At 45.4% G+C, this 57,671-nt stretch carries 54 protein-coding genes, 6 tRNA genes and 1 other RNA gene (1 of these 61 running past the window's edge); 48 read left to right on the top strand and 13 right to left on the bottom strand.

Annotation, left to right across the window (positions count from 1 at the left end):
- The 5 genes from ACWYVB_RS12650 to mscS form a co-directional block, all read left to right on the top strand.
- Window positions 1-262 carry the 3' end of a ligand-gated channel protein gene (locus tag ACWYVB_RS12650; RefSeq protein ID WP_005393952.1) on the top strand. It extends 1,697 nt beyond the left edge of the window, so only the last 262 of its 1,959 coding nucleotides appear in the window; its start codon lies off the left edge, out of view; it ends in the stop codon at window positions 260-262.
- 131 nt (window positions 263-393) lie between these two features.
- On the top strand, window positions 394-1,431 hold the full coding sequence (epd, locus tag ACWYVB_RS12645; RefSeq protein ID WP_006743084.1) for an erythrose-4-phosphate dehydrogenase: 1,038 nt from the start codon (window positions 394-396) through the stop codon (window positions 1,429-1,431).
- Between the two features lie 153 nt (window positions 1,432-1,584).
- On the top strand, window positions 1,585-2,745 hold the full coding sequence (locus ACWYVB_RS12640) for a phosphoglycerate kinase (protein WP_005393948.1): 1,161 nt from the start codon (window positions 1,585-1,587) through the stop codon (window positions 2,743-2,745).
- Between the two features lie 154 nt (window positions 2,746-2,899).
- Window positions 2,900-3,976 (top strand): class II fructose-bisphosphate aldolase, encoded by a 1,077-nt coding sequence (fbaA, locus tag ACWYVB_RS12635; RefSeq protein ID WP_005393947.1) that lies wholly within the window; start codon window positions 2,900-2,902, stop codon window positions 3,974-3,976.
- A gap of 434 nt (window positions 3,977-4,410) precedes the next feature.
- A complete protein-coding gene (mscS, locus tag ACWYVB_RS12630) occupies window positions 4,411-5,277 on the top strand; it encodes a small-conductance mechanosensitive channel MscS (RefSeq protein WP_005393946.1) in 867 nt (288 codons plus the stop codon).
- Window positions 5,278-5,323: 46 nt separating this feature from the next.
- Here mscS and ACWYVB_RS12625 read toward each other — a convergent pair whose 3' ends face one another.
- The gene (locus ACWYVB_RS12625; protein WP_104974797.1) at window positions 5,324-5,806 is read right to left on the bottom strand and encodes a YbaK/EbsC family protein; all 483 of its coding nucleotides are present in this window, start codon (window positions 5,804-5,806) and stop codon (window positions 5,324-5,326) included.
- Window positions 5,807-5,825: 19 nt separating this feature from the next.
- Window positions 5,826-6,455 carry a LysE/ArgO family amino acid transporter gene (locus tag ACWYVB_RS12620; protein ID WP_012841398.1) on the bottom strand — a complete coding sequence of 210 codons (630 nt, stop codon included), beginning with the start codon at window positions 6,453-6,455 and terminating at the stop codon, window positions 5,826-5,828.
- A gap of 146 nt (window positions 6,456-6,601) precedes the next feature.
- Here ACWYVB_RS12620 and ACWYVB_RS12615 point away from each other — a divergent pair, with 146 nt between their 5' ends.
- Both ACWYVB_RS12615 and ACWYVB_RS12610 read left to right on the top strand, forming a co-directional pair.
- Window positions 6,602-7,498, top strand: a complete 897-nt coding sequence (locus ACWYVB_RS12615) for a LysR family transcriptional regulator ArgP (protein WP_046875104.1) — start codon at window positions 6,602-6,604, stop codon at window positions 7,496-7,498.
- A gap of 227 nt (window positions 7,499-7,725) precedes the next feature.
- On the top strand, window positions 7,726-8,418 hold the full coding sequence (locus ACWYVB_RS12610) for an oxidative stress defense protein (RefSeq protein WP_005393939.1): 693 nt from the start codon (window positions 7,726-7,728) through the stop codon (window positions 8,416-8,418).
- A gap of 60 nt (window positions 8,419-8,478) precedes the next feature.
- Here the strand turns inward: ACWYVB_RS12610 and serA are convergent, their stop codons facing one another.
- The 5 genes from serA to ACWYVB_RS12585 all read right to left on the bottom strand — a co-directional run bounded on the left by serA (window position 8,479) and on the right by ACWYVB_RS12585 (window position 11,801).
- Window positions 8,479-9,711: a phosphoglycerate dehydrogenase gene (serA, locus tag ACWYVB_RS12605; protein WP_005393937.1), complete on the bottom strand. Its 1,233-nt coding sequence runs from the start codon at window positions 9,709-9,711 to the stop codon at window positions 8,479-8,481.
- Window positions 9,712-9,984: 273 nt separating this feature from the next.
- On the bottom strand, window positions 9,985-10,641 hold the full coding sequence (gene rpiA / locus ACWYVB_RS12600; protein ID WP_005380982.1) for a ribose-5-phosphate isomerase RpiA: 657 nt from the start codon (window positions 10,639-10,641) through the stop codon (window positions 9,985-9,987).
- Window positions 10,642-10,694: 53 nt separating this feature from the next.
- Window positions 10,695-11,294 (bottom strand): 5-formyltetrahydrofolate cyclo-ligase, encoded by a 600-nt coding sequence (locus tag ACWYVB_RS12595; RefSeq protein ID WP_104970962.1) that lies wholly within the window; start codon window positions 11,292-11,294, stop codon window positions 10,695-10,697.
- A gap of 5 nt (window positions 11,295-11,299) precedes the next feature.
- A non-coding RNA gene (gene ssrS, locus ACWYVB_RS12590) (6S RNA) lies at window positions 11,300-11,484 on the bottom strand.
- 8 nt (window positions 11,485-11,492) lie between these two features.
- Window positions 11,493-11,801 carry a cell division protein ZapA gene (locus tag ACWYVB_RS12585; RefSeq protein WP_005393932.1) on the bottom strand — a complete coding sequence of 103 codons (309 nt, stop codon included), beginning with the start codon at window positions 11,799-11,801 and terminating at the stop codon, window positions 11,493-11,495.
- A gap of 249 nt (window positions 11,802-12,050) precedes the next feature.
- Here ACWYVB_RS12585 and ACWYVB_RS12580 point away from each other — a divergent pair, with 249 nt between their 5' ends.
- The 3 genes from ACWYVB_RS12580 to ACWYVB_RS12570 are packed head-to-tail and all read left to right on the top strand — an operon-like array spanning window position 12,051 to window position 15,071.
- On the top strand, window positions 12,051-12,629 hold the full coding sequence (locus tag ACWYVB_RS12580; protein ID WP_005393931.1) for a YecA/YgfB family protein: 579 nt from the start codon (window positions 12,051-12,053) through the stop codon (window positions 12,627-12,629).
- Between the two features lie 23 nt (window positions 12,630-12,652).
- Window positions 12,653-13,831, top strand: coding sequence for a 2-octaprenyl-6-methoxyphenyl hydroxylase (gene ubiH, locus ACWYVB_RS12575; RefSeq protein WP_109169432.1), 1,179 nt, complete (start codon window positions 12,653-12,655; stop codon window positions 13,829-13,831).
- Between the two features lie 31 nt (window positions 13,832-13,862).
- Complete coding sequence (locus ACWYVB_RS12570; RefSeq protein WP_243328156.1) at window positions 13,863-15,071, top strand: FAD-dependent 2-octaprenylphenol hydroxylase; 1,209 nt, start codon at window positions 13,863-13,865, stop codon at window positions 15,069-15,071.
- A 65-nt stretch (window positions 15,072-15,136) separates the two neighbouring features.
- On the opposite strand, the gene ACWYVB_RS12565 is transcribed toward ACWYVB_RS12570, so the two are convergent.
- From ACWYVB_RS12565 to ygfZ, 3 genes are all read right to left on the bottom strand, one after another.
- Window positions 15,137-15,343, bottom strand: a complete 207-nt coding sequence (locus ACWYVB_RS12565) for a DUF1107 domain-containing protein (protein WP_005380970.1) — start codon at window positions 15,341-15,343, stop codon at window positions 15,137-15,139.
- Window positions 15,344-15,981: 638 nt separating this feature from the next.
- Window positions 15,982-16,455, bottom strand: coding sequence for an aminoacyl-tRNA deacylase (locus ACWYVB_RS12560; RefSeq protein WP_031780369.1), 474 nt, complete (start codon window positions 16,453-16,455; stop codon window positions 15,982-15,984).
- Window positions 16,448-17,416, bottom strand: coding sequence for a tRNA-modifying protein YgfZ (gene ygfZ / locus ACWYVB_RS12555; protein WP_395222551.1), 969 nt, complete (start codon window positions 17,414-17,416; stop codon window positions 16,448-16,450). Before ygfZ ends, ACWYVB_RS12560 begins: the two co-directional genes overlap by 8 nt.
- A 189-nt stretch (window positions 17,417-17,605) precedes the next feature.
- Here ygfZ and ACWYVB_RS12550 point away from each other — a divergent pair, with 189 nt between their 5' ends.
- Together ACWYVB_RS12550 and ACWYVB_RS12545 are read left to right on the top strand one after the other, a co-directional pair.
- Window positions 17,606-17,866: an FAD assembly factor SdhE gene (locus ACWYVB_RS12550; protein ID WP_005393925.1), complete on the top strand. Its 261-nt coding sequence runs from the start codon at window positions 17,606-17,608 to the stop codon at window positions 17,864-17,866.
- Window positions 17,814-18,296, top strand: a complete 483-nt coding sequence (locus ACWYVB_RS12545) for a protein YgfX (RefSeq protein ID WP_395222550.1) — start codon at window positions 17,814-17,816, stop codon at window positions 18,294-18,296. Before ACWYVB_RS12550 ends, ACWYVB_RS12545 begins: the two co-directional genes overlap by 53 nt.
- A 22-nt stretch (window positions 18,297-18,318) precedes the next feature.
- Here the strand turns inward: ACWYVB_RS12545 and nadB are convergent, their stop codons facing one another.
- Window positions 18,319-19,932, bottom strand: a complete 1,614-nt coding sequence (nadB, locus tag ACWYVB_RS12540; RefSeq protein ID WP_041853018.1) for an L-aspartate oxidase — start codon at window positions 19,930-19,932, stop codon at window positions 18,319-18,321.
- A gap of 553 nt (window positions 19,933-20,485) precedes the next feature.
- On the opposite strand from nadB, the gene rpoE reads away from it, so the two are divergent.
- From rpoE to acpS, 11 genes are all read left to right on the top strand, one after another.
- Entirely contained in the window at window positions 20,486-21,064 is a 579-nt protein-coding gene (gene rpoE / locus ACWYVB_RS12535) for an RNA polymerase sigma factor RpoE (protein WP_005380946.1), read from the top strand.
- Window positions 21,065-21,090: 26 nt separating this feature from the next.
- Complete coding sequence (locus ACWYVB_RS12530) at window positions 21,091-21,717, top strand: sigma-E factor negative regulatory protein (protein ID WP_301574867.1); 627 nt, start codon at window positions 21,091-21,093, stop codon at window positions 21,715-21,717.
- Complete coding sequence (gene rseB / locus ACWYVB_RS12525) at window positions 21,714-22,679, top strand: sigma-E factor regulatory protein RseB (RefSeq protein WP_005393918.1); 966 nt, start codon at window positions 21,714-21,716, stop codon at window positions 22,677-22,679. Before ACWYVB_RS12530 ends, rseB begins: the two co-directional genes overlap by 4 nt.
- Window positions 22,676-23,146 carry a SoxR reducing system RseC family protein gene (locus tag ACWYVB_RS12520; RefSeq protein ID WP_395222549.1) on the top strand — a complete coding sequence of 157 codons (471 nt, stop codon included), beginning with the start codon at window positions 22,676-22,678 and terminating at the stop codon, window positions 23,144-23,146. The genes rseB and ACWYVB_RS12520 overlap by 4 nt, the downstream gene beginning before the upstream one ends.
- A gap of 159 nt (window positions 23,147-23,305) precedes the next feature.
- Window positions 23,306-25,099, top strand: a complete 1,794-nt coding sequence (gene lepA, locus ACWYVB_RS12515) for a translation elongation factor 4 (RefSeq protein ID WP_005393909.1) — start codon at window positions 23,306-23,308, stop codon at window positions 25,097-25,099.
- Window positions 25,100-25,203: 104 nt separating this feature from the next.
- Window positions 25,204-26,103: a signal peptidase I gene (gene lepB / locus ACWYVB_RS12510; RefSeq protein WP_301566997.1), complete on the top strand. Its 900-nt coding sequence runs from the start codon at window positions 25,204-25,206 to the stop codon at window positions 26,101-26,103.
- A 20-nt stretch (window positions 26,104-26,123) separates the two neighbouring features.
- Entirely contained in the window at window positions 26,124-26,801 is a 678-nt protein-coding gene (gene rnc, locus ACWYVB_RS12505) for a ribonuclease III (protein WP_005393907.1), read from the top strand.
- Complete coding sequence (gene era, locus ACWYVB_RS12500; protein WP_145532503.1) at window positions 26,794-27,756, top strand: GTPase Era; 963 nt, start codon at window positions 26,794-26,796, stop codon at window positions 27,754-27,756. The genes rnc and era overlap by 8 nt, the downstream gene beginning before the upstream one ends.
- 115 nt (window positions 27,757-27,871) lie before the next feature.
- Window positions 27,872-28,603, top strand: a complete 732-nt coding sequence (gene recO, locus ACWYVB_RS12495; RefSeq protein ID WP_006743310.1) for a DNA repair protein RecO — start codon at window positions 27,872-27,874, stop codon at window positions 28,601-28,603.
- Window positions 28,600-29,331 (top strand): pyridoxine 5'-phosphate synthase, encoded by a 732-nt coding sequence (pdxJ, locus tag ACWYVB_RS12490; RefSeq protein WP_048625989.1) that lies wholly within the window; start codon window positions 28,600-28,602, stop codon window positions 29,329-29,331. The genes recO and pdxJ overlap by 4 nt, the downstream gene beginning before the upstream one ends.
- A gap of 13 nt (window positions 29,332-29,344) precedes the next feature.
- Window positions 29,345-29,725 (top strand): holo-ACP synthase, encoded by a 381-nt coding sequence (acpS, locus tag ACWYVB_RS12485; RefSeq protein WP_012841407.1) that lies wholly within the window; start codon window positions 29,345-29,347, stop codon window positions 29,723-29,725.
- A gap of 69 nt (window positions 29,726-29,794) precedes the next feature.
- Here acpS and barA read toward each other — a convergent pair whose 3' ends face one another.
- Window positions 29,795-32,593 carry a two-component sensor histidine kinase BarA gene (gene barA / locus ACWYVB_RS12480; RefSeq protein WP_395222548.1) on the bottom strand — a complete coding sequence of 933 codons (2,799 nt, stop codon included), beginning with the start codon at window positions 32,591-32,593 and terminating at the stop codon, window positions 29,795-29,797.
- Window positions 32,594-32,785: 192 nt separating this feature from the next.
- On the opposite strand from barA, the gene rlmD reads away from it, so the two are divergent.
- From rlmD to rpoS, 13 genes are all read left to right on the top strand, one after another.
- On the top strand, window positions 32,786-34,105 hold the full coding sequence (gene rlmD, locus ACWYVB_RS12475) for a 23S rRNA (uracil(1939)-C(5))-methyltransferase RlmD (RefSeq protein ID WP_395222547.1): 1,320 nt from the start codon (window positions 32,786-32,788) through the stop codon (window positions 34,103-34,105).
- A gap of 123 nt (window positions 34,106-34,228) precedes the next feature.
- Window positions 34,229-36,448: a GTP diphosphokinase gene (relA, locus tag ACWYVB_RS12470; protein WP_005393896.1), complete on the top strand. Its 2,220-nt coding sequence runs from the start codon at window positions 34,229-34,231 to the stop codon at window positions 36,446-36,448.
- Between the two features lie 209 nt (window positions 36,449-36,657).
- Complete coding sequence (mazG, locus tag ACWYVB_RS12465; RefSeq protein WP_395222546.1) at window positions 36,658-37,455, top strand: nucleoside triphosphate pyrophosphohydrolase; 798 nt, start codon at window positions 36,658-36,660, stop codon at window positions 37,453-37,455.
- 211 nt (window positions 37,456-37,666) lie between these two features.
- On the top strand, window positions 37,667-39,307 hold the full coding sequence (locus ACWYVB_RS12460) for a CTP synthase (protein ID WP_005393892.1): 1,641 nt from the start codon (window positions 37,667-37,669) through the stop codon (window positions 39,305-39,307).
- A 78-nt stretch (window positions 39,308-39,385) separates the two neighbouring features.
- Entirely contained in the window at window positions 39,386-40,687 is a 1,302-nt protein-coding gene (gene eno, locus ACWYVB_RS12455; RefSeq protein WP_005383785.1) for a phosphopyruvate hydratase, read from the top strand.
- A gap of 464 nt (window positions 40,688-41,151) precedes the next feature.
- Complete coding sequence (gene ftsB, locus ACWYVB_RS12450; RefSeq protein ID WP_005380907.1) at window positions 41,152-41,433, top strand: cell division protein FtsB; 282 nt, start codon at window positions 41,152-41,154, stop codon at window positions 41,431-41,433.
- A 1-nt stretch (window position 41,434) separates the two neighbouring features.
- Window positions 41,435-42,142, top strand: a complete 708-nt coding sequence (ispD, locus tag ACWYVB_RS12445) for a 2-C-methyl-D-erythritol 4-phosphate cytidylyltransferase (RefSeq protein WP_395222545.1) — start codon at window positions 41,435-41,437, stop codon at window positions 42,140-42,142.
- Window positions 42,143-42,156: 14 nt separating this feature from the next.
- Window positions 42,157-42,633 (top strand): 2-C-methyl-D-erythritol 2,4-cyclodiphosphate synthase, encoded by a 477-nt coding sequence (gene ispF / locus ACWYVB_RS12440; protein ID WP_005393886.1) that lies wholly within the window; start codon window positions 42,157-42,159, stop codon window positions 42,631-42,633.
- A gap of 46 nt (window positions 42,634-42,679) precedes the next feature.
- Entirely contained in the window at window positions 42,680-43,723 is a 1,044-nt protein-coding gene (gene truD / locus ACWYVB_RS12435; RefSeq protein ID WP_012841410.1) for a tRNA pseudouridine(13) synthase TruD, read from the top strand.
- On the top strand, window positions 43,723-44,499 hold the full coding sequence (gene surE / locus ACWYVB_RS12430) for a 5'/3'-nucleotidase SurE (protein ID WP_005393882.1): 777 nt from the start codon (window positions 43,723-43,725) through the stop codon (window positions 44,497-44,499). Before truD ends, surE begins: the two co-directional genes overlap by 1 nt.
- Window positions 44,499-45,125: a protein-L-isoaspartate(D-aspartate) O-methyltransferase gene (locus ACWYVB_RS12425; RefSeq protein ID WP_046875091.1), complete on the top strand. Its 627-nt coding sequence runs from the start codon at window positions 44,499-44,501 to the stop codon at window positions 45,123-45,125. Before surE ends, ACWYVB_RS12425 begins: the two co-directional genes overlap by 1 nt.
- A gap of 13 nt (window positions 45,126-45,138) precedes the next feature.
- The gene (locus ACWYVB_RS12420) at window positions 45,139-46,062 is read left to right on the top strand and encodes a peptidoglycan DD-metalloendopeptidase family protein (RefSeq protein ID WP_006743295.1); all 924 of its coding nucleotides are present in this window, start codon (window positions 45,139-45,141) and stop codon (window positions 46,060-46,062) included.
- Window positions 46,063-46,142: 80 nt separating this feature from the next.
- Window positions 46,143-47,129: an RNA polymerase sigma factor RpoS gene (gene rpoS / locus ACWYVB_RS12415; RefSeq protein ID WP_005393877.1), complete on the top strand. Its 987-nt coding sequence runs from the start codon at window positions 46,143-46,145 to the stop codon at window positions 47,127-47,129.
- An 82-nt stretch (window positions 47,130-47,211) separates the two neighbouring features.
- Here rpoS and mutS read toward each other — a convergent pair whose 3' ends face one another.
- On the bottom strand, window positions 47,212-49,773 hold the full coding sequence (mutS, locus tag ACWYVB_RS12410; RefSeq protein WP_006743294.1) for a DNA mismatch repair protein MutS: 2,562 nt from the start codon (window positions 49,771-49,773) through the stop codon (window positions 47,212-47,214).
- A gap of 84 nt (window positions 49,774-49,857) precedes the next feature.
- Between mutS and pncC the strand changes: the two genes are divergently transcribed.
- The 12 genes from pncC (at window position 49,858) to ACWYVB_RS12350 (ending at window position 57,671) form a co-directional block, all read left to right on the top strand.
- Complete coding sequence (gene pncC, locus ACWYVB_RS12405) at window positions 49,858-50,340, top strand: nicotinamide-nucleotide amidase (RefSeq protein ID WP_065646115.1); 483 nt, start codon at window positions 49,858-49,860, stop codon at window positions 50,338-50,340.
- A 200-nt stretch (window positions 50,341-50,540) separates the two neighbouring features.
- Window positions 50,541-51,584, top strand: coding sequence for a recombinase RecA (recA, locus tag ACWYVB_RS12400; RefSeq protein WP_005393872.1), 1,044 nt, complete (start codon window positions 50,541-50,543; stop codon window positions 51,582-51,584).
- Between the two features lie 128 nt (window positions 51,585-51,712).
- The gene (gene recX / locus ACWYVB_RS12395) at window positions 51,713-52,180 is read left to right on the top strand and encodes a recombination regulator RecX (RefSeq protein WP_395222543.1); all 468 of its coding nucleotides are present in this window, start codon (window positions 51,713-51,715) and stop codon (window positions 52,178-52,180) included.
- Between the two features lie 142 nt (window positions 52,181-52,322).
- The gene (gene alaS / locus ACWYVB_RS12390; protein WP_258657032.1) at window positions 52,323-54,905 is read left to right on the top strand and encodes an alanine--tRNA ligase; all 2,583 of its coding nucleotides are present in this window, start codon (window positions 52,323-52,325) and stop codon (window positions 54,903-54,905) included.
- A 212-nt stretch (window positions 54,906-55,117) separates the two neighbouring features.
- Entirely contained in the window at window positions 55,118-56,305 is a 1,188-nt protein-coding gene (locus tag ACWYVB_RS12385; RefSeq protein ID WP_005393869.1) for an aspartate kinase, read from the top strand.
- Window positions 56,306-56,397: 92 nt separating this feature from the next.
- Window positions 56,398-56,595 carry a carbon storage regulator CsrA gene (gene csrA / locus ACWYVB_RS12380; protein WP_004415691.1) on the top strand — a complete coding sequence of 66 codons (198 nt, stop codon included), beginning with the start codon at window positions 56,398-56,400 and terminating at the stop codon, window positions 56,593-56,595.
- A 334-nt stretch (window positions 56,596-56,929) separates the two neighbouring features.
- Window positions 56,930-57,021: transfer RNA gene (locus ACWYVB_RS12375), tRNA-Ser, on the top strand.
- Between the two features lie 32 nt (window positions 57,022-57,053).
- Window positions 57,054-57,130: transfer RNA gene (locus tag ACWYVB_RS12370), tRNA-Arg, on the top strand.
- Window positions 57,131-57,159: 29 nt separating this feature from the next.
- Window positions 57,160-57,251, top strand: a tRNA-Ser gene (locus ACWYVB_RS12365).
- Between the two features lie 85 nt (window positions 57,252-57,336).
- Window positions 57,337-57,413, top strand: a tRNA-Arg gene (locus ACWYVB_RS12360).
- A 55-nt stretch (window positions 57,414-57,468) separates the two neighbouring features.
- Window positions 57,469-57,545: transfer RNA gene (locus ACWYVB_RS12355), tRNA-Arg, on the top strand.
- Window positions 57,546-57,597: 52 nt separating this feature from the next.
- A tRNA-Arg gene (locus tag ACWYVB_RS12350) sits at window positions 57,598-57,671 on the top strand.

Genomic DNA, 57,671 nt, shown 5'->3' with positions numbered 1-57,671 from the left:
GCAAACAACAACAGATCTAGAAAGCTGGGCTAAAGTCACTTACCGAGGTAAAGAAATGGATCCGGTTACTGGCCCATCAAGAAACAGTATCGTAGAGCCTGCTTATACCTTTGTGGACGCTGGTGTGACATACCAGTTAACCGATAATACTCGTATTAAAGGCGCGATCTATAACTTGCTGGATGAGGAAATCAGTTACGAAGAATACGGATATGTCGAAGATGGTCGTCGCTACTGGTTAGGTTTAGACGTCGCATTTTAATTATTGTTGTAATAAGGCCGAGCATTGTCTCGGCCTTTTTTAATCCTGCTTTACTATGATTCAACAGGTGCGTTTTTCAGCCTGATCAGGTAGTATCTGTGACACGAAATTTTTGGTAGGGCGAAGGATAAATGCTAAAGGTTGCGATCAATGGATTTGGACGTATAGGTCGTAATGTTCTGCGAGCCGTATATGAAAGCGGAAAACATCAGCAGATCAAGGTTGTGGCGGTTAACGAGTTAGCGCAGCCAGAAGCGATGGCGCACCTACTGCAATATGACACTAGTCATGGTCGCTTCGGTAAAAAAATCTCCCACGACCAAGAACATTTGCATGTTCATCATGACAGCGGCGAATATGACTCTATTCGCATTCTTCACCTCTCTGAACTCGAACTACTTCCTTGGCGCGATTTAGAAGTCGATATTGTCTTGGATTGCACTGGCGTGTTTGGTTCACAAGCCGATGGGCAAGCGCATATAGAAGCTGGCGCGAAGAAAGTGCTGTTTTCACACCCGGGCGCAAACGACATAGATAATACGATTATCTATGGTGTGAACCACGAAACTCTGAAAGACGAGCACCGTGTTGTCTCCAATGGCTCTTGTACTACCAACTGTATCGTTCCCATCATTAAAGTGTTAGACGAAGCCTTCGGTATTGAGTCCGGTACCATTACCACGATTCACTCTTCCATGAACGATCAGCAAGTAATCGATGCGTACCATAACGATCTACGCCGTACCCGCGCAGCGAGCCAATCTATTATTCCGGTTGACACTAAGTTGCATAAGGGAATTGAAAGAATCTTCCCGAAATTTTCCAACAAATTCGAAGCAATTTCTGTTCGTGTCCCAACCGTTAACGTCACCGCAATGGATTTAAGTGTCACAATTAATACAAATGTGAAAGTTAATGACGTAAATCAAACCATTGTTAACGCATCTCAGTGTACATTACGTAACATTGTTGACTATACTGAATCGCCACTCGTTTCCATCGACTTTAACCACGACCCCCATAGTGCGATTGTTGATGGAAGCCAGACTAGAGTGAGTAACGGGCAACTCGTAAAAATGCTCGTTTGGTGCGACAACGAATGGGGCTTTGCTAACCGGATGCTGGATACTGCCTTAGCAATGCAAGCTTCTTCTCAAGTGGAGCAGTAATGACGAAGAAGTGATGGAGAATTTTTATTTCAAGCCTTGAAATAAATCCATGATATCTCCATATCATCTATAACCAGTTTGAAGAATTAACAGGCTTGGCAGGGTTGCCGAGTTTTCAAAAACTTTAATTATCAATATTTGAGAGGACACATCATGTCTGTAATCAAGATGACTGACCTGGATCTTGCAGGTAAACGTGTATTTATCCGTGCTGACCTAAACGTGCCAGTAAAAGACGGTAAAGTAACTTCAGATGCACGTATCATCGCATCTCTTCCAACTATTAAGCACTGCCTAGAAGCAGGCGCTAAAGTAATGGTTACGTCTCACCTAGGTCGCCCAACTGAAGGTGAATACGCTGAAGAGTTCTCTCTACAACCAGTTGTTAACTACCTAAACGACGCACTAGATTGTGAAGTTAAGCTAGCAAAAGACTACCTAGATGGACTAGAGCTAAACGCTGGTGAACTTGTTGTTCTAGAAAACGTTCGCTTTAACAAAGGCGAAAAGAAAAACGACGAAGAGCTATCTAAGAAATACGCAGCACTATGTGACGTATTCGTAATGGATGCATTCGGTACGGCTCACCGCGCTCAAGCGTCAACTCATGGTGTTGGTATGCACGCACCTATCGCTTGTGCTGGCCCTCTTCTAGCAAACGAACTTGAAGCGCTAGGTAAAGCAATGGACAACCCAGCTCGCCCAATGGTTGCTATCGTAGGTGGTTCAAAAGTTTCTACTAAGCTAACTGTACTTGAGTCTCTATCTAAAATCGCTGACCAACTAGTTGTTGGTGGTGGTATTGCTAACACATTCATCGCAGCTGCTGGCCACAACGTTGGTAAGTCTCTATACGAAGCGGATCTAGTAGACACTGCTAAGAAGCTAATGGATGAGTGTGCAATTCCAGTAGCAACTGATGTTGCATGTGCGAAAGCATTCGACGAAAACGCAGAAGCAGAAATTAAGCACGTTTCTGAAGTACAAGACGACGACATGATCTTCGACCTTGGCCCAGATTCAACAGCTGAACTAGCAGAAATCCTTAAGAACGCGAAGACTATCCTATGGAACGGTCCAGTAGGCGTATTCGAATTCAAGAACTTCGAAGCAGGTACTAAAGGTATCTCAGAAGCTATCGCAGCATCTGAAGGCTTCTCTGTTGCAGGTGGTGGTGACACACTAGCTGCTATCGACAAGTTCGGTATCAAAGCTGACGTTTCTTACATCTCTACAGGTGGCGGCGCTTTCCTTGAGTTCGTAGAAGGTAAAGTTCTTCCAGCAGTAGAAATGCTAGAAGCACGCGCTAAGTAATTAAAGCAAAGCGGGGGAGTGATTCTCCCGCTTTCTTGTTTGCTGCAACGTGTGAGGAACTCTGCTAGAATAGCCTCAGTTGTGAGCAAACGTTTGCAAGATTTTCAACTTAACAAGTTTTGTTTAAAAACGACAGATAAATAGGATTACATCCATGTCTAAGATCTTCGACTTCGTAAAACCAGGTGTTATCTCTGGCGATGACGTTCAGAAAGTATTTGAAGTTGCAAAAGAAAACAGCTTTGCACTTCCAGCAGTAAACTGTGTGGGTACTGACTCTGTAAACGCAGTACTTGAAGCAGCTGCAAAAGTTAAAGCTCCAGTTATCGTCCAGTTCTCTAACGGTGGCGCTGCTTTCTTTGCTGGTAAAGGTCTAAAACTTGAAGGTCAAGAAGCTCAAATCCTAGGTGCTGTTGCTGGTGCGAAATACGTTCACGCTGTAGCTGAAGCTTACGGTGTTCCAGTAATCCTACACACTGACCACGCAGCTAAGAAACTACTTCCTTGGATCGACGGTCTACTAGACGCTGGTGAAGAGTACTTCGCGCAAACTGGTAAGCCACTATTCTCTTCTCACATGATCGACCTTTCTGAAGAGTCTCTAGAAGAGAACATCGAAATTTCTGCTAAGTACCTAGAGCGCATGGCTAAAATGAACATGACTCTAGAAATCGAACTAGGTTGTACTGGTGGTGAAGAAGACGGCGTTGACAACTCTGATATGGATGCGTCTGAGCTATACACTTCTCCAGAAGACGTTGCATACGCATACGAGAAACTAAGCGCAATCAGCCACCGTTTCACTATCGCAGCATCTTTTGGTAACGTACACGGCGTGTACAAACCAGGTAACGTTGTTCTAACTCCAACTATCCTACGTGATTCTCAAGCGCACGTTTCTGAGAAATTCGGTCTTCCAGCGAACTCTCTAAACTTCGTATTCCACGGTGGTTCAGGTTCTTCTCTAGAAGAAATCCGTGAGTCTATCGGTTACGGTGTTATCAAAATGAACATCGATACTGATACACAGTGGGCAACTTGGGATGGTATCCGTAAGTTCGAAGCTGAAAACCACGATTACCTACAAGGTCAAATCGGTAACCCAACTGGTGAAGATGCACCAAACAAGAAGTACTACGATCCACGCGTATGGCTACGTGCTGGTCAAGCTTCAATGGTAGCTCGTCTAGAGCAAGCATTTGCTGACCTAAACGCAGTTGACGTACTATAATCGTTACTGATTAAGTTACTTAAAAACCCGCTTTTTGAGCGGGTTTTTTTATGTCTATCATTTTGCCCCTATGTTTCTTTCCCTGTTTTCCTATTGATATCTTTATGCGTCAGGTTGTATTTTCTGGTGGGATGTTCCCCCTTTAACGTTTTTAAATAAAAACATAGGAATATCAGTCATAGGAGTGGCGAAATAAGAGTGCATTGCGTAACCTGTAACAAGCCAATATCAGAAAACTCTGATAAAGTCTTGTTTTGCATATCTTTGCGAAACTCTGACTTTGAAAAAAGTCAAAGTTGGGATATTGTGCCAAAAATCTGACACTGTTCAGTGGGGCAATAGGGATGTTGTTTTAGAAAAGAGCCTTTAAAAAACAAGGTTCATAAATTAACGGCAATTGGATTTATATATCTTTATTTTTGAGGATAAGAATTATGGCAGGTGAATCGGTGGGTATCGATACCACTTTAACGGATGGTCTAACTCAGGCTGAAACTTGGCTGACAAACAACTCAGATCTACTGGTTCAGTACGGTGTGAACATTATCTCTGCGCTGCTTATTCTGTTTATCGGTAATATTATCGTTAAAGCAGTCGCTGGTAGTGTTTCTAAAGTACTAGAAAAGAAAAACATGGATAAGGCTGTCGTTGAATTTATTCACGGTCTTGTTCGTTACTTGCTATTTGTAATCGTACTTATCGCCGCTCTTGGTCGATTAGGCGTTCAAACCGCTTCAGTTGTGGCTGTAATCGGTGCGGCAGGTCTTGCTGTTGGTCTTGCGTTACAAGGTTCACTATCAAACTTTGCAGCTGGTGTACTCATTGTTGCGTTCCGTCCATTCAAATCTGGCGACTACGTAGAAATTGGCGGTGTAGCGGGTAGTGTTGAAGCAATTCAAATCTTCCAAACTGTTCTAAAAACACCAGACAACAAGATGGTTGTTGTGCCTAACTCGTCAGTAATCGGTGGTGCAATTACTAACTACTCTCGTCATGCAACGCGACGTGTCGACTTAGTGATTGGTGTGTCATACAAAGCGGATCTTAAACTAACGAAGAAAGTAATTCGCGAGACGCTAGAAAAAGATCCGCGTATCTTGAAAGATCCTGATATCACAATCGGTGTACTTACACTGGCAGACTCTTCAGTAAACTTTGTGGTTCGCCCATGGGTGAAAACTGCAGATTACTGGGGCGTATACTTTGATGCAATGCAAGGTATTAAAGAAGCACTGGATGAAAATGGTATCGAAATTCCATTCCCACAAATGGATGTTCATCTGAACAAAATCGACGCTTAATACAAGCGGTAGATATTCGAAAGCGAGGCCAATTGGCCTCGCTTTTTTATATCTCATAAAGAATGTGATTACCGGCAAGCAATAGACGTTTTAGGTGTTTACCGGCAAAGCCAAAGGTGAATTCAGGCAACCCTGGCGTATAGAGCAACTCTTCGTGTTGATACAGGGTTGTATCAACAATGAGCGTGACATATTCAGGTAAGCCAATCGGACATACCGCTCCAGGCAAACAACCTAACACTTCGACCATTTCACCGTCGTCACAAATTGAGGGGCGTTTACCTGTGACGGCCTTTATTTGTTTGGCATCGAGGCGAGAGTCTTTTTCTGTTAGATAAATTGCGTAGCCTTGTCCTTTAAGTTTTAAGAAGAGGCTTTTGGTGTGCGTGCCTGTCCATCCAAGCTCGGACGCAACTCTTATATCCGTGTCAAAGTCTAAGATGGCTTCATGCTGCCATTCCCGAAAAGGAATAGAGAGCGCGTTGAGTCGCTCTCTATTGATATCATAGATACGCTTTAGTGACTCCATGTCTTTGTTGTCCTGTTGATTACCAGTACTTTTCAATAAGTTCACTAGCTAAAATATACGCTATCGTGAACATCATTACTGCGACCGCGATGTCGATGCCTTTTTTCACTCTTGGCTTTGATAGGGTAGGGCCTAGTTTTGCGGCTCCTATCGACAAGGTATAGAACCAAACAAAGGAAGCCATCATCGTACCTAGTGCAAAAGCAATTCGGTCATGGCCTTCAAACTGCCCACCAATAGAGCCCAGAATAACGACTGTATCTAAGTACAAGTGTGGGTTAAGTACTGTGACGGCTAACGCGCCTAATATGACCGTTCGACGACCACGAGCGACGACTTCACCTTTTGATTCTGACTCACTGTCTGACTTAAACGCACTCTTAAGTGACAGTAATCCATAAAAGCTCAGGAAGGCAATACCACCAAGCGTCACCGATGTTAGCAAGATTTCATTTTGAGACAAAATCGCACCACCACCAAAGATACCTAGAGAAATGAAGATCATATCTAGGATGCTACAAATAGTGGCAGTCGTCAGGTGATGATTGCGCTTTATGCCTTGATTTAAGACATACGCATTTTGTGCGCCGATCGGAATGATCATTGATGCCCCTAAACCAAACCCTTGCAATAGAACCCACAAGCTCACACTTCACCTCACTTCAAAATAACCAATAAATTCTCAGAAGAGTGAAAGATAAAGAGTTTATCTAAATAAGTATAATTAATGATTTTAATATTATATTAGCCAAGCTAATTTAAGGGTTGGTGTTTTATCAGGAGAGGAAGAGTAGGATGAGAGGGTTGGACTACAAATGGATTGAGGCATTAGATGCCGTGGTTTATCAGGGGAGCTTTGAGCGTGCTGCTGAGCATTTATTTGTCTCGCAATCAGCGATTTCTCAACGTATTAAACAATTAGAGAAGTTTCTCGCACAACCCGTTTTGGTTCGTAGTCAACCACCCAAGCCAACGCCGATTGGTAAAAAGTTATTAGGCCTTTATCGTCGAGTGCGCTTACTCGAGCATGAAATTCTGCCCGAACTCAAGAATGATACCAGTACTCGACCTGTACAACTCTCTTTGGCGACCAATGCTGATAGCCTTGCTACTTGGCTACTGCCTGCACTGCAAGATGTCATGAAGCAGCGTCAGGTTGAACTCAAACTCACTATCTATGGTGAATCTCGTTCCATCGAAAAGCTAAAAAGTGGCGAAGTGACGGGGGCGATCAGCTTAGAATCCCAGCCGATACCTGGCTGTAGAGCGGATTACTTGGGACGTGTTGATTACGTTTGTGTCGCGAGTCCGGAGTTTTATCAGCGTTACTTTGCTCAAGGCGTCAATAACCAGACGTTGGCCAAGGCGCCGGCCGTTTCGTATGATCAATATGATGACCTACATAAAACCTTTCTTACCGAGCATTTCAATGTCAGCCCTGATAGCGTCATTCACCATAACATCAGCAGCTCTGAAGCGTTTCTAAAAGTGGCGTTAGCTGGTGTAGCCTATTGCTTAATCCCTCGTTTGCAAATTACCGACGAGCTAGAGCGTGGCGCGTTGGTTGATGTTACTCCCGGTTTTTTAATGTCCCATCGGATTTATTGGCATCATTGGCAACTGGAAACGGGGGTTCTACAAGAAATCTCACACGCGATAGTCGGGTATGCTCAGCGGCACTTACCTCAATAAGTTCATTGTCGCATCGATGGGTTCATTGCCGACAGAGTGTTTCGTTGAAAAATTACGCCAATGTTACATAGTCAAAGTTGTGTTAGAAGTCATTCTGAGTGCTTGGATAATCGACAGAAGTTTCTATTATGAAACCATACACTTTCTCAGTAGTGATAGTTTTGTCTGAATCTTGAGCCTTTCTGCTGAGAGTAAGTACTTTATTTTTGTATGGATGGATTTATTGAATGAGACTGTATTCATTTTTGCTGGCTTCTGCACTCAGCCTTACTAGTGCTTCAGTGTTGGCGAACTCGCCTGAATTTGCTCACGTAACGACGACAGGTTATGGTGAAGTTATTGCTACACCAGATATGGCGACGTTTTCTGTAAAAGTGGTAGACACGACAATGACTGCTGAACAGGCCAAGCAGTCAGTAGACAAAACCGTTGAGCAATTTCTGAAAAATCTGTCCGATGCTGGCTTATCAAAAGACAATGTTACCAGCTCGAATTTATATCTTGCGCCTCAATACCACTACCCTAAATCTGGTAAAGCAGAGCTCGTTGGTTATCGCGCTTCTCGTAGCATTGATGTGACGGTTACGGATCTAAAAAACCTAAACCAGTACCTAGATATGGCGTTAGAAGCAGGGATTAATCAGGTTGATAATATTCAACTTAAGGTAAGCAACCAGGCTGAGTATCAGCAAAAGGCACGCATGGCGGCTATCCAAGATGCGCGAGAAAAAGCAGCGTCACTGGCTACTGGCTTTGAGAAAAAGTTGGGTGATGTCTGGCAGATCAATTACAGACAGATGCACGTTCAGCCAGTTCTAATGCGCTCGATGGCGATGGACAGTAAAGAAGGGGCAAACAGCTACCAGGATTCTACCATGATTATTCGCGATCAAGTTGACGTGATTTACAAGCTGAAATAAGGCTGGGTGCAAAAAGAAAAGGCAGGGTATTCCCTGCCTTTGTTATTTCTGCTTCACAAATTAGTGAAGGATACGAGCACGGATAGTGCCTTCAATACTTTTCAGTTTCGCTAGTGCTTCTTCTGAGCGCTCGGTTTCAACATCGATCACCACGTAGCCGATTTCAGCGGCTGTTTGTAGGTACTGTGCGGCAATGTTAATACCGTCTTCCGCGAAGATGGTGTTGATCTGAGTAAGAATACCAGGACGGTTTTTATGGATGTGAAGCAAGCGAGAGCACTCACCACCGTGCTCTGGCAGTGACACCTCTGGGAAGTTTACGCTTGAAAGCGTAGAGCCGTTGTCAGAGTACTTCGCCAGTTTTCCTGCGACCTCAACACCGATGTTCTCTTGTGCTTCTTGCGTTGAACCACCAACGTGTGGAGTGAGGATGACATTATCGAACTTCTGCAAAGGAGATTCGAACGGGTCGGCATTCGTTTTTGGTTCTGTTGGGAATACATCAATCGCAGCGCCCGCAATGTGACCCGCTTCTAAACTATGGCAAAGTGCTGGAATATCCACGACAGTGCCGCGTGCTGCATTAATAAAGATTGAGCCTGGCTTCATGCGAGCAAACTCAGCTTCACCCATCATATTTTTTGTTTCTGGCGTTTCAGGAACGTGCAGAGAAATTACGTCACACTTGTTTAGTAGTTCACTCATGGTATGTACTTGCGTCGCATTACCAAGGGACAATTTGTTCTCGATGTCGTAGTAGTAAACGCGCATACCTAAGTTTTCGGCAATAATACCTAGCTGCGTACCAATGTGGCCGTATCCGATAATGCCAAGACGTTTGCCACGTGCTTCGTAAGAGTTGTCAGCACTTTTCTTCCAAATACCGCGATGTGCAAGCGCATTCTTTTCAGGAATGCCACGCAGAAGTAGTAGGATTTGACCAAGTACCAGCTCCGCCACACTGCGTGTGTTAGAGAACGGTGCATTAAACACTGGAATGCCGCGTTTTGCTGCTGCGTCTAGGTTTACTTGGTTAGTACCGATACAAAAACAGCCAATTGCAACCAGTTTATTCGCCGCATTGATTACCTCTTCGGATAGGTTCGTACGGGAGCGAATACCGATGAAGTGCACGTCTTTAACCGCTTCAATCAATTCTTCTTCCGGAAGGGAACCTTTATGGTACTCAATGTTGGTATAACCAGCTGCTTGAAGAACTTCAACTGAAGAAGGGTGGAGTCCCTCTAACAAGAGGATCTTAATCTTTTCTTTTTCCAGTGAAACTTTGGCCATTTTTTCTCGTCCTTAAAATGGAAAGGTGGGCTAATGTGGCGCACATTGGGCAAAACTATTAAAAAGGGGATAATTGATAGTTTTGTAGGAGGACAAACGTTTCCTTGTGCGTCTTCTGTTCAATAAAGTAACAAAAAAAAATTGCTTTGGGTAAGAAAATTACGGAATAAGAGATAATTTTCTTAGAGAAAGGAATAAAAAACGGTGCCTTGCAGCACCGTATGTAATGAAATAACAGAAAAGTGAACCAGATAGGTCGATTTGAGCCGTTATTTATTCTTCAATTTTTGCGCCTTCTGGTGTGCCTGTGATTACGACGTCAGCACCACGGTGAGCAAAAAGACCCACAGTCACCACACCCGCGATACCGTTGATCTTGTCTTCCATTTCTTTCGGGTTAGTAATCTGCATGTTGTGTACATCCAAAATTACGTTGCCGTTGTCAGTCACAACGCCTTCACGGTAAGCCGGGTCACCGCCCAGTTTGACTAATTCGCGCGCAACGTAAGAGCGTGCCATTGGGATCACTTCTACAGGTAGTGGGAACTGACCTAGTACGTCAACTGCTTTGGTGCCGTCAACAATACATACAAACTTATCAGAGATTGCTGCGACAATTTTCTCACGAGTCAGAGCCGCGCCGCCGCCTTTGATCATTTCACGTGCTGGGTTAATTTCGTCTGCGCCATCAACATACACATCCAGCTTCATTACGTCGTTACACTCGTATACTTCAATACCAAGCTCTTTAAGGCGCTCAGTTGAAGCGACAGAGCTAGACACTGCACCTTTAATATCGTCTTTGATAGTGCCTAGTGCATCGATGAAGTGATTCACGGTAGAGCCAGTACCAACACCGACAATGCTGCCTTTCTCAACATATTTTAGTGCTGCCCAACCAGCCGCTTTTTTCATTTCATCTTGAGTCATGCCAATCTCCTGAATAGATGTTCGTTAACGTTTGCGGGCGTGATTATAGCGGCTTACTTGCCACTTTCCCATTGCCATATTCGGCTTGGGGTCACGATCTTAGGTAATGGAATGTCCCAGCTTTCGATTGGTAAGCGTTCTACATGTTGGCAGTCGTGAGCGATACCAACAGGCTTGGCACCTTCTCCGGTTATAAACCAATGAGACAGGGTACGGTCATAATACCCTCCGCCCATGCCTAAGCGGTGGCCGATGCTGTCGAATCCAACCAAAGGTGTACAAATGATATCAAGTTGACGAACGGGTTTGAGATGGCGGATGTCTAGTTTGGGCTCTAAGATGCCGTATTTGTTGTAGACCAATTGATCATCACTTACGTACAGAAGAAACAGTAACTGACCTTTGGAAAACGGATGGATGACAGGTAGATAAACCGATTTTCCCTGTTGCCACAACCACTCAATGAGCGGCTTGGTATCAAGTTCACCGTCAGCAGAAAGATAAATAGCAATATGCTGCGCTTGCTGGATTTCAGGAATTTGAGAGAACTGAGTGACAAGGTCGATCCCTGCTTGGAATTGCGTATCGCTACACAATGCGTTGCGCTTTTCACGAATCAGTTTGCGGAAGTCTTGTCGAGAGAGGTCTGACATAGAGAGAATACCCCAGGGTGCCGTTGAGGATTGTGGCCCTTGAACCAGCTGGTTCAAGGCGGATCAGCAATGACAACCGTAGGCTTCTCGGTACATGCCGAGCTTGCTCAATAGTTACCAAATACTAACCCTTAGGTATTGCTTATCGGCTCAGGGACTTAAATCCTGCTGACGCACACCCCAGGGTAAATTTTGTATTTACTGCTGTCCTTGCGTAACTTTGCTTAGTGCGTTCTCAAGAGACGCAGTGAGCTTTTCCATTCGCTCAGTAATTTCTTGCTGTTGACCGTTTGATTCGTATGACTTGGTGTGCAACTCATAACAAATATTCAATGCAGCGAAGGTCAGCAGTTGGATTTCATTGGTTACCTTAGTACGTTCGCTCATTTCTTTCAATCGGCGATCCAGATCTTTTGCCGCTGCAACAAGAGACTCTTCTTGTCCTGTCGGACAATTCACTCGTGTAACTTTGCCTAATATTTCAACGTCGATCGCTTGATTGCTCATGATGAATAAACTCTATATTCGCGCTATCTAAGGTGTTGCTTCATACAACTACCGAGGAGCAAACTATAGGAAAACCGCTATTAAGATTCAAGCATTTCCCATCACAGAAAGAGAAATGATGACGAGATCACACAGGAATTGGGCAAATTGAGCAAATGCTGTTCAAAATTGAATTTGATAGCCGTTTCAGACCACTAACCTTGATGGTAGGATATACCAATACATTATTATGCAAGAATGAGCCAAGTTATGAGTGAAATCACCCTTCCTGAATACCAATCTATTGCTGCTGAACTGCAATCTGCAAGCCTAGCAGTAACACCTGCGGAATTACATGGCTTATTTGTCGGCATGTTAAGTGGTGGATTGGCGATTAATGATCAAACTTGGCAGCCTATTCTGTTTGACTACACCAATGATGGGATGGGGTGGCCTTCTACCGCGCTAGCGTTTGCTCAAAGCGTATTCACCGTTACTGTCAATGAACTCACGGGCACGTCGATGGAGCTGTCTTTATTATTGCCAGATGAGCCGGGAGAAGAAGGCTTATTCACGTTGGCTGACAGCGTGTCCGATTTCGTAAACCATTTTATTTCTGGGTTAGGTCTAGCAGGTGTTGCGCTAAATAAAGCGTCAGATGACGCTAAAGAAGCATTGGCTGACCTAGAAGAGATTGCCAAATTAGGCATTGATGAAGATGACGACCTCGGTGAACAAGCGCAATTGCTAGAACAAGTGATTGAACACATCAAAGCTTGCGTACTAACGATTCATGCTGAGTTTGGTGTTCGCCCTGAAAGTAGCGATAAAAAGCCTACTATTCATTAATCGTAGATGGTCCAGAGGTTAGCATGAAGCAATATGATGTAGTCATTGCTGGTGGTGCCATGGCTGGTGCAACGTTAGCATTGGCGATTGACCATTTGTCCCAGGGAAAGCTCCGCATTGCCGTCGTTGAGCCTTTTAAAGCGCAGTCAGATATGCACCCTGGTTTTGACTCTCGCTCAATCGCATTGTCTTACGGTACTGTCAATCTGTTGCGTCAACTACAGCTCTGGACTTCATTAGAACCGTTTGTCACACCTATTGAACATATCCACGTTTCTGACCGCTCTCATGCTGGGATGACGGAAATTACCAAGCAAGAGATTGGCGTTGAAGCACTAGGGTATGTTGTCGAATTAGCCGATGTTGGTCGCGTATATCAAGAATTATTAGATAGCAGCGCATCCATAACGCTGTTTTGCCCTGACTCTGTTACCGATATCGAGCGCGAGCAAGACTGTACCCATATTACGTTGAAAAGCGGTGAGCAGCTTGACGCAAAACTGTTGGTGGCAGCCGATGGTGCTGTTTCAACCTGCTGTCAGAAAATTGGTTTAGAGCTTTCTGAGCAAGATTTTGAACAAGTGGCTGTCATTGCCAATATTGTGACTCAAGAACCTCATCAGGGTAGAGCCTTTGAACGTTTTACTGAAAATGGCCCTGTTGCTTTATTGCCAATGAGTGACAATAGAATGTCCTTAGTTTGGTGTCTGCACCCTGAGGAAGCCCAAGCAGTTCTTGAGTTATCTGACCAAGCATTTCTCCAACGTTTACAACAAGATTTTGGCTGGCGTTTGGGCGCGATGAAAAAAGTGGGACGCCGTGCGAGTTACCCATTGCTTCTTCGCCATCGAAAGCAAAATATTTCTCATCGTTTTGCGATTGTTGGGAATGCGGCGCAAACGCTGCATCCGATAGCTGGACAAGGTTTTAATCTTGGTATTCGCGATGTTGTCTCGCTAGCAGAAGAAATCGTGCAGCAAAGCGATGATGTTGGTCTTTATCAAGGCTTGATGCGCTTTAGTCAGCGTAGAGAGGCAGATCGAAGCGAAACGATCTGGCTAACCAGTGCCTTAGTGCATATTTTTTCAAATGATTTACCCGCGATGCGAATTGGGCGAAATACTGCCTTAGCAGCGATGGATAACCTTTCTATTTTTAAGCAGCCGCTACTACGCCATACGCTTGGTTTGGTAAAACGATGAACGGCCGCACTGAATTAGGTAATAAAAAGCAATGATGCAAAGTGTAGATATCGCCATCATCGGCGGAGGGATGGTTGGGTTGGCACTTGCTGCCGCATTCAAGGACAGTGATCTGCGTGTCGCCGTAATAGAAGGCAAGGTGCCAGATGAGTCGTTGAAAGAGTTACCTGATGTGCGTGTGTCTGCGTTGAGCCGTTCTAGTGAGACTATCTTGCGTAAGCTTGGCGCTTGGCAGGGGATAGAGCAACGCCGATCTTCACCATACTACGGTATGGAAGTGTGGGAGCAAGATAGCTTCGCTAGTATTGAGTTCAATGCACAAAGCATGGCACAACCTGATTTAGGGCATATTGTTGAGAATCGAGTGATTCAACTCGCACTGCTCGAACAAGTCCAAAAGCTCGATAACGTCACTATGTTTATGCCTGCACGTTGCGCGACCTTAGCGGTGGGCGAACAAGAAAGTTGGTTGACGCTCGACAATGGTCAAGCCATGACGGCTAAGTTAGTGGTCGGAGCCGATGGGGCAAACTCGTGGCTTCGTCATCAAATGGATATTCCGTTAACGCATTGGGATTATGGGCATCATGCTCTGGTCGCGAATGTTAAAACCGCTGCTCCGCATAATAGCGTTGCACGACAGATTTTTACTCCTCAAGGGCCATTGGCGTTTTTGCCAATGTCGCAACCAGATATGTGCTCTATTGTTTGGTCCACTGAGCCAAATCGTGCAGAGCAGCTATTGGCAATGAGTGAGCATGATTTCAACAAAGCATTGACGAGCGAATTTGATACACGACTTGGTCTATGTGAAGTCGTGGGAGAGCGTGCCGCGTTTCCTCTGAAAATGCGTTATGCGCGAGATTTTGTTGTGGAGCGAGTCGCATTGGTTGGTGATGCGGCCCATACCATTCATCCTCTAGCGGGCCAGGGGGTAAATTTAGGTCTATTAGATGCAGCCAGCCTCGCTCAAGAGGTGTTAGCGCTATGGAAGCAAGGCCAAGATATTGGCAGCAAACGCAACCTAAGAGGTTATGAGCGTTGGCGCAAAGCGGAAGCAGCAAAGATGATCGCTGCAATGCAAGGGTTCCGAGACCTGTTCTCTGGAGAGAATCCTGCTAAGAAGCTGGTTCGTGGCATTGGTTTGAGTTTAGCGGGTCAATTGCCGGGAGCGAAAGATGAGATCATGAAGCGTGCGCTTGGTCTAAAAGGTCATCTGCCTGATCTGGCACGTCAGTAGGTGTAAAGCGAACTTCAAATACACAAAAGGCTGGTTAATCCAGCCTTTGTTTTATCAACGTTTTGCTAAGCATATGCGCATCGGAGTTTCATTATTTCTTGGTTGATCTCTTTGACCGCTCGGAAATGGCGTTGCTCTGCTTTCTCCGGCAGTATTAACTTGCCGTTATCAAACTCGAATCTACCGACCCCGTAAATATAAATTCTTCCTTTAAAAAGACGACTTATATGTTTAGCAATCATACTTGGTGTATAGCGCTTAAACAGTCTCATATTTACTTTCCTTTTATCTAACCTAGCCTAGGTATTCTACGTTTTGGACGCGAAAATTATTGTGACAGCCATAGTATTAAATACAGATGTAGGGTGTTGCGTCAGAGATTTGTGTTGTCTTAGACAATTTGACAGTATCATCTCTTAAATAGCGTGAGGATTACCCCAAAAAATCACCGTTCAAGGAACCCTTACAACAATACACTCCTTTTTACGTGACGCATTAAGCAATAGTTTTGTTACAGAATTAAGAATAGAACGAAAATGATTGTTTGCTAATTGTTTCTATTGAGGTGGTATCCAACAGAACAAACTTTACGTCCTAACGGTTAGAGAAAGAGGAAGAGAAAAAAGTTCCGCACAAAAAAAGCCCGCTTCAGCGGGCGAATAGTCACAGATGCATTACACAAAAGTGGACAGCTGACGGCATGAATACTGTCATTCAGTCAGCTGATTCACTTTATGTTGGTTAAGTGCTTGTTTGAAACTTAACCAACAAATTCAGCATATACGAGTTTTATCTTTGTGACTATTTATGTTTTATATGTGATTAAAAATTCTCTCGTCTATTTTTATAGATATGAGCGAGATCACGTAGTGATAGAAAAACTACGTGCTATTACATTATTTTTAGACGACTAACGACAGATCTCAGCTACGGTCGGCTGACACAATTGGATAAGATCTTGGATAGAAAGCGCCAGTCCAGCCATACGATCGCCACTGCTGATCGTGACTTCCTGTTCTTCTAGTAAGCTAGGATCGAACACGATCGGCATGTGTCGTTTGAGTAATAGTGGAGTGACAGTACCAATTTTGTAACCCGTGATGGCCTCAACGTCGGCTTGATCAACGCAAGTCATCCGGCGGCATTGCAGTAACGAGCGCACTTTTTTGGGATCGACACTACGATCACCAGGCGCACAGGCGAGAGCATATTGATTACCCATGTCTCGTAGCAAGATTGCTTTCACCATTTGAGAAGGGCGAATGCCGCGTTGTTGCGCGGCATCCTCAATAGTGGTTGCTGGTCTTTGATGCGGTAACAGACGAAACGGAATGTGTTGGTCTGTGAGAAATTGCATCAAAGGAGTATTGATTGTATTACTCATCATCAAGGCTGTAAGGCAGTGATTCGATTGTCCATTCACATTCTGGTTGAGCAACCAAACGAAGACGAGTGTCTTCATCGAGATTATTGGGCAGTACGATCAGGCCAATCGCTTGATTGTCGCTGAACTGGTAGTGGTTTAATAAAGCACCCACTGAGCGCCAGTTTTCACCCACGCTGCGTTCGATCTCAATTGGCTCGTCACTGAATGGAGCAGAAGTTGCCCCTTTTACGATGTACATCGCACGTTTATTTGTACCGCGATACTTAGCTCGTGCTACCGTTTCTTGTCCTGTGTAGCAGCCCTTTGTGAAGCTAATGCCTCCTAAAGCTTGCACGTTGAGTGCTTGTGGAATGTGAGCATTCTGCGCGGATGCAGAGACAAATGGTAAACCAGCTTCAATGTCGAAACGATTCCAAAGCTCATTTGTCGTAAGGACAGCATCTGTATTTTCAACGACTTGTTGCGCAGCTGGCGCACTTAATATCAGTAACCAGCGGTTTTGTGAAACTTGTACTGCGGTGCCGCCTTCAACAGGGCGAACGCTGCCAGTCGTTTTGCTCATTGAAGAAATAAGCTCATCGGCTTTGACGCCGGCAACACCTAAGATAACTTCATCAGAAGCTTCAATCGTTACTTTAGAGAAAATGGCGTATTTTTTTATTTCGCTAAGTTCTACGTCAATCGCCGATTTTGGTTGGATCATGCCGTAGCCATCGTGGTGATGGAAAAGGCGGAACACGCTCCACACTTTGCCTTTTGCATCACAATGTGCGCCCAATGTTGATTGGTCTTGTTCTAAAGAAACAACATCGCAGGTAACCTGACCTTGTAAGTATGATTTTTTATCGTCACCGACCATGGTGATCATGCCGAAATTGTCCAGCAGCGAGATAGATAACTCTGGAAGTGCGTCTTGAGTTGAGAGAGGTAGTGCTGAAAAACGAGTTTGCCATTCCATAATTACAATGCCTTTTGAAGATATTTTTCCGCTATGTTATACCCAAATAACCTTGAGATACTAGGGGAGCGATTTACGAATCAACATTTGTCTGCTTTCACTATCGTATTGTGACCCGCACACTAGTGACGTAGCACATCCCTTGTTACACTCCGCACTAACAACAAGACATCTATGAAGGAATAGTGAATGTACACTCCGGAAGAAAAAGCGCGTATTAAATGGGCTTGTCGTCGAGGCATGCTTGAGCTTGACGTAGTAATTATGCCGTTTTTTGAAGAGTGCTTTGATACTCTGAGTGAACAAGAGCAGCGTGACTTTGTTTCTTTACTTGAATGCGATGATCCTGATCTGTTTACTTGGATAATGGGGCATGGCCGCAGCGAAAACTTAGGTCATGCTGCAATGGTTGATAAAATTGTCGCCCATAACCTCAGCAAAGTTCGTTAATTTTACCGCTTCTCCCTCTCTGACTGCCCGAGTTCTCAATGTAATACTTTTCTTACTGATGACTTGGGCCGTTACCCTCTCTAGCATCCCTCTCGTATTATCGATTTATTTGTTATTAATGATTGTTAAGGCACAATTGAGCCAAGGCTTTGTTAAACCGACAAGTCAGGGTTATTGGTATGTGCATTGCGATGGCTCGGTTAGGTTTGAGGCCCTTGAGTATAGTGAATGTTCGGCGGCTCTTGAGTCTGAAAAGGATCAGTTACAACGAATCGATACATCGACATTGCCATTCAAGATAACATTTCGATTGCAGTCTGGCCGTAGTGTTACGATTTGGCGTGATAGCTGTGACGATAAGCAGTATCGTCAATTATCTTTGGTATTACGCCAGTGGGAAATGAAACAGGGAGCCAATGCTCCCTGTTGATGTAATAGTTTACTTGGTAAAGTTAAAGCTGTTTAGCTGGAACCAAAATCGTTGGTCCGCTGTTTTCCAGTTGGTTCGGATAATCAAGCGTGTAGTGCAAACCTCGACTCTCTTTACGCTGCATCGCACAACGAACCATCAGCTCTGCTACTTGTAAAAGGTTACGCAGTTCTAATAAATTGTTCGACACGCGGAAATTGCTGTAGTACTCGTGTGTTTCTTGTTGCAACAGCTGGATACGGCGTAAGGCGCGCTCTAAACGCTTGTCAGTCCGTACAATGCCCATGTAGTCCCACATAAACAGTCGAAGTTCGTGCCAGTTGTGCTGAATGATCACTTCTTCATCACTATTAGTTACTTTGCTTTCATCCCAACATGGCACCTGTGAGGGTAGCTCAACGTTAGTGTGATGTTTTAGAATATCTTTTGCCGCAGACCAAGCATAAACCACGCATTCGAGAAGTGAATTTGATGCCATGCGGTTAGCACCATGCAGCCCGGTGTAGCTGACTTCGCCAATCGCATACAAGTTTTTAAGATCGGTGCAGCCATTTCTATCCACCATGACACCGCCACAAGTGTAGTGCGCAGCAGGTACGATTGGGATTGGCTCTTTGGTCATATCAATGCCCAAGTCCATCAAGCGTGAGTAAATGGTTGGGAAGTGTTTTGTAATAAAGTCCGCAGGTTTGTGACTGATGTCGAGGTACATACAGTCGGCACCCAAACGCTTCATTTCGAAGTCGATAGCGCGAGCCACGACGTCACGCGGAGCAAGCTCTTTACGCTCATCGAAATCTGGCATAAAGCGAGAACCATCGGGACGACGCAGGTAAGCACCTTCGCCACGTAACGCTTCAGTCAACAAGAAGTTACGTGCTTCTGGGTGATATAAACACGTCGGGTGGAACTGGTTAAACTCCATATTTGCCACACGACACCCTGCACGCCAAGCAATGGCAATACCATCACCAGACGAAACATCTGGGTTAGAGGTGTATTGATAAACTTTTGAAGCGCCACCTGTAGCGAGAACCACAAATTTGGCCCGCACGGTTTCGACATGCTCTTCGTTGCGGTTCCAAATATAAGCACCGATAACTTTGTTTTTATCACCGCCAATTTTGTCTTCGGTGATTAAGTCCAGCGCATTGTGACGTTCGAGAACATGAATATTTGGATGGTTGTGAGCGTTATCTTGCAGAGAGGTTTGCATCGCCATACCTGTTGCATCTGCCGCGTGAAGAATACGACGACGACTATGGCCACCTTCACGAGTTAAGTGGTAACGAGGCTCATCGTCAGAGTCATCCTCTTCACGATCAAATGGGACACCACCGTCGATCAACCACTGTACGCACTCTTTTGAATGTTCAGCAATGAACCTCACAGTATCTTCGTCACAAATACCATCGCCGGCGATTTGTGTATCTTCAACGTGTGACTCAATGGTGTCTGACTCATCAAATACAGCAGCAATACCACCCTGGGCATAATAGGTCGCCCCTTCGCTGCGTGGCCCTTTACTCAGCACCATCACTTTACAGTGGTTAGCAACGCGCAAAGCCAACGACAAACCAGCCGCGCCACTCCCTACCACTAACACATCACACTCATGTTCACGATTTGTGTTCATATAACTTTTATAATCCCAAGCTAAGGTAACAAAGTCACCTTGTGTATTATTTGCACACCATGTGCATTCCATTATCGCGACACCTGTCGCTAAGGGCTAAGTTGGGAGACCTATCGACATCCGTGTTACTGCGGTGACTGAGCCACTCTTCTTTTTCATGCAGAGCATGAGCATGCTTCCTAAGTTATATTTGTAACGCGGTGTTCAGATAGCCATTAGCCATGCAAATGAAAAGTAATAGTTTGTCAATGCCATTGCTTTTCCATGCTCGACCCAGCACAATCTGGGACAGAGATCATTCATTATACCCAATTCCCCTCAAGATGCTCGCTTGTCAAACTTAGACTAAAGTCAGGCAACGGTGGTCATTTGGGTATAGACATCACACTGTGAAAAAACAATGACAAAAAACTTGAGAAACCATGGAACTTTCTCATTCACGTTAGGGTCACAATAGTGCTCAAGTAAGCAGTGGTGTCAATACTACGTTTTGCATAATTAGTACCCATATCTGAGAAGAGTAGGGGCATAACAAATAGGAGTATCCGCTCGAATGAACGAGCAGCTGACCGATCAAGTATTGATTGAGCGAGTTCAGAATGGCGATAAGCAAGCATTCAACCTGCTGGTAACGAAGTACCAGAACAAGGTATGTAATCTTATTTCCAGATACGTTAGTAATCCTGGCGATGTACCAGATGTAGCACAAGAAGCGTTTATTAAAGCTTACCGAGCTATTCCCAGCTTTCGTGGGGAAAGTGCGTTTTATACGTGGCTGTATCGCATTGCAGTGAATACTGCGAAAAATCACATTGTTGCTCAAGGGCGTAGACCTCCAGCGACAGATGTCGATGCTGAAGATGCTGAATTTTACGAAACAGGTAGTGCACTTAAAGAAATATCGAACCCTGAGAACTTAACGTTGTCCAAAGAATTGCAACGGGTGGTGTTCAGTGCAATCGAAGCTTTACCTGAAGATTTAAAAACCGCAATGACATTACGAGAGCTCGATGGCTTGAGTTATGAAGAAATTGCAGAAGTGATGGATTGCCCGGTAGGAACGGTACGATCGCGTATCTTCCGTGCTCGTGAGGCGGTGGAAAAGAAAATCAGACCTCTTTTGCAACGCTAGTACAAGTAATAACTATGGTGAAAATAATGGCTGACAAAGAAAAACTTTCAGCTCTCATGGATGGAGAATTGGTCGATAAGGCTTTAATTCAAGAGTTAGAGCAAGACCAAGAGAGCCGTGATGCTTGGCAGAACTATCACCTGATTGGTGATGTGATGCGAGGCGAAGTGCCAGCAAAACCTGAGTGGAATATTGCTGAAAGCGTGGCGTTAGCGTTAGAAGATGAACCTGCACACCGTGCGTTTGATGCGCACAGTGCAAATGTTATCTCAATTGCTGATACGCCAAAAGAGTCACAACCAGAACCGCAAAAAGCAAAACGTCAGTTGCCAGGTTGGTTGACACAGTTTGGTCAAGTTGCTGTTGCTGCATGTGTATCGCTTGTCGTTATTTTAGGTGTACAGCAGTACGGTGGTAGCGATTCAATGTCGCCGCAAACAGACCAATTGCCTGTGTTGCAGACAGTTCCGTTTGCTGGCAGCGCAGAGCCTGTGAGTTTAACTCGTGAGTCTGTTGAGCGTTCTGTAGGTGAAGCAAATATGCAAGAGCAACGTAAGCGTGTTCATGCTATGCTGCGAGACTACGAATTGCAGTTACGAATTAACAGTGATGCATCTCAACAAGATGCAAATCTGAATCCGGATATTGAATGAAAAAATTTCTGATCAGCGCTTGCGCTCTGTTCAGTATGATGTCTTCTCAAGCCTTTGCTGGTGATAAGCCAGCGGAGGCTTTATTGCATCAAATGAGCGAGGCGAGTAAGAATTTAAGTTACGAACTCTCTTATATCCTTATCAAAAAGAACAGCATTGAGCCGTTGCTGTATCGTCATGCCACGCATGGTGACGATCAATATGCTCATCTTGTTTATTTAAGTGGCCCTGTGCGCGAAGTGATTCGTCGCGGCACAGAAGTAAGCTATATCGAAACGGGTTTAGAACCATTCACCATCGAGTCAGGTAAAATGGTCGCTCCGACCATGCCTATGCTCAACACCAATATCGATGAGCTAAACTTGTATTACGACTATGTAAAAGTGGGTAGAGCTCGTGAAGCAGGTGTAGCAACACAAGTGCTGCGTGTCGTCCCTAAAGACGGTCTGCGCTATTCATACGTACTATGGATCGATGAAAAGAGTAAATTGCCGTTACGTGCCGACCTTGTGGACCGTGATGGTGAGATGCTTGAACAATATCGCACTATTTCTTACACGGTGAATCCAAAAATCGCAGAGTTAATGAGTGGCCTACAAGATGTTCAATTACCAGCTGTTCTCACCATGCCAAAAGGTGATATTGGAACCAGCAATTGGCAGGTAGGTTGGATCCCTGAAGGTTTCGAACCGAACGAGCTGAACCGCTACCGCATGGCTGTTACCAATCAAATGGTGGAGAGCCAGCTGTACTCTGACGGTCTATTTAGCTTCTCTGTTTACGTAGCAAACAAAGATGAGCACTCGTTAAAAGGTCAGTTGGTTCGCCAAGGCCGAAGAACGCTGCATAGTTTTGTGAGCGGTCAACATGAAATCTCCGTAGTTGGAGACATTCCGCCGACCACAGCACAGCGTATCGCTCAATCTGTCACATTTAATGTAACAAAGAGTAAACAACAATGATGACCGCGTTGGCTACTGTGACAGACGTACATCGTCGCGGTAAACAATACGAAATTGATTTAAGCTGCGAACAGCAGACCAGTTGCAGTAGTTGCTCTTCACAGAAAAGCTGTGGAACGGGCGTTGTGACTAAAGCCATTGGTAACAAGAGTTTATCTTGGCACCTGCGCACGGATAAATCAGTGAAGATAGGTCAAGTCGTCGAGATAGGCTTTCCTGAGTCGAGCCTGATAAAATCAGCAATGGCGGTTTATTTACTGCCGTTGTTTGGTTTGATTATCGGTGCGATATTTGGTCACTTCCTATTAGCGCCGCTGACCGCGGGCGGGGAAGGTATCATCATATTGGCATCAGTATTATTTGCAGCTGGTGGAATGTGGATCGCAAAACGTGTTTCTCGTCCGTTAGAGGATGAATCTAAGCGCCAAGTTACCCTTGTTCGGGTACTTGGAGAGCCAATCCAGTAAGCGCCGTCCCCCCTCCACTAAAGGTTATTTGGGTATGTACTTTAAATTACGTGCGCCCGTTAACGAAATTCGGTAGAATCTGCCAACTTGATTGAAATGCCGTCAGTGGATGGCGTTTCTTACTGTCCCTATTTGTAAAGAGTTAGTCACCCTAAATCTATGAAGCACATTCGTAACTTTTCGATTATCGCCCACATCGACCATGGTAAGTCGACCCTATCAGACCGTCTAATCCAAGTTTGTGGCGGGTTAACCGATCGTGAAATGGCCGCACAGGTTCTGGATTCTATGGATCTTGAACGTGAGCGTGGTATCACCATTAAATCTCAGAGTGTGACGCTAAACTACACCGCTAAAGACGGTGAAACGTATCAGCTGAACTTCATCGATACTCCGGGGCACGTTGACTTTGCATATGAAGTATCACGTTCTCTAGCGGCTTGTGAAGGTGCGTTATTGGTTGTAGATGCGGGTCAAGGTGTTGAGGCTCAAACACTGGCTAACTGTTACACCGCGATTGAGATGGATCTAGAGGTTGTGCCAATCTTGAACAAGATTGACCTACCAGCAGCCGATCCCGAGCGCGTGGCAGAAGAAATTGAAGAAATCGTTGGTATCGATGCAATGGAAGCAACCCGCTGTTCTGCGAAGACAGGCATCGGTGTTGATGACGTTCTAGAGAACATCGTATCAGCGATTCCAGCACCGGAAGGTGACCCAGATGCGCCATTACAAGCGCTGATCATTGACTCATGGTTTGATAACTATCTTGGCGTTGTTTCTCTAGTACGTATTAAAAACGGCGAACTGAAGAAGAACGACAAGATCAAAGTGATGAGCACGGGTCAAGTTTGGGGTGTAGACCGTCTTGGTATTTTTACGCCAAAACAAGTAGATACCGATATCCTTCGTACTGGTGAAGTAGGTTGGGTGGTTTGTGGTATTAAAGACATCCTTGGTGCACCAGTTGGTGATACGCTGACTATGGCTAAGAATGGCTGTGAAAAACCGCTACCAGGCTTTAAGAAAGTAAAACCTCAGGTTTACGCTGGTCTGTTCCCGGTATCGTCTGACGATTACGAGAACTTCCGTGATGCGCTGGGCAAATTAAGCCTAAACGACGCATCGCTATTCTACGAGCCAGAAAACTCAGCGGCACTTGGCTTTGGTTTCCGTTGTGGTTTCCTTGGCATGCTGCACATGGAAATTATCCAAGAGCGTCTAGAGCGTGAATACGACTTAGATCTTATCACCACGGCACCAACGGTAGTTTACGAAGTTGAAAAGACCGATGGTGAACTGCTGTACGTTGATAGCCCTGCCAAACTACCAGCGATCAATGATATTGAAGAAATTCGTGAACCGATCGCTCGTTGTAATATCCTGGTACCTTCAGAGTACCTAGGTAACGTGATCACGCTGTGTGTTGAAAAGCGTGGTACTCAGGTCGATATGGTTTACCACGGTAACCAGGTTGCCGTGACTTACGATATTCCAATGGCAGAAGTGGTACTGGATTTCTTCGACCGTCTGAAATCGACATCTCGTGGTTATGCGTCTTTGGATTACAACTTCCAGCGTTTTGAAGCTTCGAATATGGTACGTGTAGACGTTCTTCTGAACGGTGACACCGTTGATGCATTGGCGATGATCACACACAAAGACCAGTCTCAGACTCGCGGTCGTCAGCTGGTAGAGAAGATGAAAGAATTTATCCCTCGCCAAATGTTTGATATCGCAATCCAAGCAGCGATTGGTAACCACATTATCGCACGTTCAACTGTAAAACAGCTGCGTAAGAACGTAATCGCGAAATGTTACGGCGGTGACGTAAGTCGTAAGAAGAAACTTCTGAAGAAACAGAAAGAAGGTAAGAAGCGCATGAAGCAGATCGGTAACGTTGAGCTGCCTCAAGAAGCGTTCCTAGCCATCCTTCACGTAGGTAAAGACTAAAGTTGAACTTTGTCTCACACTTGTCGGTCTTAAGACGTTAGATATTAAAATAAGTGAAAGGGTTTCGGCTCTTTCACTTTCGTATTTTTAGATAAGGGAATTTAATGGCGAATACATTCTCACTGATGTTGGTTATTGCGACTTTGGTAACTGGCGTAGTTTGGCTACTGGAAAAGCTGGTTTTCGCGAAAAAGCGTCAGGAAAAACTGGCTGAGATTCAAGCTCAGACGTCTAATGGTTTGGATGCAGTGACCTTGCAAAAAGTTGAGCGTCAGCCTTGGTGGGTTGAAAATAGCGTCTCAATTTTTCCTGTGATTGCGTTCGTTTTAGTATTACGTTCTTTTATCTACGAACCATTTCAAATCCCATCAGGCTCAATGATGCCGACTTTGTTGGTGGGTGACTTTATCTTGGTAGAAAAATACGCCTATGGCTTGAAAGATCCGGTATGGCGCACGCAGTTAGTTGAAACAGGTAAACCTGAGCGTGGTGATATCGTGGTATTCAAATACCCGCCACAACCAAGTGTGGATTACATTAAGCGTGTTGTTGGTTTGCCTGGTGATATCGTGCGTTATTCAAGTGATAAGCAGCTTTGCGTGCAAAGCCAAGGCGAATCGGCGTGTAAACCAGTTAAACTGAGCAATGTTGAAGAAAGTCAGTTTAGCTCGAACGGTATTCCAATGATCCAACTGGATGAAAAATTGGGTAACGTGGAGCACAATATTTTGGTTAACCCTCTTGTTCGTAACCGTGTGGAGCAATACTTCCCACGTAGCGGCACGACAGAGTGGGTTGTACCACAAGGTCAGTACTTTGTGATGGGTGATAACCGTGACAACAGTGCTGACAGCCGTTACTGGGGCTTCGTTCCTGAAGCAAACTTAGTCGGCAAAGCTGTCGCCATTTGGATCAGCTTCGAGTTTGATCGTGGCGCAGATAGCATTCTACCTTCATGGATTCCAACTGGTGTGCGTTTTAACCGCATCGGTGGTATTCACTAACCATTTTATATCGAGAGAGTATGAATTCTCCAATTGATAAACTAGAGAGAAAGCTCGGCTACCAGTTTCAAGATGCCGGGCTTATCAACTTGGCGCTGACTCACCGCAGCGCCAACAGTAAGCATAATGAACGTCTTGAGTTTCTGGGCGATTCAATTTTAAGTTTTGTCATCGCTGATGATCTGTACCATCGTTTCCCGAAAGTGAACGAGGGTGATATGAGCCGTATGCGTGCTACTTTGGTTCGTGGACATACATTGGCGGAACTGGGTCGTGAATTCGATCTAGGAGATTATTTAAAATTAGGTCCAGGTGAATTGAAGAGTGGCGGTTTCCGCCGAGACTCTATTTTAGCCGATGCGGTTGAAGCCATTATTGGCGCAATTTACCTAGACAGCGATCTTGAAGTCGTGCGAGGCATTGTACTGAGTTGGTACAACTCACGCCTTGAAGCCATTAAACCTGGCGTCTCACAAAAAGATCCGAAAACTCGCCTACAAGAGTTCCTACAAGGCAGAAGAAAACCGCTGCCTGTGTACACAGTGACTAATATTAAAGGTGAAGCGCACAACCAAGAGTTTACGGTTGAGTGTGAAGTAGCAGGTGTGGACAAGCCTGTAATCGGGAAAGGCACCAGCCGCCGCAAGGCAGAACAAGCGGCTGCTGAAACAGCACTTGAGCAATTAACAAATGGCTGATAACGAATTCGATATCGATGCGTTTTTCGCATCACAAGGTGAGCTAAGCTCGCCAGAAAACCAGCACTGTGGCTTCATTGCTATTGTTGGTCGCCCAAACGTAGGTAAGTCGACACTTCTGAACAAAATCTTGGGTCAGAAGATTTCGATCACCTCACGTAAGCCGCAAACAACACGCCACCGCATTATGGGTGTGGACACGGATGGCGATTACCAAGCGATTTACGTCGACACGCCAGGACTTCACATTGAAGAAAAGCGTGCGATTAACCGCCTGATGAACCGTGCGGCTAACTCATCTCTAAGTGATGTAAACCTAGTGTTCTTCTTAGTCGATGGTACGCATTGGACCAAAGACGATGAGATGGTGCTAACTAAGCTTCAAAAATCGAACTTCCCAGTTGTGCTTTGTGTCAATAAAGTCGACAACGTGCAAGATCGTAACGAAGTGATGCTACACATGGCTGAGATGTCTAAGAAGATGGACTTCGTGGACGTTGTGCCAATCTCTGCGAAGCAAGGGAAGAACATTGATGTACTGCGTAAGCACGTGCGTAATCACTTACCTAAAGCAACGCATCACTTCCCAGAAGAATACGTGACTGATCGCTCCCAGCGTTTTATGGCATCTGAAATTGTGCGTGAAAAGTTAATGCGCTTCACGGGTGAAGAATTGCCATACTCGGTAACGGTCGAGATTGAACGTTTTGATTACAACCCAGAAACCGACGGTTTCCACATCAATGCCTTGATTCTTGTTGAGCGTAATGGCCAGAAGAAAATGGTGATTGGTAAAGGTGGCGAGAAGATCAAGACCATTGGTCGTGAAGCGCGTTTAGATATGGAAGAGTTGTTCGGTCGTAAGGTTTACCTGGAAACCTGGGTAAAAGTGAAATCTGGCTGGGCAGACGACGAACGAGCACTGCGCTCGTTGGGTTATATCGACGACTTATAATCTTGGCTGCGAAGATGCTTCGCTCCAACATCGATGAAAAATTAGTATCGATTAAAATAAGGAGCCGCTCGGCTCCTTATTTTTTATTTCACACTTTTTAGGCACAATGACTTAGATGAGTAATCTCTCTTCCGAAGGTTTACAGCGTTGTTTTGTATTACATCGCCGCCCTTACAGTGAATCGAGCTTAATCCTTGATGTATTCAGTGAGGAATATGGTCGAATGACTTTAATGGCCAAAGGCGCGCGCAGTAAGCGTTCGAACTTAAAAGGCGCATTGCAACCTTTTACTCCGCTGTTACTTAAATGGTCGGGAAAAGGTTCAATGAAGACTTTGCGTCAAGCTGAGCCGATAAGCCTAGGTTTACCGTTAACGGGCATTAATCTCTACTCTGCCATGTACGTTAATGAACTGATTGGTCGGATATTGATGGCTGAAGTGCCGATGCCAGCGCTATTTCATGATTATTTGCATGCGCTAACAGAGTTGGCACACAACGAGAACCCTGAGCCAGCACTGCGTCGTTTTGAGTTAGCATTGCTCTCTTCTATGGGGTATGGCGTGGATTTCTTGCACTGTGCAGGTACTGGCGAGCCCGTCGACCCAGAGATGACGTATCGTTACCGGGAACAAAAAGGCTTCATAGCTTCGGTTAGGCGCGATAACCTTACGTTTTTAGGGAATGAGCTGATTGCTATCAGTGAGCGGCGGTTCGTCACTAAAGAGCAGCTAAAAGCGGCAAAACGCTTTACACGTATAGCCTTAAAGCCGTATCTTGGCGGCAAACCTTTAAAAAGTCGTGAATTTTTCATTCAGACCCCCAGAGCACGGAGTAACGGAAAATGAGCTCAATTTATTTAGGCGTCAATATCGACCATATTGCCACTCTACGTAATGCACGTGGTACAAAATACCCTGATCCTGTTCACGCTGCAGAAATTGCTGAGCGTGCAGGCGCGGATGGTATCACAATTCACTTACGTGAAGACCGTCGCCATATTTTGGACCGTGATGTACGTATTCTGCGTGAAACCATTCAAACGCGCATGAATCTAGAGATGGCTGTGACGGACGAAATGGTTGAGATTGCGCTGCAAACTAAACCAGAGTTTGTGTGCTTAGTGCCTGAAAAACGTGAAGAACTGACGACGGAAGGTGGCTTGGACGTTGTGGGGCAGCTTGAAAAAATTAAAGCTGCGACGAAAAAGCTGACAGATGCAGGCATTAAAGTTTCACTCTTTATTGATGCTGATCGTCAACAGATTGAAGCTGCGAAAAAGTGTGGTGCTCCGTTTATTGAGCTGCACACGGGTCATTATGCTGATGCGACGACAGAAGACGAACAGCAAGCAGAACTGAAGAAGATTGCCGCTGGTGCGAGTTATGCTCATGACCTAGGTATTATTGTTAATGCCGGGCATGGCCTGACTTATCACAATGTCGCGCCAATTGCTGCATTACCAGAAATTTACGAACTCAACATTGGTCACTCAATCATTGGTCGCGCGGTATTTGATGGTTTGAATAAAGCGGTTGCGGACATGAAAGCACTGATGATTGAGGCACGCCAGTAATAGGGCTATCTAGATGGCGATTATAGGGTTAGGGACCGACATTGCAGAAATTGAGCGTATTGAAAAAGCGTTAGCTCGTAGTGGTGAGCCTTTTGCTCAGCGTATTCTTTCAGAAGAAGAAATGGCTAAATTTTCACAGCTTAAGCTGCAAGGCCGTTATCTTGCTAAGCGCTTTGCGGTCAAAGAAGCGGCCTCAAAAGCATTGGGGACAGGGATCGCGAAAGGGGTCACGTTTCACGATTTTTCCATCTCGAACGATGCGCTTGGAAAACCGGTGCTCGCATTGACGGGCACAGCAAAGCAAATAGCGGATGCGATGGGCGTTAACCACATTCACCTGTCCATTTCCGATGAGCGTCATTACGCTGTGGCGACGGTCATTTTTGAATCCTAGCTTGTAAGTCTTAAACAAAATACTAAAAAGCCAGAGCAGATGCTCTGGCTTTCTTGTCTCTCGAGCAGATTACTGTTTAAGGTATAATTTTGCAGTCGTTGTGACTTTAATCATTTCATCTTGCAGCTCGAACATTTCAGGCTCAACCTCCTCAAGACTGATCCCTGAGCGCAGTGCTTGCTCAAGCGTCGCACAGAGTGATTTCAGCCTAGGCACTCCGCAATATGAGCTACTGCCGTGCAGCTTATGGATGACATGAATTAGGTCATCACGGGAGATATCTTCTTGCTCCAGAGCTTGGTCAACGACTGCTTCTACTTCAGGGATAAACTCAACCAACATGCGCAGCATGTCTTTGGCTAGATCTTCTTTATTCGCGCTCTGTTTTAAGGCAGCTTGCCAATCAATAATCACATCCTGCTGAGGCGAAGAAACGGATTGTGGCGCGCTCCCTTCAGGCTCATCAACGTATGAAGGGGCGACTTTGCCAATGCTCTCAGTACAAGCATTTGGGTTCCAGTGAACCAAAACCTGTTGTAGCACATGCTCTTCAATAGGTTTGGTTAAGTAATCATCCATTCCAGCCGAGAGCAAGCGGTCTCTTTCTCCCGCCATGGCATGCGCCGTTACCGCAATCACTGGCGTATCTTTGTTTAACTCCAACTCTTTAATGTGCTGACAAGCGGTCACACCATCCATTTGCGGCATTTGGATATCCATGAAGATTAAGTCGTACTTTTTCTCCGTCGCCAGGTTCACCGCTTGCTGGCCATTGCTACAGGCGGTGACGGTTTCTACTCGTTCGCGGAGCAGAGCGGAAATCAGCTTCAAGTTCGCTGGGTTATCATCCACCGCTAACACCGTCAGAGGTAAACGCTCCCCTTCGCTTGGCGTAATTGGAGCACTCAATGTTGGTGGTGATTCGACATGTTCGCTAATTAGGCTTTGTAGCAGTTTACGGCGAGACAACGGCTTCGTCAGGCATTGGACGTGATGCTCTGTCATAATTTGGTCGGCAAGTGCCAGTTCGGTACTCGGCGTCCCTAGGATCACACTCGGAGCCATGCGTTTCGCTTGTTCTATCCAAGGTGTAATAACTTCCGCATCGTGAGTCTGGTTGGCCGCTAAATTCAGTAATACATAGTCATATTGTTCTTCGTTGTTTGGTAGCGAAGAGCGGTAGGTCACTAAGATACCTTCTTGACTTAGAATCTGTTGGGTTACGGATGCTGCTTGCATGTTTGGTTCAATCAACAGCAACTGTTTGCCCGTTAGAAGCTCCACTTCAATCAGTTCGCTCATTGGCATCTCTGTTGAGTGCAAGCGCACCGTAAACCAGAACGTCGAACCTTGGTGTAGGCGGCTGGTTAAGCTGATCTCGCCACCCATCTGGCTTACCAATTTCTGCGTGATAACCAAACCTAACCCAGTGCCGCCGTAGCGACGTGAAATGCTGGCATCCGCTTGGCTAAATGCTTGGAATAATTGCGCTTGCTGACGTTCAGAAATACCAATGCCGGTATCGCGCACCATGAACTGCAACTCGACGGAGTCCCCAGATTGAGAGCGCATTTCAACACTAACATCAATGTTGCCTCGCTCGGTAAACTTGATTGAGTTACCGACTAAGTTCGTCAAAATTTGCTGGATACGTAGTGGGTCCCCAACTAAACCCGGTGGAATTTTAGGGTCCACTTTTAGGGTGATTTCTAATCCTTTCTCATGTGCACTCGTGGCTTGTAGGTTAATCACTTCTTCTAAACTTTCTCGGAAATCAAACGGAATGTTTTCCAGCGCCAGCTTACCCGCCTCAAGTTTCGAGAAGTCGAGAATGTCATTGATGATGTTCAGTAGATTGTTCGCCGACTTTTCAATCGTCTGTAGGTAATCAGTTTGGCTGTTAGAAAGCTGCGTTTTAAGCATTTGACGAGTAAAGCCAATAACCCCATTGAGTGGAGTACGCAGTTCGTGCGACATGTTCGCCAAGAACTCAGATTTAACCCTGGCCGCTTCTTGCGCACGTTTCTTCGCGATATCTAACTCAACGTTCTGAATCTCTAGCTGCTCAAGCGTTTCACGCAAGTCTGATGTGGCTTGGTCTATACTGTGCTGCATCTCCACGTGATATTCCGATAGCGATACCGCCATGGCGTTAATACCGTTTTTCAGTTGGTCTAACTCACCATGCATTTTACCTTCGATACGTACGTCTAGGTGACCACGGCGAATGCGGTCAACGACATTCTTCATGTGGGTGATAGGCTGGGTAACATCGTGCATCAGACGTGAAGCAAACACACTTGCCAAGCCAAGACCGAGTATAAGAACTAAAAAAGCAGAGAAAACTTCTTGATACTGTTGCAGCCTTAAAGAGGAGAGATCTAATTCAACGGCAATATAACCAATTGCTTTAGTTCCTTGGCTTTCGTTCGATAACTCCGCTAAATAGTGACCCTCGGACAAAATAGGTACGCGCAATATCAGTGAGTTTTCGTAGATTTCCGAATTGCCCAGTTGCGGGATCGGTTTATCTTTAGGGAACATCAAGGCTTCGAAATTAGGGTGAAAGTTAGATGTCACGAAGAGCTCATGATGTTCATCAAACACCGCGATACTACGAACCAGTTTAGAGTTTTTGCGATGGGCGTAGCTTATCAAGCGACGTACCGCCTCTCGGCTTTCTGATAGTAGATGAGTTTCACTGGCAATTGCTAACGGCTCAATGATGCTGTTACCAGTGGTGATAACTTGTTTCTCAAGGTCTTGGTAGCGATTAAATGAGAAAAAACCGCTCAGTAATAAACCAATGATGAGAGTGGGAGCGAGAGTCAGTGTAATTACACGTGCTCGTAAGCCATATCTGGTCATGTTATCTAATTACATCGGAGTCTGGATATGGGAAAATAACGCATTATTTCTCAAGCGCACGATAAGGCGTTGAGCAAAGAAGTGACGTCACCTAATAAACGGTAAGCATAATCAAGTCACTCGAATCACACAACGGCTGCAATCAAGAATAGTGAAGCCGAAGAGCAATTAGACATAAATCAGGCATAGAGCATGGCACGCATCTTTCAACCGAAAAAGAAAACCCAACTCAATACTCGTCATCAAGCGGTGCAAGTGGAGCGTTTAGATCACCACGGCGCAGGTATTGCTTACCTAAAGAAAAAACCGCTGTTTATTGATGGCGCATTGCCGGGAGAAGAAGTCGTCACGCAGTTAGTGGAAGAAAAAAGTAAGTTTGCTCGCGGTAAACTGATTAAGATTCTCAAGCCGAGTGACACTCGCGTGGAGCCATTTTGTCCGCATTACCACGAGTGTGGTGGCTGCGATTTGCAACATCTAGATTATGACCAACAATTGACGTACAAACAGCAAACACTGCGTCAGCTGATGCGAAAATTTTCAGGCAATGATATCGAGCTTGATGCGCCATTATTAGGGGATTCACTGGCCTATCGTCGTCGTGCGCGAGTGAGCTTATTTGTCGATAAAAAAACACGTCAGCTACATTTTGGTTTCCGTAAAAAGCAGAGTAAGCAAATCGCGCAAGTGACCGATTGCCCAGTGCTGGCGCCGGAACTGAACGTTCTGCTTCCAGAGATTTATTCAGCACTAAAAGCGTTTAAAAAGCCGGAGCAATTGGGTCATGTAGAGCTGGTTCTTGGTGATAATGGGCCGTGTATTACGTTGCGTCACTTGAGTGCTCTGACAGCGAGTGAAACTCAATCTCTAACGGAGTTGGCAAAGCGTCATGGTGCTTCGTTGTACCTAATGCCAGCAACAGATCAGCTAAACCTTGTTGAAGGCGATATGCCTTTCTATCAAGAAGTTGGCGTGAAAATTCCTTTTGCGCCAAATAATTTTATTCAAGTGAACCAAGCCGTAAACAAAAAAATGGTCAAGCAAGCGGTTGAGTGGTTAGACCCGCAAAAGAGTGACCGAGTGTTAGATTTGTTCTGCGGCGTAGGCAACTTCAGTTTACCGATTGCGAAGTTAGCTAAGCACGTAGTTGGGGTTGAAGGTGTTGCAGAGATGGTCGAAAAAGCCACAAATAATGCATCCTTGAACCAAATCAATAATGCGCAATTTTATCACGCTAACCTTGAGCAAGATTTTGAAGGGCAGATCTGGACGGAAGAACAGTTTGATAAAGTGCTGTTAGACCCAGCACGCGCGGGGGCAAGTGGGATCATCGATCAAGTTTCTGAGCTTGGCGCACAGCGTGTAGTTTATGTTTCTTGTAATCCTGCTACCCTTGCTAGGGACAGCCAAAGCTTGATGGAGCAAGGCTATAAATTAACTAAATTAGGTATGTTGGACATGTTCCCTCATACCAGTCATCTAGAATCGATGGCATTGTTTGAAAAGTCCTAACTTTAGGACTTTGGCCCCTTATTTGTGGTGGGTGGTCATAAAGCCAGCGTTTACGCGCAGGTAAAAGAACTAACCTGGACGGTGTTAGTCAAACCACACGAATATAATAATTAGGATGATGAGATGGTTGCGGTAAGAAGCGCGCATTTAAACCAAGATGAACAGTTTGAACTCGAAAACTGGGTGGCTAGCCTGGGACAAGAGAAAAACACAGCCTCACGCTTAATCGAAGTATATCGAGATTGCCAGACGGTATTAGCCGATAACGAGCAAGCGGAACTGTTGTTGTGGCGTGGACGAGAAATGATCGAAATTTTGATCACCTTGTCTATGGATCAGGCCACCTTAGTGGCTGCACAACTGTTTCCTTTGGTTTCAAGTGGTGCTTTTAACAGAGAAATTCTGGAAGAGAAATACAGCAAAGAAATCATAAAATTAATCGATGGCGTTGAAGAAATGGCGGCTATTGGCCAACTCAATGTCAACATGGAAGGGAGTGCGGCGTCATCTCAGGTAGATAACGTACGCCGCATGCTGCTTGCCATGGTGGATGACTTCCGCTGCGTGGTTATCAAGCTTGCGGAGCGAATTTGTAACCTTATTGAAGTTAAAAAAGCGCCTGATGAAGTTCGACGTGCGGCGGCAAAAGAGTGTGCCAACATCTATGCGCCGCTAGCAAACCGATTAGGCATCGGTCAGCTGAAATGGGAAATTGAAGATTACGCTTTCCGCTACCAACAGCCGGAAACTTACAAACAAATTGCCAAGCAGCTTTCTGAGCGACGCATCGTTCGTGAACAGTATATCAAAGACTTTGTTGAAGACCTCACGCACGAAATGGAAGTGTCAGGTATTAACGCCGAAGTGAGTGGTCGACCTAAGCACATCTACAGCATTTGGCGAAAAATGCAGAAGAAGAGTTTGGCATTCGATGAGCTGTTTGATGTTCGAGCAGTACGTATCATCGCAGACAAACTGCAAGACTGTTACGCGGCTTTGGGTGTAGTTCACACCAAATACAAGCACCTACCGAGCGAGTTTGATGACTACGTTGCTAACCCTAAACCAAACGGTTATCAATCGATCCACACCGTAATTCTAGGGCCAGAAGGCAAAACCATCGAGATCCAGATTCGTACCAAGCAAATGCATGAAGAGTCGGAGCTGGGTGTTGCCGCGCACTGGAAATATAAAGAAGGGGCAAGCAGCCGAAGCGGTTATGATGAGAAGATCACGTGGCTGCGTAAGCTACTGGATTGGCAAGAAGAAATGTCAGATTCTGGCGAAATGCTTGATGAGCTACGTAGCCAAGTCTTTGATGACCGCGTCTATGCGTTTACGCCTCGTGGCGATGTTGTCGATTTACCTATGGGGGCAACGCCGCTAGATTTTGCCTACCATATTCACTCCGAAGTGGGACACCGTTGTATTGGCGCCAAAGTCGGAGGCCGCATAGTACCGTTTACTCATAAACTACATATGGGTGATCAGGTTGAGATTATCACTCAGAAAGAGCCTAACCCATCGCGAGACTGGTTAAACCCATCATTAGGCTTCGTTCATTCTGGCCGCGCGCGTGCCAAAATTAACGCCTGGTTCCGAAAGCAAAGCCGTGAGAAGAACCTCGAAGCGGGTCGTGAAATTCTTGAACATGAGTTAGCAAAAATTGGCGCAACGTTAAAAGATGCTGAGCATTACGCTCTCAAACGGTTTAACGTCAAAACACCAGATGAGCTTTACGTTGGTGTTGGTAGCGGTGATTTGCGTATCAACCAAATCATTAACCATATTAATGCGCTCGTTAACAAGCCAACGGCAGAAGAAGAAGACCAGCAAGCACTGGAAAAACTGCAAGAAGCAGAGCACAAATCACCAGCGCAAAGCCGACCGAAAAAAGACGCCGTCGTTGTAGAAGGCGTTGATAACCTAATGACGCACCTAGCGCGTTGCTGTCAGCCGATTCCAGGTGATGATATCTGTGGTTACATCACGCAAGGTCGCGGGATTTCAGTACACCGTAGTGACTGTGAACAGCTAGAAGAACTGCGCCATCACGCGCCAGAGCGCATCATCGATACTGTCTGGGGCAGCGGCTTCGTCGGGTCATACATCCTCACCGTCCGTGTTGAAGCGATGGAGCGAGGTGGTCTACTCAAAGACATTACGACACTGTTCGCCAACGAAAAGATCAAAGTGACCAGCATGAAGAACCGAGTCGATTACAGACGTCAACTTGCCATCATGGACTTTGATCTAGAAGTCACCAATATTGAAGTGCTTTCTCGTGTTTCGAAACGGGTAGAACAAATAAAGGATGTCATGACGGTGAAACGCCTCGGCTAACTTTCACGTCGTACTTGTCACTTTTACTGCGTTAACTGCGTTTTCTTGCTCCATCACATAGGCGAGCTATGCTCAGGAGTCGCGAAAACTTGTTGCCTTGTCAAAGTAACAATTACTTAGTGAAAGCTGCTGAGAAAATATAATGTAGAAGGTGAGTGGTTTTGGCTGCTCACCTTTTTCTTTAATAGAAAGGTTTAAAGGAACAAAAAATGAGTCATCCAATTGAACAATTAGAACAAATCATGGCGAAGTTGCGTGACCCAGAAAACGGTTGCCCTTGGGACTTAAAACAAACCTTTGACACCATCGTTCCGCACACCATCGAAGAAACTTACGAAGTGGTGGACGCGATTCAAAATCGAGACTGGACCAATCTAAAAGAAGAGCTAGGGGATTTGTTGTTTCAGGTGATTTTTTACAGTCAGCTAGCGAAAGAGCAAGGGCTGTTCGAATTTTCGGATGTTGTCGAAACTGTGAATGAAAAACTGACTCGCCGTCATCCGCATGTTTTTTCAGATGTTGAGTTTGAATCGGATGAGGAAATCAACGCCAACTGGGAAGCGGAAAAAGCAAAAGAAAAAGCGCAGGTGGGCAAAGCGGAAGAAAGTATCCTAGACTCAATACCAAACTCTTTGCCAGCACTTTCTCGTGCTACAAAGATACAGAAAAAATGTGCGAAATATGGATTTGACTGGGACTCTCTTGGCCCGGTCGTCGATAAGGTGCGAGAAGAAATTGATGAAGTCATGGAAGAAGCACTACAAGTTCAGCCAGATGAAGAAAAAGTGGAGTTGGAACTCGGCGATTTGCTATTTGCGACCGTCAATTTGGCACGCCATCTTGATAAAAATCCAGAAGTCGCACTAGGGAAAGCAAACTTAAAGTTTGCGAGACGTTTTAAGCAAGTTGAAGGAAAGGTCCAGCAGTCAGGCAAAGCGCTTACAGATTGTTCTTTATCAGAGCTCGACGATTTCTGGGATGAAGTAAAGCGAGAAGAGTCTAGATAGGGGAAAATAAGCGGAATATACAATATGAGGCCAGTTTGCCTCTTAACACGAAAACGGACTTTGGTTTGTCTTTGCTCACTTTGATTTGAAGCAAAAAATAAAAAATTACGGTGTGATAGATTTCACGTTGTGGCGGTAAGGAGCTTCTGGTATATTTATCTCCCGTCCAGAAGCACTCCATTTCCCTCATTCAACCAATTTCAGGTTAAACATGACGACAAATTACATTTTTGTTACTGGCGGGGTTGTATCCTCTCTAGGTAAAGGTATTGCAGCAGCATCTCTTGCGGCTATTCTAGAAGCTCGTGGTCTTAAAGTGACTATGATGAAGCTTGACCCTTACATCAACGTTGACCCGGGCACAATGAGCCCTACTCAGCACGGTGAAGTGTTCGTTACAGAAGATGGCGCAGAGACTGACCTTGACCTTGGTCACTACGAGCGTTTCATCCGTACCAAGATGACCAAGCGTAACAACTTTACTGCAGGTCGTGTTTATGCCGACGTACTTCGTAAAGAACGTCGTGGTGACTACCTAGGCGCAACTATTCAAGTTATCCCTCACATCACTAACGCGATCAAAGACCGTGTAATCGCTGGCTCTGAAGGCCATGATGTGGCTATCGTTGAAGTTGGCGGTACCGTTGGTGATATCGAATCACTACCATTTATGGAAGCGATTCGTCAGCTAGCCGTTGAACTAGGCCGTGAGCGCGCAATGTTCATGCACCTAACACTTGTTCCTTACCTAGCGGCAGCGGGCGAAGTGAAAACTAAGCCAACTCAACACTCTGTAAAAGAACTTCTATCTATCGGTATTCAGCCAGATATCCTAGTTTGCCGTAGCGACCGCGTTATTCCAGCGAATGAACGTAAGAAAATCGCACTATTCTGTAATGTTCCAGAAAAAGCAGTAATTTCAATGAAGGACGTAGATTCTATCTACAAGATTCCTCAATTGATCAAGTCTCAAGGTCTAGATGATCTTGTGTGTGCTCGCTTTGGCATCACAGCTCCTGAAGCTGATCTTTCTGAGTGGGAACAGGTTATTTACGAAGAAGCAAATCCTACTGGTGAAGTAACCATCGGTATGGTTGGTAAATACACTGAATTGCCAGATGCATACAAGTCTGTGAACGAAGCGCTTAAACACGCTGGCTTGAAAAACCGTCTAAGTGTCACAATTAAGTATGTAGACTCACAAGATATCGAAACAAAAGGCGTTGAGCTGCTAGAAGGCTTAGACGCGATCCTAGTTCCAGGTGGCTTCGGCGATCGTGGTATTGAAGGCAAGATCCGTGCGGCTCAATATGCACGCGAAAACAATGTGCCTTACCTAGGTATTTGTTTGGGTATGCAAGTTGCACTAATTGAATACGCGCGTAACGTTGCGGGTATGGAAGGTGCACATTCAACAGAATTTAACAAAGAGACTAAGTACCCTGTGGTAGGTTTGATCACAGAGTGGGTAGACGAGTCAGGTAACGTAGAAGAGCGTACTGAAAAGTCTGACCTAGGTGGTACGATGCGTCTTGGTTCACAGCTATGTCACCTAGAGAAAGGGACGAAAGCTCGTGAACTGTACGGTAGCGCGACGATCCATGAACGTCACCGTCACCGTTACGAAGTGAATAATGTGCTTCGTCCGCAAATCGAAAAAGCAGGTCTGAAAGTTTCTGGCCTATCAGCGGACAAGAAGTTAGTGGAAATGATTGAGAACCCAGCTCACCCATGGTTTGTAGCGGCTCAGTTCCACCCAGAATTCACATCGACTCCTCGCGATGGCCACCCATTGTTTGCAGGTTTCGTTAAGGCTGCGGGCCAAAACGCACGCGGCGAATTCGAGAAGTAAAAGGATACGGGCGGCGGCGAAGGTTGTGCTGCTGCCCTTTAAAATTGACATTTATATTTGAAACGAGAGGAAACATTAATGTCTAAGATCGTTAAAGTTCTAGGTCGTGAAATCATCGACTCACGTGGTAACCCAACTGTAGAAGCTGAAGTACACCTAGAAGGCGGTTTCGTAGGTATGGCGGCAGCTCCATCTGGCGCATCTACTGGTTCTCGCGAAGCTCTTGAGCTACGTGACGGTGACAAAGCACGTTTCCTAGGTAAAGGTGTTCTTAAAGCAGTTGAAGCTGTAAACGGCCCAATCGCTGAAGCTCTAGTTGGCAAAGACGCTAAAGACCAAGCTGCAATCGACGCAGTAATGATCGAACTAGACGGCACTGAAAACAAATCTAAATTCGGTGCTAACGCTATCCTAGCTGTTTCTCTAGCAAACGCTAAAGCTGCTGCTGCAGCTAAAGGCATGCCTCTATACGAGCACATCGCTGAACTAAACGGTACAGCTGGTCAGTTCTCTATGCCTCTACCAATGATGAACATCATCAACGGTGGTGAGCACGCAGACAACAACGTTGACATCCAAGAGTTCATGATCCAACCAGTTGGTGCTAAGACTCTTAAAGAAGGTCTACGTATCGGTGCAGAAGTATTCCACAACCTAGCTAAAGTTCTTAAGTCTAAAGGCTACAGCACTGCAGTTGGTGACGAAGGTGGTTTCGCTCCTAACCTTAAATCTAACGCTGAAGCTCTAGAAGTTATCGCAGAAGCTGTTGCAGCTGCTGGTTACGAACTAGGTAAAGACGTTACTCTAGCTATGGACTGTGCAGCATCTGAGTTCTTCGACAAAGAAGCTGGCATCTACAACATGAAAGGCGAAGGTAAAACTTTCACTTCTGAAGAGTTCAACCACTACCTAGCTGAGCTAGCTAACCAATTCCCAATCGTTTCTATCGAAGACGGTCTAGACGAGTCTGACTGGGATGGCTTCAAGCACCAAACTGAACTACTAGGTGACAAGCTTCAACTAGTAGGTGACGACCTATTCGTTACTAACACTAAGATCCTTGCTGAAGGTATCGAGAAAGGCGTAGCTAACTCTATCCTTATCAAGTTCAACCAAATCGGTTCTCTAACTGAGACTCTAGCTGCAATCAAGATGGCTAAAGACGCAGGTTACACAGCAGTAATCTCTCACCGTTCTGGCGAAACTGAAGATGCAACTATCGCTGATCTAGCGGTAGGTACTGCTGCAGGTCAAATCAAAACTGGTTCTATGAGCCGTTCTGACCGTGTTGCTAAGTACAACCAACTAATCCGTATCGAGGAAGCTCTAGGTGAGCGCGCTCCTTTCAACGGTCTTAAAGAAGTTAAAGGTCAAGCTTAATTCTTAGTTGAATAAGTTTAGCTAAATAGCTTTCTAGAAACGCTCCACTTCGGTGGGGCGTTTTTTATTTAAGAGCGATGAGCCGTTCTGGCCGTGTTGCTGCCATACCTAAAGAAAGCAACCCATTTATCTGCATCGAGGAAGCTCTAGGTGAGCACGCTCCTCCATGTTTCAAAGAAGCGGTCTTAAAGAAGCTCAAGCTTAGTTCTTCATTGGATTAACCGCTTAGGTTGAAGCTTTGAAATACCCTGATTTTGCGGGGTGTTTTTGTATCTATAGGCTTGTATTTCTTGGTCTTACTTTGGTGAGTGCTAAGAATAGCTTCATATGTCTTTGTTTCATTTTGCTGCTTATTTCTTGTAAGGAGCGTGTGAGTCTCCCTTTCTCCCCTAGAGGCAACCTCGCATTTATGCTATATATGTCACCTTATCTAATTCCTTCCGGTACAGAATGTTAGCAGCGATATGCGAATCTTTGTTATAGCCCTTACGCTACTGTTTGGCTTGCTTCAATACACTCTATGGTTTGGTAAAAACGGAGTGTCTGACTACTACACAGTAAAAGATGAAATTGAAGTTCAGCAACAAGTGAACAGCAAGCTACAAGCTCGCAATAATGAAATGTTTGCTGAGATTGATGACTTAAGGCAAGGTCTTGATGCGATTGAAGAACGTGCGCGTCATGAGCTTGGTTTAGTTAAAGATGGCGAGACTTTCTACCGCATTATAGGTGAGGAAAACCATTAAAATGTTGGATGTGAACTCATCGCATGTCGCAATTGTTCCTGCTGCCGGTGTCGGTAGTCGAATGAAGGCTGACCGCCCTAAGCAATATTTATTGATCGACGGAAAAGCGGTGCTGGAACACACTGTAGAAAAGTTGCTGTCGCACCCACGAATTTCGAAAGTGGTTGTCGCCATTACCGAAGGTGACCCTTATTTTCCTGAGTTAACCATCGCGAACCATCCCGATGTAATTCAAGTCGCGGGTGGCAAAGAGCGCGCTGATTCCGTACTTTCAGGGCTAAACTATGTCAATGAACATCTGGAAAGCGAGTGGGTATTAGTCCACGACGCTGCAAGGCCATGTGTATTAACATCTGACATTGACCGTTTGATTGATGTTTGCTGCGCTCACCCAACGGGTGGCATTCTCGCATCTCCTGTGAGAGATACAATGAAGCGAGCAAACGTAGCACAAGATATCGATCATACGGTAGAGAGAGAAGCATTGTGGCATGCATTAACTCCACAAATGTTTAAAACTCAACAACTGACTCGAGCACTGGCTGACGCATTAGAACAAGGCGTATCCATTACGGATGAAGCATCGGCTTTAGAGTGGTTGGGCGAAACGCCTGCTTTAGTCCAGGGTAATGCGAATAACATAAAAATTACTCAGCCAGAAGATCTCGCGTTAGCCGAGTTTTATCTGAGCCGTGAGCGCGGCGAATAAAGAAAGGATAGAAAATGATTCGAATTGGTCATGGTTTCGATGTACATAAATTCGGTGGTGAAGGCCCGGTCATTATCGGTGGTGTTGCTATCCCTTACGAGCAGGGCTTAGTAGCCCACTCAGATGGTGATGTTGCACTTCATGCTTTGACTGATGCGCTACTCGGGGCGATTGCTGCGGGTGATATTGGTCGTCACTTCCCGGATACCGACGATAAATGGAAAGGGGCTAATAGCCGCGAATTGTTGAAAGACGTTTATCGTCGTGTCAAAGAGCAAGGCTACCGCCTTGGTAATGCCGATGTCACCATCATGGCACAAGCACCTAAGATGGCACCTCATATTGACGCGATGTGTGCGGCGATTGCGGAAGACCTAGAAACCGATATTAGTAACATTAACGTAAAAGCGACGACGACAGAGCGTCTCGGTTTTACTGGACGCAAAGAAGGCATTGCAACGGAAGCCGTGGTGCTTCTGTTCAAGCAATAATTAACCAACTTGCTCCTTAATGCTGTGTAAACAGCGGAAAAACATCATGTCAGATATTTTATCTTCATTGGCTTATCTAACGGGTAAGCCTGTTGCATCGGCAAAAATCAAAGCGCAACCAGAACATTTTCAGGTTCGTGAGGATTTAGGTTTTGCCTTTACGGGCGAAGGCGAGCACCTAATGGTGCGCATTCGAAAAACTGGAGAAAATACCAGTTTTGTTGCGAATGAGTTGGCGAAAGCTTGTGGCGTAAAGTCGAAAGACGTTAGCTGGGCAGGCCTTAAAGACCGCCATGCCGTGACGGAACAGTGGCTGAGTGTCCATTTACCGAAAGGGGAAACGCCGGATTTCTCGGCATTCCTAGCTCAATATCCGAGTATTGAGATCTTAGCGACTGATCGACACAACAAAAAACTGCGTCCTGGAGACTTAATAGGGAACGAGTTTGTTGTCACTTTGTCTGAAGTGACTGACGTTGAAGATGTAGAGCAACGCCTTGAAAAAGTGAAACAAGTTGGTGTGCCAAACTACTTTGGTAGTCAGCGTTTTGGCAATGATGGCAACAACCTTGAAGAAGCACGTCGATGGGGACGTGAAAACGTTCGTACCCGTAATCAAAATAAGCGCAGCATGTATTTATCAGCGGCGCGTTCGTGGATCTTCAACCGTATCGTTTCTGCTCGTCTAGAAAGTGGTGTGTTTGATAAATTCATCGATGGTGATATTGCACAGACAAGTTCTGGCACTCAGTTGATTGATGCAAGCAATATCGCAGATCTACAAGCACAATTTGCTGCAGGTGAAGTGGCAATTACCGCGGCCCTAGCAGGTGATAATGCGCTTCCAACTCAAGCGGATGCGCTTACTTTAGAACAACCGTTCTTAGATGAAGAGCCTGATCTCATGGCGCTGATTCGTGGTAATCGCATGCGCCACGACCGTCGCGATATTGCGCTGAAGCCACAAGATTTAGCTTGGACGGTTGAAGGTAACAACATTACGCTGACTTTCTCACTGGATGCGGGATCTTTTGCAACCTCTATCGTTCGTGAGTTAGTTAATGAGGTTGAAGTAGAAAGAGAATACTAATGGAACAGGATTCACTAAACGCGAAGCCCCTAAGAGTCTTAATCAGCAACGACGATGGCGTACATGCGCAAGGGATTCATGCACTTGCTGATGAGTTGCGAGATATCGCTGAAGTGACCATTGTCGCACCCGACCGAAATCGTTCAGGTGCTTCGAACTCACTGACACTAGAGCAACCATTACGCGTAACTGAAATTGCCCCAAATATCTATTCAGTGCAAGGAACGCCTACAGATTGTGTACATTTTGCGCTGAATGAGCTGATGAAAGATGATTTGCCCGATCTTGTTTTATCAGGCATCAACCACGGTGCAAATTTGGGTGATGATGTTCTTTACTCAGGAACGGTAGCTGCAGCAATGGAAGGGCATTTCCTTGGTGTTCAGTCGGTTGCTTTTTCGCTGGTGGGTAAGCGTCATTTCGAATCTGCCGCAAAAATTGCACGTCAAATTGTGCAACAGCATTTAGCGTCTCCGATTCCAACGAATCGGTTATTGAACGTAAACGTGCCTGACTTACCAGCGGAAAACCTGGGCGAAATCGAAGTCACGCGTTTAGGTGCGCGTCATCACGCAGAGAATATGATTAAGCAGAAAGATCCGAGAGGTCATGATATTTATTGGTTAGGGCCTCCAGGAAAAGAGCAAGATGCGGGTGAGGGCACCGACTTTTATGCGATTGAACATGGTCGAGTTTCAATGACGCCTCTGCAAGTTGATCTCACTGCTCATGAATCGCTGCGTGCAATGGATAGTTGGTTAAAGGAAGAGAAGTAATGAGTAACCCACATGCTGACAGGTTGATAGCGTTTCTTATCTCCAGTGGCATCAAAGACCAAAGAGTTCTGGATGCTATCCAACGCTTACCACGAGAAAGCTTTGTCTCTCAAGCGATGATGCACCAAGCCTACGATAACAATGCGTTACCGATTGGTCAGGGACAAACTATTTCTCAACCTTATATTGTTGCTCGTATGACCGAGTTACTCGAACTAGAGCCAACGAGTCACGTACTGGAAATCGGAACGGGTTCCGGTTATCAAACCGCAGTACTGGCGCAAATTGTTGACCATGTATACTCCGTTGAGCGAATTAAATCGTTGCAATGGGAAGCAAAACGCCGTCTGAAGCAATTGGATATCTACAATGTTTCAACCAAGCATGCTGATGGATGGCAAGGTTGGGAAGCTCGTGGTCCTTTCGATGCCATCATTGTTACCGCAGCCGCAGAAGTGATCCCCCAAGCACTTCTCGCACAATTAAAAGATGGCGGTAAGATGGTGATTCCTGTTGGAGATAAGGAGCAACAGTTACTAAAAATTGAACGTAAGGGAGATGAATATCTCTCTACTGTTGTGGAAATGGTTCGATTTGTACCTCTGGTTGCGGGTGATTTAGCTTAAGGGTTAGGGATAGGTGAGTAAGTTATTACGTCATATTGGTATTAGCTTTGTGTTTGCTGCAGGACTAGTTGGTTGTGCAGCGCATTCTCCTGCACCTGTCTCTAGCTTAAAGAAAGACTATTCAAGCCTTGAAAGAGGAAGTTACAGAGGGAGTTATTATGAGGTAAAAAAAGGCGATACACTTTACTTCATAGCTTATGTCACAGATAAAGATGTAAATGATCTTGTCCGTTACAATGAGTTAACTCAGCCTTACACCATCTACCCTGGACAGAGGCTAAAACTTTGGGCTCCGAAATATGTCGCCCCTAAATATGGCCAAAAAGTTGAACCCGTTGTGGTTCCTGTTGTTACGACGCCACCAGCCCCAGTGACGAAAACATCAACAGCCTCTAAACCGAAAACTTCAAGTAAAAACTCTAGTCAAAAACCTACAGAGACTAAGCCTAAAGTCGTACAAAAACAGCCTCCAAAGAAGGTTGAACAATCGAAAACAAAGGAGTATGTTGGTTCAAAAGATAACCAAAAAGTGAAGCAAAAAGCGCCAGTTACCACGGCGAAGAGTGATAAAGTTTCTAAGTGGTTGTGGCCAACAAAAGGGAGAGTAATCAAGAACTTTTCGGCGGGAGAACAGGGAAATAAAGGTATCGACATCGCAGGACAGCGTGGTCAACCTATCGTTTCAACCGCAGCCGGCACCGTTGTTTATTCAGGCAATGCGCTACGAGGTTATGGCAACTTAATTATAGTAAAGCATAACGACAATTATTTAAGCGCCTATGCACATAATGACAAACTGCTGGTATCAGAAGGACAAAGTGTAAAAAGCGGACAGAAAATCGCCACCATGGGTAGTTCCGGTGCTAAATCAGTCAAGCTACACTTTGAAATTCGCTATCAAGGTAAATCGGTGAATCCAAAACGCTATTTGCCTTAAAACTTTGAAAAACAACTTGCGACATCATTTAGCGACATATTGAGTTGTCATGTCTTGCTAACTCGCCAGGGGGAGGCGTTATGAGTATCAGCAACACAGTAACCAAAGTTGAAGAGTTTGCATTTGACAATGCGTCAGTGAAGACCATTGATAACGAACTCGAAAAATCATCATCCACAGAAAGCAAAACGGCTGCGCGTGAAGAATTTGACGCGAGCAGTAAAAGCTTAGACGCAACTCAGTTGTATCTAGGTGAAATTGGCTTCTCACCTCTACTTACTGCCGAAGAAGAAGTGCTTTATGCTCGACGAGCCCTGCGTGGCGATGAAGCGGCACGTAAACGTATGATCGAAAGTAACCTACGTTTGGTGGTCAAGATCTCTCGTCGATACAGTAATCGAGGTCTAGCACTACTCGATCTGATTGAAGAAGGTAACCTTGGTTTGATCCGTGCGGTCGAGAAGTTCGATCCAGAGCGTGGTTTCCGCTTCTCTACTTATGCGACCTGGTGGATCCGACAAACGATCGAACGTGCGTTGATGAACCAAACTCGTACGATCCGTCTACCTATTCATGTCGTGAAAGAGCTGAACATTTATCTGCGTACTGCGCGTGAACTTTCTCAGAAGCTCGATCACGAACCTACCGCAGAAGAAATTGCTGCTCAGTTAGATATTCCAGTCGAAGATGTAAGCAAAATGCTACGTCTCAATGAGCGTATCAGTTCTGTCGACACACCAATCGGTGGTGACGGTGAAAAAGCGCTGTTGGATATTATTCCCGACGCAAACAACTCCGATCCAGAAGTCTCGACTCAAGATGACGATATCAAATCATCGCTGATTCATTGGTTAGAAGAGTTGAATCCAAAACAGAAAGAAGTACTTGCACGACGTTTTGGTCTTCTAGGCTATGAGCCTTCGACGCTTGAAGAAGTTGGTCGAGAGATTGGTTTGACACGTGAGCGTGTACGTCAAATCCAAGTAGAAGGTTTACGTCGTCTTCGTGAGGTTTTAATCAAGCAAGGTTTGAATATGGAAAACTTATTTAACGTCGAAGATGATTAAATAATCCGTACTTCAGTAGATATGCAAAAGGCTATGGTTATCCATAGCCTTTTTTCTTTTGTGCTCGCTTAAGTGAATCGATTTAAAGCATCTTCTTCAAACGATACAACTCTTCAAGTGCTTGGCGTGGAGTCAAATCATCAGGATCAATACCAGATAAGGCTTGTTCGATCTCGCTAGGTTCTGGAATTAGACTCAATTGGTTAGCCACATCTACTGCACTTGGACGTGGTGCGTCACTGTTTTGCCCTAGTTGCTCTAGCTGAGATAGTTTGTTACGCGCATTTTTGATGACCGTTTTGGGTACGCCGGCTAAGCCCGCAACAGCTAGGCCGTAAGACTTACTTGCCGCACCTTCTTGAACTGCGTGCATAAAGGCAATGCTGTCACCATGTTCTACGGCATCCAAGTGAACGTTCGCTAAGTTTGGCAGTTGGTTTGGCAACTCTGTCAATTCGAAGTAGTGAGTTGCAAATAGTGTCATCGCACCAATTTGTGTTGCGAGCCATTCCGCACTTGCCCAAGCTAAAGATAGGCCATCGTAAGTACTGGTACCGCGACCGATTTCATCCATTAGCACTAAACTGTTTTTAGTTGCATTGTGCAGAATATTAGCGGTTTCCGTCATTTCTACCATGAAGGTCGAACGACCAGATGCAAGATCATCTGACGCACCAATACGAGTAAATATACGATCTAAAGAACCAATTTGTGCAGATTCTGCAGGTACATAAGAGCCGATATGTGCCATCAATGCAATCAGCGCAGTTTGACGCATGTAAGTGGATTTACCACCCATGTTTGGACCGGTGATGATTAACATTTTACGTGCTGGGTTAAGCTCTATTGGGTTCGCGATGAACGGTTCTGTTGTTACTTGCTCTACGACTGGGTGACGACCCGCTTGAATGTGAATGCCAGCGTCTTTCACAAGCGTTGGTCGGCAGTAATCCAACGAATCTGCACGCTCTGCTAGGTTTTGTAGTACATCGAGTTGAGACAGAGCAGAAGCTAAATTCTGCAGCTTCTCCAGATTTGGCATCAATAGATCAAACAGTTCTTCCCACAGCTGCTTTTCAAGTGCCAGCGCTTTCGATTTCGAGTTAAGTACTTTGTCTTCGTGCTCTTTAAGCTCTGGGATGATATAGCGTTCGGCATTTTTTAGTGTTTGGCGACGTACATAGTGCGGTGGAACCAAATGGCTCTGGCCACGGCTCACTTGAATAAAGAAGCCATGTACGTTGTTGTAGCCGACTTTAAGCGTATCGATGCCGTGTCGTTCACGCTCATCTCGCTCAAGCTGCTCAAGGTATTCTGTTGCACCGTCTGCTAATTTGCGCCATTCATCGAGCTCGGCATTATAGCCTTCAGCGATCACACCACCATCACGAATAACAACTGGCGGATTTTCTTTAATTGCACGCTCTAACAGATCACATACTTCGTCAATCGGAGCTGCGTATTGTGCCAGTTTTGCTAGATATGGATGGGTCAAAGAAGCGGTTACAGATTCTAGCTCTGGTAGCTGCTGCATGGCATTGCGAAGTCTAGCCATATCGCGAGGGCGAGCAGAGCGTAGTGCAAGGCGTGCTAAGATACGTTCAATATCACCAATTTGTTTTAACGTTGGTTGAAGATCGGCAAACAGCGCTTGTTCTTTAATCTCACCAATCGCATCAAGACGATTGTTTAACGTTTCAATGCAACGCATAGGCTGATGTAGCCAACGCTTCAGCATTCGGCTGCCCATCGGCGTCGCACAATGGTCGAGTACCGCAGCGAGTGTGTTATCGGTTCCACCTGCTAGATTTTGAGTAATTTCCAGGTTGCGTCGGGTAGCGGCATCAAGGATGACGGATTGGTCCTGATGATCAAACGTTAAAGAGCGAATATGAGGCAAAGCAGTGCGTTGCGTATCTTTCACATACTGGATCAAACAACCAGCAGCACATAACCCTAAGGACGCATGTTCTACGCCAAAACCAACCAGATCTTTAGTGCCAAACTGTTGATTGAGTTGTTGCTTAGCCGTATCAAGCTCAAATTCCCATACTGGGCGACGACGGTTACCGTTGCGGCTCGCCATTAAATGTACAGGTTCAAAATCTTCTGGGAATAGTAGCTCACGTGGTGCGGTACGCTGAAGCTCGGCTGTCATCGCTTCTTCGGTTTCTGGTTCTGTCAGTTGGAAGCGACCAGAAGTGACATCCAGCGTCGCATAACCGAACTTACCGTTGTGATGGTAAATGGCTGCGATTAAGTTATCGACACGCTCAGAAAGCAGTGCTTCATCCGTCACAGTACCTGGTGTCACGATACGCACAACTTTACGTTCTACCGGACCTTTGCTGGTGGCTGGATCGCCAATTTGTTCGCAGATTGCGACTGATTCACCAAGCTGAACAAGTTTTGCTAGATAGCCTTCTACTGCGTGAAATGGCACTCCCGCCATAGGAATAGGCTCTCCAGCTGACGAACCGCGCTTAGTTAGCGAAATATCAAGCAGTTGGGACGCTCGCTTTGCATCATCGTAAAAGAGTTCGTAGAAATCGCCCATGCGGTAGAACAGCAAAATCTCAGGGTTCTCAGCTTTTAGCTTGAGGTATTGCTGCATCATCGGAGTGTGTTTTTGTTCAGCTTTCACAGGTAAGTTCTTTTGTTTATTTCCGTAGCGGCTTAGGATACGTGAATCCCTATCAAGTAAAAAGAGACAAAGGGCATTTTGGCTATGGAAAAAACAACAAAATTGAGCGCAGATTTAGGCGCATTATTGGCTAAACACGGGCATGTTTTAACGACGGCAGAATCATGCACGGGTGGCGGTGTTGCGACCGCTATTACTGATATTGCAGGCAGCTCAGGTTGGTTAGATAGAGCTTTTGTCACTTACAGCAACGAAGCCAAAATGGAAATGCTGGGTGTGAGAGTGGAAACCTTAGAGGAACATGGTGCCGTGAGTGAGCCCGTTGTGATTGAAATGGTGCAAGGTGCGCTTCAACACTCGAATGCCACTATTGGGGTTTCCATCAGTGGTGTTGCTGGACCGGGGGGAGGCACTGATGAAAAGCCGGTTGGAACCGTCTGCTTTGCTTTTGCGGATAAGCACGACTGGCTCTTTGTTGAGACCATGCATTTTTCTGGTGACAGGGCGGAAGTTCGTCAACAAGCGGTGATGCATGCATTGACTCGATTGCATCAACATTTAATTTAGAATTTCTTACACTGTCTTAGCCCAGAATTGATAAGGGCTAGAGCAAATCCTTAGAAGCAGTGAACTAAATTTTTTCTATACAGGTATAGACACTGTATGAATCAACAGTATAATAACTTTCATTGCTGAGCAGGTTAGCTGCTTAAGAAAAATGAATTACTATTCGTCGCCCAAAGAAGATGAATAAATCGGAGAAAGTAATGGACGAGAACAAACAGAAAGCGCTCGCCGCTGCGCTAGGTCAAATTGAAAAGCAATTCGGTAAAGGCTCTATCATGCGCCTTGGTGATAACCGAGCAATGGACGTAGAAACCATCTCAACAGGCTCTCTTTCTCTTGATATCGCTTTGGGTGCAGGTGGTCTGCCAATGGGTCGTATCGTAGAAGTCTACGGTCCAGAATCTTCAGGTAAAACAACACTAACGCTTGAGCTTATCGCTGCTGCGCAACGTGAAGGTAAAACTTGTGCGTTTATCGATGCAGAGCACGCTCTGGATCCTGTCTACGCGAAGAAACTTGGTGTTGATATCGATGCGCTCTTGGTTTCTCAGCCAGACACTGGTGAGCAAGCACTAGAGATTTGTGATGCACTAGCTCGCTCTGGCGCTATCGACGTAATGGTTGTTGACTCAGTTGCGGCGCTAACACCAAAAGCAGAAATTGAAGGCGAAATGGGCGACAGCCACATGGGTCTGCAAGCACGTATGCTTTCTCAAGCGATGCGTAAGCTAACAGGTAACCTAAAACAGTCTAACTGTATGTGTATCTTCATCAACCAAATCCGTATGAAGATTGGTGTGATGTTCGGTAACCCAGAAACGACCACGGGTGGTAACGCACTTAAATTCTACGCTTCTGTTCGTCTTGATATTCGTCGTACTGGCGCAATCAAAGAAGGTGACGAAGTCGTTGGTAACGAAACTCGCATCAAAGTAGTTAAGAACAAGATTGCTGCACCGTTTAAAGAAGCCAATACGCAAATCATGTACGGCCAAGGCTTTAACCGCGAAGGTGAGCTGGTAGATCTAGGCGTGAAGCACAAACTGGTTGAAAAAGCTGGTGCATGGTACAGCTACCAAGGCGATAAGATTGGTCAAGGTAAAGCGAACGCGTGCAACTACCTACGTGAGCATCCTGAAGTGGCTAAAACCATCGATACTAAATTGCGTGAAATGTTGTTAGCGCCAGCCCTTGCGGAAGCTCCTGAAGCAGGCGAGGCGCCTGAGCAAGCTGAAGAGTTTTAATCCCTTCACAGATTAAAAAGTGATAAAGCCCTGCAATGCGGGGCTTTGTTGTATCTATTGACATCAAAAATCGAATCATCACAAAGGCCATTGAGAGTCTGTACAGCAAAAATACCTTTAGGATCACCATGTACCAAAAGCGCCAGACACCAACATTATCGAGCAAAGAGGCGGCTATCCAACTGCTTAGCCGTCGCGATCATGGTCAGTATGAGCTGTACCAAAAACTGTCGATGAAAGGCTATGAAGCATCAGACATCGAAATCGCGATTAATTTTTGCTTAGACTATAACTATTTAGATGATTTACGTTATGCGAAGAGCCAAATTCGGCAGCATGTATACAAAGGACATGGAGAGCGTCGAATTCGCCAAGAGTTAAACCAGAAACGTGTTGCGGAATCGGTGATTGAGCAAGCCATGGCTGAAGAACCGCAAGACTGGTTTGAACTTGCTAAGCAGGCGGCAGAAAAGAAATTCAAAGGCGTCAAAGCCAAGGACCAAAAAGAATACGCAAAACAAGTCCGTTTTCTACAATACCGAGGCTACAGTTTCGACCAAATTAGCTATGCGCTTGCCTTTGAAGACCAAGATTAGCGTTGATCCAATTGCGCTGATTTTTGTTTTGCTTCAAATTTTTTCTTCTGCTCCCTCTTTTCCTCAAGAAAACTAGTCTCAGCTGTTTGCATGATCTACAATACGGCAAAATTCTAACTCGACTATTTTCAGGAAGAGCTGCATGTACATGAGCACTGACGAGGTTCGTAACGCGTTCCTCAAGTTCTTTGAAAGCAAAGGACACCAAATCGTAGAAAGTTCATCGTTAGTTCCACATAACGACCCAACCCTGCTGTTCACAAACGCAGGTATGAACCAATTTAAAGATTGTTTCTTAGGCTTAGAAAAACGAGCCTATACTCGAGCGACTACGGCTCAGCGTTGTGTACGTGCTGGTGGTAAACACAACGACCTGGAAAATGTTGGCTTTACCGCTCGTCACCACACATTCTTTGAAATGCTAGGCAACTTCAGCTTTGGCGACTATTTCAAAGAAGATGCGATTTCATTTGCTTGGGAATTCCTAACCGAAGTTCTTAAACTGCCTGCGGATCGTCTATTGGTAACCGTTTACGAAACCGATGACGAAGCATTCGACATCTGGAACAAAAAAGTTGGCGTGCCTGCTGATCGTATCGTGCGCATTGGTGACAAAGAAGGTGGCAAGCCTTACGAGTCTGATAACTTCTGGCAAATGGGCGACACTGGTCCTTGTGGTCCATGTACTGAAATCTTCTACGATCACGGTGAACACATCTGGGGTGGTCGTCCTGGCACGCCTGAAGAAGATGGTGACCGTTTCATCGAGATCTGGAACAACGTATTCATGCAGTTCAACCGTCACGCAGACGGCACTATGGAACCGCTACCAAAACCATCGGTAGATACTGGTATGGGTATCGAGCGTATCTCTGCAATCATGCAAGGCGTTCACTCAAACTACGAAATCGATGTATTCCAAACTCTTATCAAAGCAGCGGCTGAAGTCATTGGTTATGAAGATCTATCGAACCAATCGCTACGCGTTATTGCTGACCACATCCGTTCATGTTCATTCTTGATTGTTGATGGTGTGATGCCTTCAAACGAAGGTCGTGGTTACGTACTACGTCGTATCATTCGTCGTGCCGTACGTCATGGTAACAAGCTAGGTGCACAAGGTGCATTCTTCTATAAGCTTGTTGGCGTATTAGCAGAAGTAATGGGTACAGCAGGCGAAGAGCTGAAGCGTCAACAAGCAGTGGTTGAAAAAGTACTGCGTATCGAAGAAGAAAACTTCGGTCGTACACTTGAGCGCGGTATGGTAATTCTTAACGAAGCATTAGATAACCTAGATGGCAAAGTGCTAGACGGCGAAACGGTATTCAAGCTTTACGATACTTACGGCTTCCCAGCAGACCTCACTAACGACGTTGCACGTGAGCGTGAGTTCGCGATCGACGAAGAGGGTTTCGAAAAAGCGATGGAAGAGCAGCGTCAACGTGCGCGTGAAGCTGGTCAATTCGGTACAGATTACAACGCAGCAATCAAAGTTGATACGCAAACAGAGTTCTGTGGTTACACAGGTACTAAAGGTTCTAGCTCAGTCGCAGCGATGTTTGTTGAGGGCAACGAAGTAGATTCACTATCTGCAGGCGATAAAGCCATCATCGTGCTTGGTGAAACGCCATTCTACGCAGAGTCAGGCGGTCAGTGTGGTGACGCGGGTGAAATCCGTACTGAGTCTGGTGTATTCCGCGTTGAAGACACTCAAAAACTCGGTAACGCAATCGCACACCACGGTGTAATGGCAGAAGGCGTGCTAGCGAAAGGTGACGAAGTGGCAACTATCGTTGACGCAGAGCGTCGCGCAGCTATCTCTCTTAACCACTCAGCGACGCACTTGCTACACGCAGCACTACGCCAAGTTCTTGGTGAGCACGTAACGCAGAAAGGCTCACTAGTGAAAGCTGACAGCCTACGTTTCGACTTCTCACACCTAGAGGCAGTAACTGCAGCAGAACTGAAAGAAGTTGAGCGTCTAGTAAACGCACAAATTCGTCGTAACCACACGATTGAAACCAATGTGATGGACATTGAGTCTGCTAAGAAGAAAGGCGCAATGGCATTATTTGGTGAGAAGTACGATGACGAAGTTCGCGTGCTGTCTATGGGCGACTTCTCTACTGAACTTTGTGGTGGTATTCACGCATCAAGCACGGGTGATATTGGTCTATTCAAAATCACATCAGAAAGCGGTATTGCAGCTGGTATTCGTCGTATTGAAGCGGTAACAGGCGAGGCGGCATTAGACGCTATTGAAGCTCAAAATGCGAAGTACGAAGAGAAACTGGCAGAATCTGCACAGAAAGCAAAAGCACTAGAAAAAGAAGTGCAGAAGCTAAAAGATAAGATGGCAGCCGCAGAAAGCGCTAACATCATGGGCAAAGCGGTTGAAGTAAATGGCACAAAAGTTCTAGTTGCGGCCCTTGAAGGTGCTGATAGCAAGAACCTACGTACCATGGTTGATGACATCAAGAATCAAATGGGTTCTGGTGTAGTACTGCTTGCAAACGTAACGGGTGACAAGGTTGGCTTGATTGCTGGTGTGACTAAAGATCTCACTGGTAAAGTAAAAGCAGGTGAACTGGTTAAAATGGTTGCAGAGCAAGTCGGTGGTAAGGGCGGTGGTCGTCCAGACATGGCTCAAGCCGGTGGTACTGATGTTTCAGCACTACCAGAGGCAATCAAAACAGTTCAGCCTTGGCTAGAAGAGCGTTTATAAGCTCTTAACTAATAAAATTACGCTCAATCAAGTTTCTTTGATTGAGCGTAATTTTTTTTAGCAACCAAGTGGTTTAATTGACCAAAAGTTAACCGAGTCATTTAAGCTGCTTGGTTTTTGTTGTAACTACTGCTTATATAATTTTTCTCAAAGGAAATATTTAAGATGTAAGCAGTTCTAAAGAGACTTCGGTCTTGGGAAGGTGAAGACTGGTGAAAAAGCCCCTTATCGTGCAAAAGTTTGGCGGAACCTCTGTGGGTTCAATTGAAAGAATCCACCAAGTCGCTGAACACATCATTAAGGCGAAAAATGATGGCAATCAAGTTGTTGTTGTCGTGTCTGCAATGTCAGGCGAAACAAACAGACTGATGGATCTCGCTAAACAGATAGATAGCGTACCTACAGCTCGAGAACTTGATGTTTTGCTCTCTGCTGGTGAGCAAGTGTCAATGGCACTGTTAGCCATGACTTTGAATAAAATGGGTCATGCTGCGCGCTCGCTTACCGGAGCACAGGCGAATATTGTGACGGATAATCAACACAATGACGCAACGATTAAACACATTGATACCACGACAATTATGGGATTGCTTGAGCAAGACCAAATCGTGATTGTTGCGGGCTTTCAAGGTGTGAATGAGAATGGGGATATCACCACATTAGGTCGAGGTGGCTCAGATACGAGCGCTGTGGCACTGGCGGGCGCATTGCGCGCTGACGAGTGTCAAATCTTTACCGACGTTGATGGTATTTATACTTGTGACCCACGTGTAGTGAAAAATGCGCGCAAATTGGCGGTTATCGATTTTCCTTCAATGGAAGCGATGGCAAGCCGAGGCGCAAAAGTATTACATTTACCTTCAGTGCAATTTGCATGGAAGAATAATGTGCCACTACGCGTGCTTTCGACATTTGATGTTAATGAAGGCAGTTTGGTAAAGGGGGAGTCAGGCAATCAAGCCGTCTCTGGTATAGCCATTCAACGTGACCTTGCCATTATCGAAGTCGATAAAGAACATTTATCTAGTGCTACAAAACAATGTCAGATGTTGGGTATAGACATTTGGAATGTGATCGAGGAAGCAGAACGGGCAGGTATCATGATAAAACAAGATGCATGTGCCAAGTTCGATCTGGTGTTCAGCGACAAAATCCGTAATAGTGAAGTGGTAAGCCTGTTGACCGCAGTGGGGCTTGAGGCCAATGGAATGGTAGAGCACGCATGCGATTTGTTGGCAAAGCGAGATATTGAGATCAATTTCAGCGCAACGAATGCACTCACTATGATGCTAGTTTTAGCACCCGAATGTGTGGATACAGCAGCAAACATTCTGCATGATGCTTACATTACGTCTAGTGAAGCATTAAACATTCAACAAAAACATGCCTTTTTAGGCTGATTTTCGCTAACAAGGTAGTTTACGAAAATATAACTTTTGTTGGATAATAGCTTTGTAGCAAGAAAATTTAGAGATTACTCAAGGAGCAAAGAATGCTAATTTTGACTCGCCGCGTAGGCGAAACACTGATGATTGGTGATGAAGTGACTGTAACTGTACTAGGTGTGAAAGGTAACCAAGTACGTATCGGCGTTAACGCTCCGAAAGAGGTTTCAGTTCACCGTGAAGAAATCTACATGCGCATTCAAGCTGAAAAAGGCAATGGCAACGTTGCTTCAGGTAACTACTAAGTCGCTCCTGTTTACAGAGCTTAGTTTGAATGAAAAAGGCTAACCGAAGGGTTGGCCTTTTTAGTCTTTAATGTTTTTGAAGATTTGCGGAAACCATTGTGTTGACTGTGGCTGTGAATCCGTCAATATTGTTTAATCGAACACCAGGAAGTTGTTTGAAAATAAATGTCTTTTTTTCAGAGAAGACTCTCTTTTTTTCATCATAATAGAGTGGTAAAGTTCGTTTAATAGTCACTTTGATTAAATCAGCAACGGTTAAGTCAGTTTCGTGGATTTTTTCAAAGAAAGTGTTTGACATATTTTCGGTAAAACGTAATATGTGCCTCCGCAAGACGGTGAGGTGGCCGAGAGGCTGAAGGCGCTCCCCTGCTAAGGGAGTATACGGTTTATCCCGTATCGAGGGTTCGAATCCCTCCCTCACCGCCATTCTTGCAACGTTGAGAAATCAACAAAAAAGTGCGTCCTTAGCTCAGCTGGATAGAGTACCTGGCTACGAACCAGGCGGTCGGAGGTTCGAATCCTCCAGGACGCGCCATATCTCTTTTGAGATATAACAATGAAAACGGTGAGGTGGCCGAGAGGCTGAAGGCGCTCCCCTGCTAAGGGAGTATACGGTTTATCCCGTATCGAGGGTTCGAATCCCTCCTTCACCGCCATTCATTGACTGGCCCGATGGCCTTTTTTTTGTTTCGTAAGAAATGAATGTGATTTGCTTCACAACTTCCTAGCAAGAAGATCTGCGCGTCCTTAGCTCAGCTGGATAGAGTACCTGGCTACGAACCAGGCGGTCGGAGGTTCGAATCCTCCAGGACGCGCCACTATTTAATAATTCGTTTGATAAACGGGTTATACAAAGTAAAATAAGATTATTGCGCGTCCTTAGCTCAGCTGGATAGAGTACCTGGCTACGAACCAGGCGGTCGGAGGTTCGAATCCTCCAGGACGCGCCACTTATTGAAGGGTATTGCCCTGATATTGATGAAAGTCGATATCAAAAACTGCGCGTCCTTAGCTCAGCTGGATAGAGTACCTGGCTACGAACCAGGCGGTCGGAGGTTCGAATCCTCCAGGACGCG

The organism is Vibrio sp. JZG10 (genome assembly GCF_054064075.1).
This window is presented reverse-complemented; position numbering and strand designations above follow the sequence as displayed.

Coding starts and splice junctions, on each gene's coding strand:
- rseB (WP_005393918.1), top strand. CDS start 21,714: ATGAAAAAATTTCTGATCAGCGCTTGCGCTCTGTTCAGTATGATGTCT.
- csrA (WP_004415691.1), top strand. CDS start 56,398: ATGCTAATTTTGACTCGCCGCGTAGGCGAAACACTGATGATTGGTGAT.
- ACWYVB_RS12565 (WP_005380970.1), bottom strand. CDS start 15,343: ATGAGACTGTTTAAGCGCTATACACCAAGTATGATTGCTAAACATATA.
- rlmD (WP_395222547.1), top strand. CDS start 32,786: ATGGCACGCATCTTTCAACCGAAAAAGAAAACCCAACTCAATACTCGT.
- surE (WP_005393882.1), top strand. CDS start 43,723: ATGGAACAGGATTCACTAAACGCGAAGCCCCTAAGAGTCTTAATCAGC.
- ACWYVB_RS12425 (WP_046875091.1), top strand. CDS start 44,499: ATGAGTAACCCACATGCTGACAGGTTGATAGCGTTTCTTATCTCCAGT.
- lepB (WP_301566997.1), top strand. CDS start 25,204: ATGGCGAATACATTCTCACTGATGTTGGTTATTGCGACTTTGGTAACT.
- ACWYVB_RS12460 (WP_005393892.1), top strand. CDS start 37,667: ATGACGACAAATTACATTTTTGTTACTGGCGGGGTTGTATCCTCTCTA.
- eno (WP_005383785.1), top strand. CDS start 39,386: ATGTCTAAGATCGTTAAAGTTCTAGGTCGTGAAATCATCGACTCACGT.
- truD (WP_012841410.1), top strand. CDS start 42,680: ATGTCAGATATTTTATCTTCATTGGCTTATCTAACGGGTAAGCCTGTT.
- mazG (WP_395222546.1), top strand. CDS start 36,658: ATGAGTCATCCAATTGAACAATTAGAACAAATCATGGCGAAGTTGCGT.
- rpiA (WP_005380982.1), bottom strand. CDS start 10,641: ATGACTCAAGATGAAATGAAAAAAGCGGCTGGTTGGGCAGCACTAAAA.
- alaS (WP_258657032.1), top strand. CDS start 52,323: ATGTACATGAGCACTGACGAGGTTCGTAACGCGTTCCTCAAGTTCTTT.
- pdxJ (WP_048625989.1), top strand. CDS start 28,600: ATGAGCTCAATTTATTTAGGCGTCAATATCGACCATATTGCCACTCTA.
- mscS (WP_005393946.1), top strand. CDS start 4,411: ATGGCAGGTGAATCGGTGGGTATCGATACCACTTTAACGGATGGTCTA.
- ygfZ (WP_395222551.1), bottom strand. CDS start 17,416: ATGGAATGGCAAACTCGTTTTTCAGCACTACCTCTCTCAACTCAAGAC.
- recX (WP_395222543.1), top strand. CDS start 51,713: ATGTACCAAAAGCGCCAGACACCAACATTATCGAGCAAAGAGGCGGCT.
- ACWYVB_RS12625 (WP_104974797.1), bottom strand. CDS start 5,806: ATGGAGTCACTAAAGCGTATCTATGATATCAATAGAGAGCGACTCAAC.
- ACWYVB_RS12550 (WP_005393925.1), top strand. CDS start 17,606: ATGTACACTCCGGAAGAAAAAGCGCGTATTAAATGGGCTTGTCGTCGA.
- ACWYVB_RS12615 (WP_046875104.1), top strand. CDS start 6,602: ATGAGAGGGTTGGACTACAAATGGATTGAGGCATTAGATGCCGTGGTT.
- ACWYVB_RS12530 (WP_301574867.1), top strand. CDS start 21,091: ATGGCTGACAAAGAAAAACTTTCAGCTCTCATGGATGGAGAATTGGTC.
- ACWYVB_RS12560 (WP_031780369.1), bottom strand. CDS start 16,455: ATGAGTAATACAATCAATACTCCTTTGATGCAATTTCTCACAGACCAA.
- fbaA (WP_005393947.1), top strand. CDS start 2,900: ATGTCTAAGATCTTCGACTTCGTAAAACCAGGTGTTATCTCTGGCGAT.
- nadB (WP_041853018.1), bottom strand. CDS start 19,932: ATGAACACAAATCGTGAACATGAGTGTGATGTGTTAGTGGTAGGGAGT.
- relA (WP_005393896.1), top strand. CDS start 34,229: ATGGTTGCGGTAAGAAGCGCGCATTTAAACCAAGATGAACAGTTTGAA.
- ACWYVB_RS12610 (WP_005393939.1), top strand. CDS start 7,726: ATGAGACTGTATTCATTTTTGCTGGCTTCTGCACTCAGCCTTACTAGT.
- ftsB (WP_005380907.1), top strand. CDS start 41,152: ATGCGAATCTTTGTTATAGCCCTTACGCTACTGTTTGGCTTGCTTCAA.
- barA (WP_395222548.1), bottom strand. CDS start 32,593: ATGACCAGATATGGCTTACGAGCACGTGTAATTACACTGACTCTCGCT.
- recA (WP_005393872.1), top strand. CDS start 50,541: ATGGACGAGAACAAACAGAAAGCGCTCGCCGCTGCGCTAGGTCAAATT.
- ubiH (WP_109169432.1), top strand. CDS start 12,653: ATGAAGCAATATGATGTAGTCATTGCTGGTGGTGCCATGGCTGGTGCA.
- ACWYVB_RS12640 (WP_005393948.1), top strand. CDS start 1,585: ATGTCTGTAATCAAGATGACTGACCTGGATCTTGCAGGTAAACGTGTA.
- ispD (WP_395222545.1), top strand. CDS start 41,435: ATGTTGGATGTGAACTCATCGCATGTCGCAATTGTTCCTGCTGCCGGT.
- serA (WP_005393937.1), bottom strand. CDS start 9,711: ATGGCCAAAGTTTCACTGGAAAAAGAAAAGATTAAGATCCTCTTGTTA.
- epd (WP_006743084.1), top strand. CDS start 394: ATGCTAAAGGTTGCGATCAATGGATTTGGACGTATAGGTCGTAATGTT.
- ACWYVB_RS12520 (WP_395222549.1), top strand. CDS start 22,676: ATGATGACCGCGTTGGCTACTGTGACAGACGTACATCGTCGCGGTAAA.
- ispF (WP_005393886.1), top strand. CDS start 42,157: ATGATTCGAATTGGTCATGGTTTCGATGTACATAAATTCGGTGGTGAA.
- ACWYVB_RS12585 (WP_005393932.1), bottom strand. CDS start 11,801: ATGAGCAATCAAGCGATCGACGTTGAAATATTAGGCAAAGTTACACGA.
- ACWYVB_RS12595 (WP_104970962.1), bottom strand. CDS start 11,294: ATGTCAGACCTCTCTCGACAAGACTTCCGCAAACTGATTCGTGAAAAG.
- era (WP_145532503.1), top strand. CDS start 26,794: ATGGCTGATAACGAATTCGATATCGATGCGTTTTTCGCATCACAAGGT.
- ACWYVB_RS12580 (WP_005393931.1), top strand. CDS start 12,051: ATGAGTGAAATCACCCTTCCTGAATACCAATCTATTGCTGCTGAACTG.
- pncC (WP_065646115.1), top strand. CDS start 49,858: ATGGAAAAAACAACAAAATTGAGCGCAGATTTAGGCGCATTATTGGCT.
- ACWYVB_RS12545 (WP_395222550.1), top strand. CDS start 17,814: ATGCTGCAATGGTTGATAAAATTGTCGCCCATAACCTCAGCAAAGTTC.
- acpS (WP_012841407.1), top strand. CDS start 29,345: ATGGCGATTATAGGGTTAGGGACCGACATTGCAGAAATTGAGCGTATT.
- rnc (WP_005393907.1), top strand. CDS start 26,124: ATGAATTCTCCAATTGATAAACTAGAGAGAAAGCTCGGCTACCAGTTT.
- lepA (WP_005393909.1), top strand. CDS start 23,306: ATGAAGCACATTCGTAACTTTTCGATTATCGCCCACATCGACCATGGT.
- rpoS (WP_005393877.1), top strand. CDS start 46,143: ATGAGTATCAGCAACACAGTAACCAAAGTTGAAGAGTTTGCATTTGAC.
- ACWYVB_RS12570 (WP_243328156.1), top strand. CDS start 13,863: ATGATGCAAAGTGTAGATATCGCCATCATCGGCGGAGGGATGGTTGGG.
- recO (WP_006743310.1), top strand. CDS start 27,872: ATGAGTAATCTCTCTTCCGAAGGTTTACAGCGTTGTTTTGTATTACAT.
- rpoE (WP_005380946.1), top strand. CDS start 20,486: ATGAACGAGCAGCTGACCGATCAAGTATTGATTGAGCGAGTTCAGAAT.